45 protein-coding genes and 5 tRNA genes (1 of these 50 only partly in view) are annotated in these 48,968 nt (G+C 55.2%); 33 read left to right on the top strand and 17 right to left on the bottom strand.

Annotated elements, in window-relative coordinates; genetic code table 11:
- Positions 1 to 98: 98 nt before the first annotated feature.
- Positions 99 to 174: transfer RNA gene (locus IAE27_RS23885), tRNA-Trp, on the top strand.
- Positions 175 to 256: 82 nt separating this feature from the next.
- Here the strand turns inward: IAE27_RS23885 and hdfR are convergent.
- Positions 257 to 1,078 (bottom strand): HTH-type transcriptional regulator HdfR, encoded by an 822-nt coding sequence (hdfR, locus tag IAE27_RS23880; RefSeq protein WP_004116933.1) that lies wholly within the window; start codon positions 1,076 to 1,078, stop codon positions 257 to 259.
- A gap of 118 nt (positions 1,079 to 1,196) precedes the next feature.
- Between hdfR and IAE27_RS23875 the strand changes: the two genes are divergently transcribed.
- Positions 1,197 to 1,535 (top strand): DUF413 domain-containing protein, encoded by a 339-nt coding sequence (locus IAE27_RS23875; RefSeq protein ID WP_004097464.1) that lies wholly within the window; start codon positions 1,197 to 1,199, stop codon positions 1,533 to 1,535.
- A 23-nt stretch (positions 1,536 to 1,558) separates the two neighbouring features.
- On the opposite strand, the gene IAE27_RS23870 is transcribed toward IAE27_RS23875, so the two are convergent.
- A complete protein-coding gene (locus IAE27_RS23870) occupies positions 1,559 to 3,079 on the bottom strand; it encodes a YifB family Mg chelatase-like AAA ATPase (protein WP_070555222.1) in 1,521 nt (506 codons plus the stop codon).
- Positions 3,080 to 3,429: 350 nt separating this feature from the next.
- On the opposite strand from IAE27_RS23870, the gene ilvL reads away from it, so the two are divergent.
- From ilvL to ilvA, 6 genes are all read left to right on the top strand, one after another.
- A complete protein-coding gene (ilvL, locus tag IAE27_RS23865) occupies positions 3,430 to 3,528 on the top strand; it encodes an ilv operon leader peptide (RefSeq protein ID WP_001311244.1) in 99 nt (32 codons plus the stop codon).
- A gap of 139 nt (positions 3,529 to 3,667) precedes the next feature.
- Positions 3,668 to 5,314, top strand: a complete 1,647-nt coding sequence (gene ilvG, locus IAE27_RS23860) for an acetolactate synthase 2 catalytic subunit (RefSeq protein WP_108704346.1) — start codon at positions 3,668 to 3,670, stop codon at positions 5,312 to 5,314.
- Positions 5,311 to 5,568 (top strand): acetolactate synthase 2 small subunit, encoded by a 258-nt coding sequence (ilvM, locus tag IAE27_RS23855; protein ID WP_004107599.1) that lies wholly within the window; start codon positions 5,311 to 5,313, stop codon positions 5,566 to 5,568. Before ilvG ends, ilvM begins: the two co-directional genes overlap by 4 nt.
- A 16-nt stretch (positions 5,569 to 5,584) precedes the next feature.
- A complete protein-coding gene (gene ilvE / locus IAE27_RS23850) occupies positions 5,585 to 6,514 on the top strand; it encodes a branched-chain-amino-acid transaminase (protein WP_004107600.1) in 930 nt (309 codons plus the stop codon).
- A gap of 61 nt (positions 6,515 to 6,575) precedes the next feature.
- Positions 6,576 to 8,426: a dihydroxy-acid dehydratase gene (gene ilvD, locus IAE27_RS23845; protein WP_004107602.1), complete on the top strand. Its 1,851-nt coding sequence runs from the start codon at positions 6,576 to 6,578 to the stop codon at positions 8,424 to 8,426.
- A gap of 2 nt (positions 8,427 to 8,428) precedes the next feature.
- Positions 8,429 to 9,973 carry a threonine ammonia-lyase, biosynthetic gene (gene ilvA / locus IAE27_RS23840; RefSeq protein ID WP_024274874.1) on the top strand — a complete coding sequence of 515 codons (1,545 nt, stop codon included), beginning with the start codon at positions 8,429 to 8,431 and terminating at the stop codon, positions 9,971 to 9,973.
- A gap of 69 nt (positions 9,974 to 10,042) precedes the next feature.
- On the opposite strand, the gene IAE27_RS23835 is transcribed toward ilvA, so the two are convergent.
- Both IAE27_RS23835 and ilvY read right to left on the bottom strand, forming a co-directional pair.
- Positions 10,043 to 10,432 (bottom strand): hypothetical protein, encoded by a 390-nt coding sequence (locus IAE27_RS23835; protein ID WP_004107609.1) that lies wholly within the window; start codon positions 10,430 to 10,432, stop codon positions 10,043 to 10,045.
- A gap of 9 nt (positions 10,433 to 10,441) precedes the next feature.
- Positions 10,442 to 11,332, bottom strand: coding sequence for an HTH-type transcriptional activator IlvY (gene ilvY, locus IAE27_RS23830; RefSeq protein ID WP_004107613.1), 891 nt, complete (start codon positions 11,330 to 11,332; stop codon positions 10,442 to 10,444).
- Between the two features lie 153 nt (positions 11,333 to 11,485).
- Here ilvY and ilvC point away from each other — a divergent pair, with 153 nt between their 5' ends.
- Entirely contained in the window at positions 11,486 to 12,961 is a 1,476-nt protein-coding gene (gene ilvC, locus IAE27_RS23825; RefSeq protein ID WP_003018001.1) for a ketol-acid reductoisomerase, read from the top strand.
- Between the two features lie 169 nt (positions 12,962 to 13,130).
- On the opposite strand, the gene ppiC (IAE27_RS23820) is transcribed toward ilvC, so the two are convergent.
- On the bottom strand, positions 13,131 to 13,412 hold the full coding sequence (ppiC, locus tag IAE27_RS23820) for a peptidylprolyl isomerase PpiC (protein WP_004107616.1): 282 nt from the start codon (positions 13,410 to 13,412) through the stop codon (positions 13,131 to 13,133).
- A 52-nt stretch (positions 13,413 to 13,464) separates the two neighbouring features.
- Positions 13,465 to 13,746, bottom strand: a complete 282-nt coding sequence (ppiC, locus tag IAE27_RS23815; protein WP_016808199.1) for a peptidylprolyl isomerase PpiC — start codon at positions 13,744 to 13,746, stop codon at positions 13,465 to 13,467.
- Positions 13,747 to 13,939: 193 nt separating this feature from the next.
- On the opposite strand from ppiC (IAE27_RS23815), the gene IAE27_RS23810 reads away from it, so the two are divergent.
- The 4 genes from IAE27_RS23810 to rep all read left to right on the top strand — a co-directional run bounded on the left by IAE27_RS23810 (position 13,940) and on the right by rep (position 18,268).
- Positions 13,940 to 14,644 carry a Crp/Fnr family transcriptional regulator gene (locus tag IAE27_RS23810; protein WP_004107618.1) on the top strand — a complete coding sequence of 235 codons (705 nt, stop codon included), beginning with the start codon at positions 13,940 to 13,942 and terminating at the stop codon, positions 14,642 to 14,644.
- 25 nt (positions 14,645 to 14,669) lie between these two features.
- Positions 14,670 to 15,419, top strand: coding sequence for a nucleoside phosphorylase (locus tag IAE27_RS23805; RefSeq protein ID WP_004116945.1), 750 nt, complete (start codon positions 14,670 to 14,672; stop codon positions 15,417 to 15,419).
- A complete protein-coding gene (gene pnuC, locus IAE27_RS23800; protein ID WP_154022684.1) occupies positions 15,419 to 16,147 on the top strand; it encodes a nicotinamide riboside transporter PnuC in 729 nt (242 codons plus the stop codon). Before IAE27_RS23805 ends, pnuC begins: the two co-directional genes overlap by 1 nt.
- Before the next feature lie 102 nt (positions 16,148 to 16,249).
- On the top strand, positions 16,250 to 18,268 hold the full coding sequence (gene rep, locus IAE27_RS23795; RefSeq protein WP_016808201.1) for a DNA helicase Rep: 2,019 nt from the start codon (positions 16,250 to 16,252) through the stop codon (positions 18,266 to 18,268).
- Positions 18,269 to 18,271: 3 nt separating this feature from the next.
- On the opposite strand, the gene IAE27_RS23790 is transcribed toward rep, so the two are convergent.
- The 3 genes from IAE27_RS23790 to IAE27_RS23780 are packed head-to-tail and all read right to left on the bottom strand — an operon-like array spanning position 18,272 to position 21,668.
- The gene (locus tag IAE27_RS23790; protein ID WP_004107622.1) at positions 18,272 to 19,234 is read right to left on the bottom strand and encodes a PfkB family carbohydrate kinase; all 963 of its coding nucleotides are present in this window, start codon (positions 19,232 to 19,234) and stop codon (positions 18,272 to 18,274) included.
- Positions 19,218 to 20,633, bottom strand: a complete 1,416-nt coding sequence (locus tag IAE27_RS23785) for a purine-cytosine permease family protein (RefSeq protein WP_108704344.1) — start codon at positions 20,631 to 20,633, stop codon at positions 19,218 to 19,220. Before IAE27_RS23785 ends, IAE27_RS23790 begins: the two co-directional genes overlap by 17 nt.
- 18 nt (positions 20,634 to 20,651) lie before the next feature.
- Positions 20,652 to 21,668 (bottom strand): ADP-ribosylglycohydrolase family protein, encoded by a 1,017-nt coding sequence (locus tag IAE27_RS23780; protein WP_154022682.1) that lies wholly within the window; start codon positions 21,666 to 21,668, stop codon positions 20,652 to 20,654.
- 220 nt (positions 21,669 to 21,888) lie between these two features.
- On the opposite strand from IAE27_RS23780, the gene IAE27_RS23775 reads away from it, so the two are divergent.
- Positions 21,889 to 22,674 (top strand): GntR family transcriptional regulator, encoded by a 786-nt coding sequence (locus IAE27_RS23775; RefSeq protein ID WP_108704343.1) that lies wholly within the window; start codon positions 21,889 to 21,891, stop codon positions 22,672 to 22,674.
- A gap of 34 nt (positions 22,675 to 22,708) precedes the next feature.
- Here IAE27_RS23775 and IAE27_RS23770 read toward each other — a convergent pair whose 3' ends face one another.
- The 5 genes from IAE27_RS23770 to rhlB all read right to left on the bottom strand — a co-directional run bounded on the left by IAE27_RS23770 (position 22,709) and on the right by rhlB (position 28,467).
- On the bottom strand, positions 22,709 to 23,431 hold the full coding sequence (locus IAE27_RS23770) for a DUF554 domain-containing protein (protein ID WP_004107629.1): 723 nt from the start codon (positions 23,429 to 23,431) through the stop codon (positions 22,709 to 22,711).
- Positions 23,432 to 23,492: 61 nt separating this feature from the next.
- Positions 23,493 to 24,491, bottom strand: a complete 999-nt coding sequence (locus IAE27_RS23765; RefSeq protein WP_004107630.1) for an amidohydrolase family protein — start codon at positions 24,489 to 24,491, stop codon at positions 23,493 to 23,495.
- A gap of 136 nt (positions 24,492 to 24,627) precedes the next feature.
- The gene (locus IAE27_RS23760) at positions 24,628 to 25,548 is read right to left on the bottom strand and encodes a LysR family transcriptional regulator (RefSeq protein WP_108704341.1); all 921 of its coding nucleotides are present in this window, start codon (positions 25,546 to 25,548) and stop codon (positions 24,628 to 24,630) included.
- 18 nt (positions 25,549 to 25,566) lie between these two features.
- Positions 25,567 to 27,075 carry a guanosine-5'-triphosphate,3'-diphosphate diphosphatase gene (gene gppA / locus IAE27_RS23755; RefSeq protein WP_023329098.1) on the bottom strand — a complete coding sequence of 503 codons (1,509 nt, stop codon included), beginning with the start codon at positions 27,073 to 27,075 and terminating at the stop codon, positions 25,567 to 25,569.
- Between the two features lie 126 nt (positions 27,076 to 27,201).
- The gene (gene rhlB, locus IAE27_RS23750) at positions 27,202 to 28,467 is read right to left on the bottom strand and encodes an ATP-dependent RNA helicase RhlB (protein ID WP_004107637.1); all 1,266 of its coding nucleotides are present in this window, start codon (positions 28,465 to 28,467) and stop codon (positions 27,202 to 27,204) included.
- A gap of 343 nt (positions 28,468 to 28,810) precedes the next feature.
- Here rhlB and trxA point away from each other — a divergent pair, with 343 nt between their 5' ends.
- The 19 genes from trxA to IAE27_RS23655 all read left to right on the top strand — a co-directional run bounded on the left by trxA (position 28,811) and on the right by IAE27_RS23655 (position 45,911).
- Positions 28,811 to 29,140: a thioredoxin TrxA gene (gene trxA / locus IAE27_RS23745; RefSeq protein WP_004097507.1), complete on the top strand. Its 330-nt coding sequence runs from the start codon at positions 28,811 to 28,813 to the stop codon at positions 29,138 to 29,140.
- 329 nt (positions 29,141 to 29,469) lie between these two features.
- Positions 29,470 to 30,729, top strand: coding sequence for a transcription termination factor Rho (gene rho / locus IAE27_RS23740; RefSeq protein WP_002883293.1), 1,260 nt, complete (start codon positions 29,470 to 29,472; stop codon positions 30,727 to 30,729).
- A gap of 242 nt (positions 30,730 to 30,971) precedes the next feature.
- Entirely contained in the window at positions 30,972 to 32,066 is a 1,095-nt protein-coding gene (wecA, locus tag IAE27_RS23735) for a UDP-N-acetylglucosamine--undecaprenyl-phosphate N-acetylglucosaminephosphotransferase (RefSeq protein ID WP_004107647.1), read from the top strand.
- Between the two features lie 21 nt (positions 32,067 to 32,087).
- Positions 32,088 to 33,134, top strand: coding sequence for an ECA polysaccharide chain length modulation protein (wzzE, locus tag IAE27_RS23730; protein WP_024274881.1), 1,047 nt, complete (start codon positions 32,088 to 32,090; stop codon positions 33,132 to 33,134).
- A 56-nt stretch (positions 33,135 to 33,190) separates the two neighbouring features.
- The gene (gene wecB / locus IAE27_RS23725) at positions 33,191 to 34,321 is read left to right on the top strand and encodes a non-hydrolyzing UDP-N-acetylglucosamine 2-epimerase (RefSeq protein ID WP_004107651.1); all 1,131 of its coding nucleotides are present in this window, start codon (positions 33,191 to 33,193) and stop codon (positions 34,319 to 34,321) included.
- Positions 34,318 to 35,580, top strand: coding sequence for a UDP-N-acetyl-D-mannosamine dehydrogenase (wecC, locus tag IAE27_RS23720; RefSeq protein ID WP_064343654.1), 1,263 nt, complete (start codon positions 34,318 to 34,320; stop codon positions 35,578 to 35,580). Before wecB ends, wecC begins: the two co-directional genes overlap by 4 nt.
- A complete protein-coding gene (gene rffG, locus IAE27_RS23715) occupies positions 35,577 to 36,644 on the top strand; it encodes a dTDP-glucose 4,6-dehydratase (RefSeq protein ID WP_135800651.1) in 1,068 nt (355 codons plus the stop codon). The genes wecC and rffG overlap by 4 nt, the downstream gene beginning before the upstream one ends.
- A gap of 17 nt (positions 36,645 to 36,661) precedes the next feature.
- Entirely contained in the window at positions 36,662 to 37,543 is an 882-nt protein-coding gene (gene rfbA / locus IAE27_RS23710; RefSeq protein WP_004107659.1) for a glucose-1-phosphate thymidylyltransferase RfbA, read from the top strand.
- Entirely contained in the window at positions 37,521 to 38,195 is a 675-nt protein-coding gene (gene rffC / locus IAE27_RS23705) for a dTDP-4-amino-4,6-dideoxy-D-galactose acyltransferase (protein WP_064398893.1), read from the top strand. The genes rfbA and rffC overlap by 23 nt, the downstream gene beginning before the upstream one ends.
- A 4-nt stretch (positions 38,196 to 38,199) precedes the next feature.
- Complete coding sequence (gene rffA, locus IAE27_RS23700) at positions 38,200 to 39,330, top strand: dTDP-4-amino-4,6-dideoxygalactose transaminase (protein WP_004116980.1); 1,131 nt, start codon at positions 38,200 to 38,202, stop codon at positions 39,328 to 39,330.
- Position 39,331: 1 nt separating this feature from the next.
- Positions 39,332 to 40,582, top strand: coding sequence for a lipid III flippase WzxE (gene wzxE / locus IAE27_RS23695; RefSeq protein WP_016808210.1), 1,251 nt, complete (start codon positions 39,332 to 39,334; stop codon positions 40,580 to 40,582).
- The gene (locus IAE27_RS23690) at positions 40,579 to 41,658 is read left to right on the top strand and encodes a TDP-N-acetylfucosamine:lipid II N-acetylfucosaminyltransferase (RefSeq protein ID WP_004107664.1); all 1,080 of its coding nucleotides are present in this window, start codon (positions 40,579 to 40,581) and stop codon (positions 41,656 to 41,658) included. The genes wzxE and IAE27_RS23690 overlap by 4 nt, the downstream gene beginning before the upstream one ends.
- A complete protein-coding gene (gene wzyE / locus IAE27_RS23685) occupies positions 41,655 to 43,001 on the top strand; it encodes an ECA oligosaccharide polymerase (RefSeq protein WP_004116984.1) in 1,347 nt (448 codons plus the stop codon). Before IAE27_RS23690 ends, wzyE begins: the two co-directional genes overlap by 4 nt.
- Positions 43,002 to 43,012: 11 nt before the next feature.
- The gene (gene wecG / locus IAE27_RS23680) at positions 43,013 to 43,753 is read left to right on the top strand and encodes a lipopolysaccharide N-acetylmannosaminouronosyltransferase (protein WP_004116986.1); all 741 of its coding nucleotides are present in this window, start codon (positions 43,013 to 43,015) and stop codon (positions 43,751 to 43,753) included.
- A gap of 231 nt (positions 43,754 to 43,984) precedes the next feature.
- Positions 43,985 to 45,367: a bifunctional threonine/serine APC transporter ThrP gene (gene thrP / locus IAE27_RS23675; protein ID WP_004107670.1), complete on the top strand. Its 1,383-nt coding sequence runs from the start codon at positions 43,985 to 43,987 to the stop codon at positions 45,365 to 45,367.
- 105 nt (positions 45,368 to 45,472) lie between these two features.
- Positions 45,473 to 45,549, top strand: a tRNA-Arg gene (locus IAE27_RS23670).
- A 55-nt stretch (positions 45,550 to 45,604) separates the two neighbouring features.
- Positions 45,605 to 45,680 (top strand) — tRNA-His (locus IAE27_RS23665).
- 22 nt (positions 45,681 to 45,702) lie between these two features.
- Positions 45,703 to 45,789: transfer RNA gene (locus IAE27_RS23660), tRNA-Leu, on the top strand.
- Positions 45,790 to 45,834: 45 nt separating this feature from the next.
- Positions 45,835 to 45,911, top strand: a tRNA-Pro gene (locus IAE27_RS23655).
- A gap of 581 nt (positions 45,912 to 46,492) precedes the next feature.
- On the opposite strand, the gene hemY is transcribed toward IAE27_RS23655, so the two are convergent.
- The 3 genes in view from hemY to hemD are tightly spaced (at most 21 nt apart) and all read right to left on the bottom strand, a layout consistent with a single transcriptional unit that may run on beyond the window.
- Positions 46,493 to 47,689: a protoheme IX biogenesis protein HemY gene (hemY, locus tag IAE27_RS23650; RefSeq protein WP_004107671.1), complete on the bottom strand. Its 1,197-nt coding sequence runs from the start codon at positions 47,687 to 47,689 to the stop codon at positions 46,493 to 46,495.
- A 3-nt stretch (positions 47,690 to 47,692) separates the two neighbouring features.
- Positions 47,693 to 48,883 (bottom strand): uroporphyrinogen-III C-methyltransferase, encoded by a 1,191-nt coding sequence (gene hemX / locus IAE27_RS23645; RefSeq protein ID WP_004107672.1) that lies wholly within the window; start codon positions 48,881 to 48,883, stop codon positions 47,693 to 47,695.
- A gap of 21 nt (positions 48,884 to 48,904) precedes the next feature.
- On the bottom strand, positions 48,905 to 48,968 hold the end of the coding sequence (gene hemD / locus IAE27_RS23640) for a uroporphyrinogen-III synthase (RefSeq protein WP_004107673.1). The gene runs 677 nt beyond the window's last position; only the last 64 of its 741 coding nucleotides appear in the window; its start codon lies off the right edge, out of view — the gene reads right to left on this strand; the stop codon is at positions 48,905 to 48,907.

The following is a 48,968-nucleotide window of genomic DNA, read 5'->3' as shown; positions in this document are numbered from 1 at the left end:
TGTCACGCAGGGGGTCGCGGGTTCGAGTCCCGTCCGTTCCGCCACTTATTAAAAAAATTAAGCCTGCTGATTAAGCAGGCTTAATGATAAGAAACTTTAGGGGCGTAGCTCAGTTGGTAGAGCACCGGTCTCCAAAACCGGGTGTCGCGAGTTCGAGTCTCTCCGCCCCTGCCATATAATAATCCTTTGCTCAGGCAAAGGATTTTTTTTGCTTTAAATTTCCCTTTATTCATCCTCCGTCCCTGGAGGAGTCATCCTATTCTAATATGCTGTGCTTCAGGATCTCACGGATTTGCGCTTGCTTATCGCTGTTCTGTAGCCAAATCGCATATAGAGGCCTTGAAAGCGTCACGCTGTCAGTGACAGTATGCAGGTTATTTTTTTCCTGCGCCCAGAGCACAGGTAACCACGTGCAGCCGTTAAGCGCGCTGAGCTGCTGATACGCTAATTCGGCAGAACTGGTAGTCAGGAGAGGAATATCATCATTTCCGATCAATCCCGCTTCATTTTGTTGAAAGTCAGGACCCCATTCCAGGCGCAAATAATTCAATTCATTTGTATTTTTAGCCGGCGAGGCGCAATAAAGCGCTAAGGTAAAATTACCCAGCAACTGGCTGCTTAGTTCATCCATCTTCGGCGATTCTGTCGTGATCAGTAGATCAAGCTGACGTTCGTGCAGCTGTTTGACCAACGATTGCCTCTGCGCGATTCGCGCCTCAAATTGTAGGTTATAGGGCTCTGTATAGAGCTTTCCTAACCACTCGTTAAGCAGGCATTCCCATAGTGAAGCGCTGGCTCCGATTGAAAATTCGTTATGCCGGGAGGCATTTGCGACCTCCTTGCGCGCAGCTTGCCAGGTGTTCATCAGGGTTTCGGCATAAGGCAGCAGTTTCTCTCCGGCTGAAGTCAGGCGGATATTATTGCGATGGCGGGTAAAAAGATTCACCCCCAGCTGGTTCTCCAGCTGACGAATACGAAAGCTAACTGCTGACTGCGTCAGATAAAGCGCCTCTGCGGCTCGGCCAAAGTGGCGAGTTCTGCTCACCTCGAGGAAAGTCTTGAGCAATTCCGTATCCACACTCTTCTCCGCAAAATTATTTGTCGTGATGATTTAAATGTTTTGTTTGACGCTCTGTCAAGCGTAACTAATACTCCGCGCCATAAATAGCTCGGCCAAAGAATCAGGAGCGTGTAGGATGGCGGAAAGCTTTACGACAACTAATCGTTTTTTCGACAATAAAAATTATCCGCGCGGGTTTTCCCGTCATGGAGATTTCACCATCAAAGAGGCGCAACTGCTGGAACGTCATGGTTATGCCTTTAATGAACTCGAACTAGGTAAACGCGAGCCTGTCACCGACGATGAAAAACAGTTTGTTTCGGTCTGCCGTGGTGAACGTGAGCCCGCAACGGAAGCAGAACGCGTCTGGATCAAGTACATGGCGCGCATTAAGCGTCCGAAGCGTTTCCATACTCTTTCCGGCGGCAAGCCGCAGGTGGAAGGCACGGAAGATTACACGGAAAGCGATGATTAAGAAAAAGGGCGTAAGCCCTTTTTTTACGTCATCATTTTTTGCAGATGGCTCAACATTCTGTCTATTGCCCGATAGCCAAGAGCCTCCTGCAAATGACGGCGTTCAATACGATCGACCTTCTCAATATCGGCAATCGTGCGTGAAACTTTAAGCAGGCGCTGCCAGGCCCGGATTGAGAGCCCCAGTTGCGTAAGCGTCTGCTCCAGCCAGATTGCGTCATCTTGATGAAGCTGGCACCAGATTTTCATCTCATTATTCCCCAGATTTGCATTGAGTTTTTTCTGTCGTGACAGTTGCCTTTCGTGCGCAGCCAAAACGCGTTGGCGTACGCAGGCGCTGCTCTCTTCTTCGTTTGTTCCCCGGCTAAGCACCCCCGGCGGCGGCAGAGGAATTTCCAGTGAGAGATCGAAACGGTCAAGAAATGGGCCAGATAAACGGGCCAGGTAGCGTAGCGTCTGTTCTGGAGATGCGCGATTATGCTGACCCTGATAATGGCCCGTGGGGCTGGGATTCATTGCTGCAATAAGCTGAAAGCGGGCGGGATAATCGATTTTCGCGCGCGTGCGGGAGATATGGATTATCCCGGATTCAATCGGTTCTCTTAATGCATCCAGAACCCTGCGTTCAAATTCGGGCAGCTCATCCAGGAACAGCACGCCATTATGAGCGAGAGAGATCTCTCCCGGTGTTGGAATAGAGCCGCCACCCACCATCGCAGCCAGGGAAGCGCTATGATGCGGAGCTCGAAATGGCCTGCGGCGCCAGTTTTTCATCGCATAACTGGAATTGACCAGGCTAAGTATTGCCGCGCTTTCCAGCGCTTCCTGGTTACTCAGCGGCGGTAGTAGCCCAGGCAGCCGACTCGCAAGCATCGTTTTCCCTGTGCCGGGTGGGCCTATCATCAGCAGGTTATGTCCGCCTGCAGCGATAATTTCCAGCGCTCGCTTTCCTTGCTGCTGACCAATAACCTCGCGCAAGTCTAATGAAGACTCATCTGAGGTCTCCGCTTCCGGAATAGGATGATTTAGCGGGTTTTTTCCCTCCAGAAAGGCGCAGACCTCCTGAAGATGGGCGGCGATAAGACAGTCACTGCCGCCAATTAAACCCACCTCAGGAGAATTCTCATGAGAGACAATAATCTTTCTGCCCGCTCTTATCGCCTCCATCGCGCTGGATATAGCCCCAGGAACGCCACGTAGAGCGCCTGTAAGCGCCAGCTCGCCGACAAACTCGTATTGATTTAGCCTGGGAGCATTTAGCTGCTCAGAGGCCACCAGAAGCGCGAGAGCGATAGGTAAATCATATCTTCCCCCTTCTTTTGGTAAATCGGCTGGCGCCAGATTGATGGTGATTTTTTTCGCCGGCCAGGCGTAGCCGCTGTTGATAATCGCACTACGTACCCGGTCACGCGCTTCTCTGACCGTTGTTTCAGGCAACCCTACCATCGTCAGGCCAGGGAGTCCGTTGCTGATATGAACTTCAACTGTGATAAGGGGGGCGCCGATCCCAAGAGCGGCGCGGGTGTAAACAATGGCGAGTGACATAAAACCTCCTGAGAGCCGGCATTATGTCGGGGATTTTTTGTCGGGTAATTCAGCAATTTTAAATTTCAGGCGTTCGCTTCCAGCCAATTTTCCGTGAATTGCCGCTTTGCACTCGTTGCGGATACAGACTCGCAAAACATTGTTATCAGCCAGCGATGCGAGAAAAAGCTGTGGCGCTCGCCACAAATTGAAATATTTTCATTTCCTGTTTTTCCTATTAAAAACAATTGTTTTTTCGTAAATGGTTAGCAAGGTAAGAAATAGGGTCATAAAAAAATCTTGTATTTAACGCGATGTCTGTGGTACCTCTTTAGGTATTCCTTCGAACATGAAGCCAGAAAGAACAGAAAATGACAGCCCTTCTACGAGTGATTAGCCTGGTCGTGATTAGCGTGGTGGTGATTATTATCCCACCGTGCGGGGCTGCACTTGGACGAGGAAAGGCTTAAAAAACAAGCCTTAACGAACTAAGACCCCCGCACCGAAAGGTCCGGGGGTTTTTTTATAACTTAAAAACAGAAAAGAGGAGCAGATGATGGTTGATAGCATAAAATTCTGTTTCTCTCGATCTACGACGGGGAAGTAACTATGAATGGGGCGCGGTGGGTGGTACATGCTTTGCGAGCACAGGGTGTCGATACTGTTTTTGGCTATCCGGGTGGCGCAATTATGCCGGTTTACGATGCATTGTATGACGGCGGCGTGGAACACTTACTGTGCCGGCATGAACAAGGCGCAGCCATGGCGGCTATCGGCTATGCCCGGGCTACTGGCAAAACCGGCGTATGTATTGCGACGTCAGGACCGGGCGCAACCAACCTGATCACCGGCCTCGCCGACGCGCTGTTGGACTCCGTTCCCGTCGTTGCCATCACCGGCCAGGTTGCCGCTCCGTTCATTGGTACTGATGCATTCCAGGAAGTGGATGTTCTCGGTTTATCGCTGGCATGCACTAAGCATAGTTTTCTGGTGCAGTCGCTGGAAGAGCTGCCGCGCGTCATTGCCGAAGCATTCCATGTGGCAAACTCAGGGCGCCCCGGCCCGGTACTGGTCGATATCCCCAAAGACATCCAGCTGGCTCAGGGCGATCTCGATCCGCATTTCTCCATGGTAGCCGATGACGTTGACTTCCCATATGCGAATACCGAATACGCTTTGCAGATGTTGACTCAGGCGCAGAAGCCGATGCTCTACGTTGGCGGCGGCGTGGGTATGGCGCAGGCGGTACCGGCGCTGCGTGAATTTCTTGCCGTCACGCAGATGCCGGCAACGTCTACCCTGAAAGGGCTGGGCGTGGTGGCAGCTGATTATCCATACTATCTGGGCATGCTGGGGATGCATGGAACTAAAGCGGCCAATCTGGCGGTGCAGGAGTGCGATCTGTTGATTGCCGTAGGCGCTCGCTTTGACGATCGCGTGACCGGCAAGCTGAATACGTTCGCCCCGCACGCCAAAGTTATCCATATGGATATCGATCCGGCAGAACTGAACAAGCTCCGTCAGGCGCATATTGGCCTGACTGGCGACTTGAACGTGATGCTGCCGGCGTTGCAACAGCCGCTGTCCATCGATGCCTGGCGTCAACGTAATGCTCAGCTGCGCGCCGAGCACGCATGGCGCTACGATCATCCGGGCGAGGCCATCTATGCTCCATTGCTGCTGAAGCAGCTTTCCGAGCGCAAACCAGCAGATTGCGTCGTGACCACCGATGTGGGCCAGCATCAGATGTGGTCAGCGCAGCATATGACCTATACGCGTCCGGAGAATTTCATCACTTCCAGTGGATTAGGGACCATGGGCTTTGGCCTGCCGGCAGCAGTGGGCGCGCAGGTGGCCCGTCCTGATGATACGGTAATCTGTATCTCCGGTGACGGCTCCTTCATGATGAACGTGCAGGAGCTGGGCACCGTAAAACGCAAGCAGTTGCCGCTGAAGATAGTGTTACTGGATAACCAGCGTTTAGGAATGGTTCGACAATGGCAGCAGCTGTTTTTCCAGGAACGTTATAGCGAAACCACCCTTACCGATAATCCCGATTTTCTTACTCTGGCCAGCGCCTTCGGCATTCCTGGTCAACACATCACCCGTAAAGACCAGGTTGAAGCGGCACTCGACACCATGCTTTCGAGCCAGGGGCCTTACCTGCTTCATGTCTCAATCGACGAACTTGAGAACGTCTGGCCGTTGGTGCCGCCCGGTGCCAGTAATGCAGAAATGCTGGAGAAATTATCATGATGCAACATCAGGTCGCCTTGCAGGCTCGCTTTAATCCAGAAACCTTAGAACGCGTGCTGCGCGTCGTGCGTCATCGCGGGTTCCAGATTTGCGCGATGAATATGGAAACCGCCGCCGATGCCCGGAATATTAATATCGAACTGACCGTTGCCAGCCAGCGGCCCGTCGAATTACTGTTTAGTCAATTAAGCAAACTGGTGGACGTCGCCTGCGTCGAGATCCAGCAACCTACATCACAACAAATTCGCGCCTGAGCGCAAAGGAAGAATAATGACGACGAAAAAAGCTGATTACATTTGGTTCAATGGCGAGATGGTTCCGTGGGGAGAGGCGAAAGTTCACGTGATGTCCCATGCGCTGCACTACGGGACTTCCGTATTTGAAGGCATCCGTTGCTACGACTCTCACAAGGGGCCGGTTGTGTTCCGTCACCGTGAACATATGCAGCGTCTGCATGACTCAGCCAAAATTTATCGTTTCCCGGTTTCGCAAAGCGTTGATGAGCTGATGGAAGCCTGCCGTGAAGTCATTCGTAAAAACAATCTGACCAGCGCCTATATTCGCCCGTTAGTTTTTGTCGGCGACGTGGGCATGGGCGTCAACCCGCCTCCGGGCTATAACACTGACGTGATCATCGCGGCGTTCCCGTGGGGCGCCTACCTGGGTGCCGAAGCTCTGGATCAGGGGATCGATGCGATGGTTTCTTCCTGGAATCGCGCAGCGCCGAACACCATTCCGACCGCGGCCAAAGCCGGCGGTAACTATCTCTCTTCGCTGCTGGTCGGCAGCGAAGCGCGTCGTCATGGCTATCAGGAAGGTATCGCGCTGGACGTGAACGGCTATATCTCTGAAGGCGCCGGTGAAAACCTGTTTGAAGTGAAGGATGGCGTGCTGTTTACCCCGCCGTTCACCTCCTCCGCGCTGCCGGGCATCACCCGCGACGCGATCATCAAACTGGCGAAAGAGCTGGGTCTGGAAGTGCGCGAACAGGTATTGTCTCGCGAGTCGCTGTATCTGGCCGATGAAGTATTTATGTCCGGCACGGCTGCAGAGATTACGCCGGTGCGCAGCGTTGATGGTATTCAGGTGGGCGAAGGTCGCTGCGGCCCGGTCACCAAACGCATTCAGCAAGCATTCTTTGGCCTCTTCACCGGTGAAACCGAGGATAAATGGGGCTGGTTGGATCAGGTTAATAACTAAGTATAAAAAGATGGGGCGGCACGCAACGCCCCATTTAACAGACACTGGGAGTAACTAAAGCATGCCTAAGTACCGTTCCGCCACAACCACTCACGGCCGTAATATGGCGGGTGCCCGCGCGCTGTGGCGCGCCACTGGAATGACCGACGATGATTTCGGTAAGCCGATTATCGCCGTGGTGAACTCTTTCACCCAGTTCGTGCCGGGGCACGTTCACCTGCGCGATCTCGGCAAGCTGGTTGCTGAGCAAATTGAAGCCGCTGGCGGCGTCGCTAAAGAATTCAACACCATTGCGGTGGATGACGGGATCGCGATGGGGCACGGGGGTATGCTTTATTCACTGCCATCCCGCGAACTGATCGCTGACTCGGTGGAGTACATGGTTAACGCCCACTGTGCTGATGCGATGGTCTGTATCTCCAACTGCGATAAAATCACTCCCGGGATGTTAATGGCGTCTCTGCGCCTGAATATTCCGGTAATTTTTGTTTCCGGCGGCCCTATGGAAGCCGGGAAAACCAAACTGTCCGATCAAATCATTAAACTCGACCTGGTCGATGCGATGATTCAGGGCGCTGACCCGAAAGTCTCTGACGATCAGAGTAATCAGGTTGAACGTTCCGCTTGCCCGACCTGCGGTTCCTGTTCCGGGATGTTCACCGCCAACTCCATGAACTGTCTGACCGAAGCGCTGGGCCTGTCGCAGCCAGGTAACGGCTCGCTGCTGGCGACTCACGCCGATCGTAAACAGCTGTTCCTCAATGCGGGTTCGCGTATCGTCGAGCTGACTAAGCGTTACTACGAGCAGGACGACGCTTCTGCGCTGCCGCGTAATATCGCCAGCAAAGCGGCGTTTGAAAACGCCATGACGCTGGATATCGCCATGGGCGGTTCCACCAATACCGTCCTGCATCTGCTGGCGGCAGCGCAGGAGGCAGAAATCGACTTCACCATGAGCGATATCGATAAGCTTTCACGCAAAGTACCGCAGCTGTGTAAGGTGGCGCCAAGTACGCAGAAATATCATATGGAAGACGTGCACCGCGCGGGCGGCGTATTGGGTATTTTAGGCGAGCTGGATCGTGCCGGACTGCTGAACCGCGATGTGAAGAACGTGCTCGGTTTGACCCTGCCGCAGACGCTGGAGCAGTACGATATCACCGTCACGCAGGATGAAGCGGTTAAAAAGATGTTCCGCGCCGGGCCAGCGGGTATCCGCACGACGCAGGCTTTCTCTCAGGATTGCCGCTGGGACAGCCTGGATGACGATCGCGCAGAAGGCTGTATTCGCTCGCTGGAACACGCTTATAGCAAGGACGGCGGTCTGGCCGTTTTGTACGGCAACTTTGCCGAAAATGGCTGCATCGTGAAAACCGCCGGCGTAGACGATAGCATCCTGAAATTCACCGGCCCGGCTAAGGTATACGAAAGTCAGGACGCGGCCGTGGATGCCATCCTCGGCGGTAAAGTGGTTGCGGGTGATGTGGTAGTTATTCGCTATGAAGGTCCGAAAGGCGGACCGGGGATGCAGGAAATGCTCTATCCGACCACCTTCCTGAAATCCATGGGGCTGGGTAAAGCCTGCGCGCTGATTACCGACGGTCGTTTCTCCGGCGGCACTTCAGGCCTCTCCATCGGTCACGTTTCTCCGGAAGCCGCCAGCGGCGGCAATATCGCGATCATTGAAGATGGCGATATGATCGCCATTGATATCCCAAATCGCGGTATTCAGCTGCAGCTGAGCGATGCTGAGATCGCGGCGCGCCGTGAAGCTCAGGAAGCACGCGGTGATAAAGCCTGGACGCCGAAAGATCGCGAGCGTCAGGTTTCCTTTGCCCTTCGCGCCTACGCTAGCCTGGCAACCAGCGCCGACAAAGGCGCGGTACGCGATAAATCGAAACTTGGGGGTTAATGATGGCCGAGTCGCAACCCCTGTCCGCCGCCCCTGAGGGGGCGGAATACCTCAGAGCCGTACTGCGCGCGCCGGTATACGAAGCCGCGCAGATTACGCCGCTGCAAAAAATGGAAAAGCTCTCGTCGCGCCTCGATAACGTTGTGCTGGTGAAGCGTGAAGATCGTCAGCCGGTGCACAGCTTTAAGCTGCGCGGGGCGTACGCGATGATGGCCGGGCTGACGGAAGAGCAAAAATCGCACGGCGTGATCACCGCTTCGGCGGGTAATCATGCGCAGGGCGTGGCTTTCTCCGCCTCTCGCCTGGGCGTGAAGGCGCTGATCGTCATGCCAACCGCCACCGCGGATATCAAGGTCGATGCGGTGCGCGGCTTCGGTGGTGAAGTGCTGCTGCACGGCGCGAACTTCGATGAAGCCAAAGCCAAAGCTATTGAACTGGCGCAGCAGCAGGGATTCACCTGGGTACCGCCTTTCGACCATCCGATGGTGATTGCCGGGCAGGGGACGCTGGCGCTGGAGCTGCTGCAGCAGGATGCCCATATCGACCGCGTATTCGTACCGGTTGGCGGCGGAGGTCTCGCGGCGGGCGTGGCGGTGCTGATCAAACAGCTCATGCCGCAGATTAAGGTCATTGCGGTTGAAGCTGAGGATTCTGCCTGTCTGAAAGCCGCCCTGGATGCGGGCCATCCGGTTGATTTACCCCGCGTGGGGCTGTTTGCCGAAGGCGTGGCGGTTAAACGTATCGGTGATGAGACTTTCCGTCTCTGTCAGGAGTATCTCGACGACATCGTCACCGTTGATAGCGATGCCATCTGCGCGGCGATGAAAGACCTGTTTGAAGACGTGCGTGCGGTAGCAGAACCTTCCGGCGCGCTGGCGCTGGCGGGAATGAAAAAATATATCGCTCAGCATAATATTCGCGGCGAACGGCTGGCGCACGTGCTTTCCGGTGCGAACGTCAACTTCCACGGTCTGCGCTACGTTTCCGAACGCTGCGAACTGGGAGAACAGCGTGAAGCGCTGCTGGCGGTAACCATTCCTGAAGAGAAGGGCAGCTTCCTCAAGTTCTGCCAGCTGCTGGGTGGCCGGTCGGTGACCGAGTTTAACTACCGCTTCGCCGATGCAAAGAATGCCTGCATTTTTGTCGGTGTGCGCCTGAGTCGCGGTCTGGAAGAGCGGAAAGAGATCCTCAATCTGCTGCATGAAGGGGGCTACAGCGTGGTGGATCTCTCCGACGACGAAATGGCCAAGCTACACGTACGCTACATGGTCGGCGGGCGACCTTCGCAGCCGCTGCAGGAACGTTTGTTCAGCTTCGAGTTCCCGGAATCGCCCGGCGCCCTGCTGAAGTTCCTGCATACGCTGGGTACCCACTGGAACATTTCACTGTTCCACTACCGCAGTCACGGTACCGATTATGGCCGCGTGCTGGCGGCATTCGAACTGGGCGATCACGAGCCTGATTTTGAAACCCGCCTGCATGAGCTGGGCTACGACTGCCACGATGAAACCCATAACCCGGCGTTCCGGTTCTTCCTGGCGGGGTAGTTATTATGATGACCGGAAGAAACCGCCTCTTCCGGTCATCTGTCAGAATGATATAAATGGCAGGATGGGTTACTTCATCACCGTCCCACGTACATACTTATCCAGCTTGTCCGATTCATAAAAGTTCATGCATTGCGCCAGCACGTTATTGGCAGTCTGAGCATGGTCAGGGTGTAATGACATCGTTAGCCGATCAAAATCTTTCGTCTCTTTGGCGACGAACGTCTGAAATGCCTTCCACACGCCGGCATTATCCAGGGCGTATCTCTCAATCATAAATGACGCATCCTGCGACGGGGCCGATCGCGCGCCTTCAGGCGTTCGGGCTTTGTAATTCGCCACCAGGCATTGCTGAAGCGCCAGATGTTTGATATCCAGCACGGTAATGCCCTTCGGTTTTGCCTGGACGGTACAACATAACACCATGGCTATGGTTAATAGCAACGTCCCTGAACGCATGTTATCTCCTTATTTTGTTTGAACGATTTCCCAGAACGCATTAATCAGCGGTTCATGCAGTCGCTTTTTGGGCGCGCAGACGCCCAGCTCAAAAGGGGTTTTTTCGTCGCTACGCTCCAGAATCATTACGCGATTGCGCACCGGCTCCGGGCTATTTTCCAGCACCACTTCTGGCAGCAGCGCGACGCCGCAGCCGAGCGCCACCATGGATACCATGGCTTCATGTCCGCCCACCGTCGCGTAAATTGATGGATTACTGATTTTATGGCGACGAAACCACAGCTCAATGCGGCGGCGCACGGGGCCCTGGTCGGCCATGATAAAGGGTACCGTTGCCCAGTCAGGCTTCTCCACCGAGACCTGGTTGCGAACCGGACAAGGCAGCGCCGGGGCGATTAGCACCACCGCCAGATTTTCCAGCATTGCGAAGGCCACCGCGCCGGGAAGCGTTTCTGGCTTACCGGCTATCGCCAGATCGGCTTCACCCGTCACCACTTTCTCCATCGCATCGGCGGCATCGCCGGTGGTGAGCTTAATTTCCACCGAAGGATGCTCGGCGCGAAAGCGATCGAGTATGGGAGGCAGGTGGCTGTAGGCGGCGGTTACCGAGCAGAAGATATGCAGCTCGCCCGACAGCGACGGCCCTTGCTGATCGATAGTGTGGCGCAGCTGCTGATACTGCAGCAGCGTCTGCTGGGCAAACGTTCGTAGCTCTTCTCCCGCTTCGGTAAGCGTTACCGTGCGGTTATCGCGGACAAACAGCGGTTGCCCGAGGTCTTCTTCCAGGCGCTGAATTTGCCGGGACAGTGTGGAAGGGCTGACGTGCATTGCCCGCGCGCTGCGGCCAAAATGGCGGCTTTCCGCCAGATGCAGGAAGGTTTTTAGATCGCGTAAATCCACCGGCGGCACTCCACGATTTTACATTGCAGAAATTGCAACTTGACGTTGTGAATATATCAATTTCCGCAATAAATTTCCTGTTGTAATGTGGGTACATTCTCGCTGAACCGCGAACCGAACAAAATAAGACACACAACATCACGAGGTATCACCATGGCTAACTACTTTAATACACTGAACCTGCGCCAGCAGCTGGCGCAGCTGGGCAAATGTCGCTTTATGGGTCGCGACGAATTCGCCGATGGCGCAAGCTACCTTCAGGGTAAAAAAGTGGTCATCGTCGGCTGTGGTGCTCAGGGTCTGAACCAGGGCCTGAACATGCGCGACTCCGGTCTCGATATCTCCTACGCGCTGCGTAAAGAAGCGATCGCCGAGAAGCGCGCATCGTGGCGTAAAGCGACCGAAAACGGCTTCAAAGTGGGTACCTACGAAGAGCTGATCCCGCAGGCTGACCTGGTGGTTAACCTGACGCCGGACAAGCAGCACTCTGACGTTGTGCGTTCCGTTCAGCCGCTGATGAAAGACGGCGCGGCGCTGGGCTACTCTCACGGTTTCAACATCGTGGAAGTGGGTGAGCAGATCCGTAAGGATATCACCGTTGTGATGGTAGCGCCGAAGTGTCCGGGTACCGAAGTGCGCGAAGAGTACAAACGTGGTTTTGGCGTACCGACTCTGATCGCGGTTCACCCGGAAAACGATCCGAAAGGCGAAGGCATGGCCATCGCTAAAGCCTGGGCTGCGGCCACCGGCGGTCACCGTGCGGGCGTTCTGGAGTCTTCCTTCGTGGCGGAAGTGAAATCCGACCTGATGGGCGAGCAGACCATTCTGTGCGGTATGCTGCAGGCTGGCTCTCTGCTGTGCTTCGACAAGCTGGTGGAAGAAGGTACCGACCCGGCATACGCTGAGAAACTGATTCAGTTCGGCTGGGAAACCATCACCGAAGCGCTGAAGCAGGGCGGTATCACCCTGATGATGGATCGCCTGTCTAACCCGGCTAAGCTGCGTGCTTATGCGCTGTCCGAACAGCTGAAAGAGATTATGGCGCCGCTGTTCCAGAAACATATGGATGACATCATCTCCGGTGAATTCTCCTCCGGTATGATGGCTGACTGGGCCAACGACGATAAAAAACTACTGACCTGGCGTGAAGAGACCGGTAAAACCGCGTTCGAAACCGCGCCGCAGTTTGAAGGTAAAATCGGCGAGCAGGAGTACTTCGATAAAGGCGTTCTGATGATCGCGATGGTGAAAGCAGGCGTTGAGCTGGCGTTCGAAACCATGGTCGATTCCGGCATCATCGAAGAGTCCGCTTACTATGAATCGCTGCACGAGCTGCCGCTGATCGCCAACACCATCGCCCGTAAGCGCCTGTACGAAATGAACGTGGTTATCTCCGATACCGCAGAATACGGTAACTACCTGTTCTCTTACGCTTGCGTACCGCTGCTGAAAGAGTTCATGACTACCCTGCAGACCGGCGACCTGGGCAAAGCGATTGCCGAAGGCGCGGTAGATAACGCTCAGCTGCGCGACGTGAATGAAGCTATTCGCAGCCACGCTATCGAGCAGGTTGGTAAGAAACTGCGCGGCTATATGACCGATATGAAACGTATTGCGGTAGCGGGCTAATTCCCCGTCGCCTTTCAACTTGCAGATGCGTTGGCTGCGTTCGTACACCCCAGTCACATAGTTATCTATGCTCCTGGGGCTGTACTCACTTGCCGCCTTCCTGCAAGCTGAAATCCTTAGGGGAAAGCTGTGAGATAAAAAACCGGTGCAAATAAGACGCCGGTTTTTTTTATTTGCGGTACAGCACCTTGATGATGTGATAACCAAACTGAGTGTGCAGCGGGCCGGTTGGCTCCAGCTCCGGGCAGGAGAAGACGACTTTATCAAACGCCGGCACCATCTGACCCTGGCGGAATTCACCTAAATCGCCGCCGCGTTTGCCTGACGGGCAGATCGAGTGCTTCTTCGCCAGTTTGCCGAAATCGGCGCCGTTTTTAATTTGCTCCAGAAGATCCAGTGCCAGCTTCTCTTCTTTAACCAGAATATGCAGTGCTGCTGCCGTTTTTGCCATGATCGTACCTTGAGTGAATGGGGGATAAATCAGGGCGCAATAGTAGCATGGGCTAGCGGCGATAGAGCACCTTAATGATGTGGTAGCCGAACTTGGTTTTGACCGGTCCATATGGCTTGAGCAGCGGGCAGCTGAAGACCGCTTTATCAAACGGCCCGACCATAACTCCTTGATTAAACTCCCCAAGATCTCCGCCGTTGCGTCCTGATGGACATTTCGAATAGCGCTTTGCCAGGTGATCGAAGCTGACACCACGTTCCAGTTTGGCGAGGATCTCGTGCGCCAGTTTCTCTTCTTTAACCAGGATGTGCAGGGCTGCTGCGCTTTTTGCCATTATGGTGTTCTCAGTCGCAAAGATATCCCGTTACTTTACCACCCGCTTTGGCCGTGGACCTATACTCTTCGCCATCGCGGGACAGATGTCTCGCCTGATAAACGGAAGCGGGAGATGAGCAACACTTTTATCCGGCGTATTCCCTCTGGTCGGGGACAGCCGTCCTGTCCTTATAGTCCTGGAGCGAGATAACATGGATACAATGAAAAAACCTGAATTTTCAGTTGGCTGGCTTTCGGGGCTGAGTGAGATCGTGAGCGATCCACAGCTCTATGAATTACTAAAATATTGTCCCCTCGAGATCATGCAGCGCTGGCGCTTCGAAGAGATCCCGCGCGGCGATTTTATCTGTCGACAGGGGGAGGTGTGTCAGCGCTTTTCGCTGATTATCGCTGGTGAGGTGGATGTTTTCTACGAGGCTGAAGATGGGCGCCGCTATCGCCAGGCCCGCTACCGAAAAGGCGATATGGTGGGCGAGCTCGAGATCTTTGAGTCGCGTCAGTATATCTGCTCGGTGGCGGCGGTGGGACATGTGCAGCTTCTCAGCCTGTCACAGGAATATTTCTGCCGCTGGCTGGCGTTAGATAACCATTTTAACCAGCGGATGCTGCGCTTCTTTAGCCAGCAATATTACCAGCTGTCGAAAAAGGCCAGCAGCGACAATCTTTATTCGTTGCATCAGCGGGTGTGCCAGGCCCTGTGGCTGCGTTATCAGCAGGATGGCGCCAATGAAATCTTGCTGGATAAGCAGAATCTCAGCCAGGAATTTGCGGCGACGACCCGCAGTATTAACCGTATTTTGCATGATCTGAAAGCGCTACAAATTATTGATACCGATGGTGAACGCATTGTGTTGTTAGCTCCTGAAAAGCTTAAACAGGAGGCTGATATCGGATAACCGCAAGAGTGAAGGAGGCGGGAGTATGTCGCTGCAACCCCATATCCAGTTAAGCAAAGAGATGACCGGCGCGCGGTACGCGCTGCTGCCGGGCGACCCCCAGAGGGTCGACCGTATCGTCAGTTTTCTTGATAATGCCGAGCCGCTCGGTCAGAACCGGGAGTTTCGCGCCGCACGCGGCTGGTACCAGGGCGTGGAAATTTTGGTGCTCTCCACCGGAATCGGCGGCCCCTCCACTGCGATCGCCATTGAAGAGCTGCGCCAGATCGGCGTTACGACCCTGATTCGTATCGGCAGCTGCGGCGCCCTGCAGGATAATCTTGCGCTCGGTGACGTAATTATCGCCCACGGCGCGGTTATGGATGACGGCACCAGCCGAACCTATGCGCCGGCAGGCTATCCGGCCTGCGCCGACCCGCAGCTGACCTGGGAGCTGATGGCGCAGGCGCGGCAAATGAATATCCCCGCCGCGTGCGGACTGGTGCGCAGCCATGACAGTTTTTATACCGATCGCGAGGCGGAGCTGGATGCACAGTGGTCGGCGCTTGGCATTCTGGGGGCGGATATGGAAAGCGCCGCCCTGATGACCATCGGCGCGCTGCGCGGGTTACGTACAGCCTCATTGCTCAACGTAGTGGTTGCCCACAACGGTTGCCTGGATAGCAGTATCAATGATTATGTTCAGCAGGAGGCTCTGTGCCAGCAGGGCGAAGAACGGCAAATTACCCTGGCGCTGCGCGCCATTTATTCCGCTAGCCAGCAAGGAGGTTTATGATGGACTTTTTTAGCATTAACAATGTGATGGTCAATATTCCTCTCGGCGAAGGCGGCTATGCGCTATCGTGGATTGAAGCCATCGGTACCGTATTCGGCCTGCTGTGCATCTGGTGCGCAAGCCGGGAAAAAATCATCAATTATCTGTTTGGCCTGATTAACGTCACGCTGTTTGCGGCCATTTTCTTCCAGATTCAGCTCTATGCCAGCCTGCTGCTGCAGGTATTTTTCTTCGCCGCCAACATTTACGGCTGGTACGCATGGAGCCGGCAAAACGAGGCGCAGGAAGCTACGCTCAAGGTTCGCTGGCTTTCCCGTCAGCAAACGCTGGCGCTGGGCGCCGTTTGCGCGGTGGCGATCGTGCTGATGACGCTGTTTATCGATCCGGTGTTTGCGATGCTGACCCGCATCATGATTGCCCTGCTGCAAACGATCGGCATGCAGGTGGCGATGCCCGACCTCCAGCCCGATGCCTTCCCGTTCTGGGATTCCACCATGCTGGTGTTGTCAATTGCCGCCATGGTACTGATGACGCGTAAGTTTGTCGAAAACTGGCTGCTGTGGGTCGTTATCGACGTGATTAGCGTGGTTATCTACGCGGTACAGGGCGTTTACGCAATGTCGCTTGAGTATGTTCTGCTGACGGCTATCGCGGTCATGGGCTCATACAGCTGGATCAAGAGCGCGCAGCGTAATGGCTATGCGCCGCTTGCCGCCGCCGGATCCTGATTTAGCGATTTACAGGCTGCCTGAAAGGGCAGCCTGTTGCTCTCTGTGCCCCTCTTTCTGCTACAATCCCCACCCCGTTCGAAGATTGAGCAAAAGACTCCCATGCGTTTAAACCCTGGCCAACAACAAGCCGTCGAATTCGTTACCGGACCGTGCCTGGTGCTGGCGGGTGCCGGTTCCGGTAAGACCCGCGTTATTACCAATAAAATCGCCCACCTGATCCGCGGCTGCGGCTATCAGGCGCGCCATATTGCGGCAGTTACCTTTACCAATAAGGCGGCGCGCGAAATGAAAGAGCGCGTCGGGCAAACGCTGGGGCGCAAAGAGGCGCGCGGGCTGATGATTTCCACCTTCCACACGCTGGGGCTGGACATTATCAAGCGCGAATACGCCGCGTTAGGGATGAAATCAAACTTCTCGCTGTTCGACGATACCGACCAGGTCGCGCTGTTAAAAGAGCTCACCGAGGGGCTGATCGAAGACGATAAAGTGGTGCTTCAGCAGCTGATCTCCACGATCTCCAACTGGAAAAACGATCTGAAAACACCTTCTCAGGCCGCCGCCGGCGCGAAAGGGGAGCGGGATCGGATCTTCGCTCACTGCTACGGCCTGTACGATGCACACATGAAAGCCTGCAACGTACTCGATTTCGACGATCTGATCCTCCTGCCAACGCTGCTGCTGCAGCGTAACGAAGAGGTGCGGGAACGCTGGCAGAATAAGATCCGTTATCTGCTGGTGGATGAATACCAGGACACCAATACCAGCCAGTACGAGCTGGTAAAACTGCTGGTGGGACAGCGGGCGCGCTTTACCGTGGTCGGCGATGACGATCAGTCGATCTACTCCTGGCGCGGCGCGCGGCCGCAGAACCTGGTACTGCTAAGCCAGGATTTCCCGGCGCTGCAGGTGATCAAGCTGGAGCAAAACTACCGCTCATCAGGGCGCATCCTGAAGGCGGCGAACATCCTGATCGCCAATAATCCGCACGTTTTCGAGAAGCGCCTGTTTTCCGAACTGGGCTATGGCGTAGAGCTGAAGGTGCTCTCCGCCAATAACGAAGACCATGAGGCGGAGCGCGTTGCCGGTGAACTCATCGCTCATCACTTTATTAATAAAACCGCCTATAAGGATTACGCTATCCTGTATCGCGGCAACCATCAGTCGCGGGTTTTTGAAAAGATGCTGATGCAGAACCGCATCCCGTACAAAATTTCCGGCGGCACGTCGTTCTTTTCCCGCCCGGAAATTAAAGACCTGCTGGCCTATCTGCGCGTGCTGACTAACCCTGATGATGACAGCGCCTTCATGCGCATCGTCAATACGCCAAAGCGCGAGATCGGTTCGGCGACCCTGAAAAAGCTGGGCGAATGGGCGATGGGGCGCAATAAAAGCATGTTTACCGCCAGCTTCGATATGGGTTTGACCCAGACGCTGAGCGGACGCGGCTACGAGTCTTTGACCCGCTTCACCCACTGGCTGCGTGAGATTCAACAGCTTTCCGAGCGCGAGCCGATTGCGGCTGTCCGCGATCTGATCCGCGGCGTGGATTATGAATCCTGGCTTTATGAGACCTCGCCCAGCCCGAAAGCCGCCGAGATGCGGATGAAAAACGTCAATACGCTGTTCACGTGGATGACCGAAATGCTCGAAGGCAGCGAGATCGATGAACCCATGACGCTTACCCAGGTCGTTACCCGCTTTACCCTCCGCGACATGATGGAGCGCGGCGAGTCGGATGAGGAGACGGATCAGGTGCAGCTAATGACGCTTCACGCGTCAAAGGGGCTGGAGTTTCCCTACGTCTATCTGGTTGGCATGGAAGAGGGGCTGCTGCCGCACCAGAGCAGCATTGATGAAGACAACGTCGATGAAGAGCGTCGCCTTGCCTACGTTGGTATCACCCGCGCGCAGAAAGAGCTGACTTTTACCCTGTGCAAAGAGCGCCGTCAGTACGGCGAACTCGTGCGGCCAGAGCCGAGCCGTTTTCTGCTGGAACTGCCGCAGGATGATCTGATTTGGGAGCAGGAGCGCAAAGTTATTTCGCCGGAAGAGCGCATGCATAAAGGGCAAGCGAACGTCGCCAACATCCGGGCGATGCTGGCGAAAGCACGTAAATAGCGGCTAGCGGCCGTTGCCCTCTCGGCGCTGGAACTGGCGTAGCTCTTCGCGATTCGGAGCGCCGTCTGAACCAGGTTTGCTGACGACAATGGCCGCCACTTGATTGCCCAGCCGCGTTGCCTGCCGCAGATCCATCCCGCAGGCCAGCCCGGCGATAGTACCGGCACAGTGGCTGTCTCCTGCGGCAATCGTGTCGTGAACCTGTACACGATAGGCCGGAATATGCTGCGGTTGCGCGTCAGGTTCAACCACCCACGCGCCATCCTTATCAAACCGACAAATTGCTCGTAGCTGCCAGTCGCTGGCGAGCCGAGTGGCGTCGTCAAGCGTGGCGCCATCCCGATCGTATAAACGCGCGCATAGCACCCTAAGTTCATCGCGATTAAGGGTGAGAACGGGGCGTTTGCGCAGCAGCGCCTGAATAAAGCGAATATCCAGATCGCCCAGGCGTGGGCCAAAATCGACAAACAGCGTTTTATCTTCTGCCTGGGCAAGGAGCCACTGGCGCAGCGCTTCGCTGGCCAGTTCGTAGCCCGAGACGTAAATAATCGCGTCATTCGGCAGCGGTATTTGCGCTAATAGTTCATCAGTCCAGTGCTGTTCGCAGCCCTCAATGGTGATAAACGTCCGCTCTTTGTCGGCTTCAACAAGAGCCAGACACCAGCCGTTATCGTGGGTGGGGTGACGCAAGAGGACGGGCAAGTTTTCCAGCGCCATTTTTTGCGCAACGGCCTGCCCCCAGTCGCCATTGCCTACCGGTATGGCGTTAACGGGAAACAGCTCGAGGCGCGAGAGCGCACGGGCGACGTTAAACGCGCAGCCGCCAATCTGCCGTCCGCCGTCGCGGGCGGGGACATCGCTACCGCTTTGCGGCAGCGCATCGAGATGGAGAATTATGTCGCCAAAAGCGGCGCCGATCACCACGATCGGCCGCCGCGGCGATAGCTGGTCAGCGCTGATTGTCACGGCTGTCCCCCCTTTTCGGTCCGAAGACAAGATAGAGCACCAGGCTCAGAATAAAAGAGACGAATAGCCCGAGGCTGGAGTCCGCGAAAATGCCGACCGCGAAAGGTCCGTCGATAAACCCGGTTTTAGAGACCATCAACCCCGCCAGCGCGCCGACAATCCAGCAGCCCAGCGCGGTACGGTTGGCACCGCTTTCTCTGAACAAATCAGCTTCAGAATAGCCGACACGGCGGCGCATCCGATAAAAATCGACCATAAAGATGGCGGCCCAGGCGGCAAGAAATACGCCGCAGAAAATCAGAAACGCGATGAACGGCCCGAGAAAATCTTTCGAGACAAACAGCACGTAGAGGGCGATCCCCAGAACCAGCACGGCATCAATGGCTACGGCGGAACGCTGCTGTAGTTTAATTCCCATGCTTAACAGGTTAAGGCTGGCGGAATAGAGACTCAGCACGGCGATAGTCACAACCCCGGCGGTAGCTGCAGCCAGATAGGGGATTGCCATCCATGAAGGCAGCAGTTTACCGATCGCTGAAATGGGGTTTTCGCTGGAGGCCAGATCGGGGATTTGGGCGGTGAGCAGTATTCCGGTCAGCATTAGCAGCAGCAGGGGAAGGGCTGCGCCGCTGACCACGGCGAGGAAAATCCCCTTTTCGCCGGAGCCAGGGCGCTGATCGCGGCTATAGTCGGCGCCGGCGATCGCCCAGCTGATGCCGGTGCCCGCGGCAATAATAGAGACCGCCGGTAGAAAGCCTGTCAGCCAGCTACCTGACGGCAGCGCGAGGATGGCCTGCCAGTCCGCGGTGAAGAGCAGATAAATGACGACCAGCAGCGTCATGGCGCCAAAGATGCGGGTGATCCACTTTTGCATCATCAGCACGGCATTTTGGCCGAGCACGCTAACCAGCACGGTCAGGCCGCCAAACAGAAAAAGCGACAGCGCGGTGGTGGTCAGGCTCTCTTCAAAACCCATGGCGGCAAACAGCGCAACGAGGGTGAGCGTACCGGTAATGATATTGACCGACTCCCAGCCCATCAGGTTTACCCAGCAGAAGCTGGTAGGTGCAATGTTGCCGCGCTTGCCAAAAATGACGCGTGAAAGCGTCAGCGTCGTGGTGCGGCCGATTTTTCCGGCGATACTGGTGACGCCGACCAGCGCAAAGGAGGCGACGCCCGCCACGGCGGCAAGAATCGACTGCCAGAAGGAGAGGCCGAACGATACAATGACTGCGCCGTAAACGACGCCAAGAATGCCGATGTTTGCGGCGCACCAGACGAAAAATAGCTGGATCGGTTTTTGGGTCTGGTGGACCGGGGGGACCAGATCAATCCCCAACTCCGCCATTCCGGGATCTGCTGTCTGGATATTTCCATCGTATGAAGCTTTGCTGTCCATATTGATGCCCTCTGTCAATTAAGCGAAGCGGTATCCTGCAAGCCGCTGTGCGTAAGGCGCGAAGTCTATGCTATTGGCCCGATTAATCTGTTGGATATGTTCCTCAGGAAACGCCTCTATGCCATGAAGCGCGCCGCAGATGGCGGTTGCCATCGCGCCTATCGTGTCGGTGTCGCCGCCTAAATTGGCCGCCAGCATAGCGCATTTCATAGGCTGCGTTTTTGCCAGCTCGACCAGCGCAATCGCCGCGGGGACAGACTCGATAATATCCATTCCGGCGCCGATATCCTCATAAATACGTTCAATTCCTGTCAGATGGTCGGTTTCGCTGGCGATCGTGGTCAGCGCGAGATTAATTCGGTTACCGAGAAGTGGACTAAAAGTGGACTCATACTGGCGCTGGGTTTCATTGGCGAGCGATGCCAGCTCCGTTTTAATTAACAGCCATCCGGCTCCTTCAATGGCGCGACTGATCGCCCAGGCGATAACTACCGCGCCGGCGATGGCGATATCTGATTTGTGCGTCGGCAGGCAGGAGAGGCGAACTTGCTCAATGAAAAATGCCTTATTCCGGGTCGGCAGCAGACAGCCCATAGGCGCCACGCGCATTGCCGCACCGTTGGTCACGCCGTTGGCCGCAATCTCATCGAGCGCTTGCTCCTGTTCAAGCGCCAGCAGGGAGGCCTTCGAGGTTGGGCCGAGAATATTTTTTTCAAAAGCCCGGCAGCGTCTGGCCCATAGCAGAATATGCCTGGCAATAGCCAGTGGATCGGTCACGCCGTTGGTTTCATTCAGGGCATCCATTAATGCGATGCACTGATGGGTGTCATCGGTAAACTCTGCGGCGTGAAATTCGCAGGCCGCAATATTCTCTTTCGGTCCAGGAAGGAAGCGTTCAATCCAACCAAAGTGGTTGATAATGCGGCGTTTAGGCCACAGTTCGGAAGGCATGCCCATCGCATCACCGATGGCTTGCCCGTAAAGACAGCCAAGGATGCGGCTTTCGGCGGTATTAGTAGGGCGAATATCAGACATCGTCGACTCCCGGAAACAAGTGAATAAAAGTTATCCTAAAAATAGATCCAGATTAAGTCCAGTTAAAGTCCTTTATGGTCATGCTGTGATCGCAGGCGCATTCTGCAAGAAAAATGCGGCGCTCAAAAGGGCGGGGAGACGTTATGATGGGGCTACTAATTCCAGTATGGATCCACTAGGATAAATCCACTGCTACTAAATTCCGGAAGGCCACGAAACGATGTCGCAACCGTTGCTTGAGTATATAAAAGGGCGTCTGAATGCAGAGGCCCCCGCGCCGCTTTATATTCAACTTAAACAAGCCATTGAAGCGGCAATGACGGAGCGGCTGCTGACGCACGGCAGTATTTTGCCCTCAGAACGTAAAATGTCGCAGACGCTTGAGCTCTCGCGCGTGACGGTGGTGAAGGCGCTGGATGCCCTGCTGGAAGCCGGGCTGGTGATTAAGCGTCACGGAAAGGGTACCGAGGTCAATTTGCCGGTAAGCTATAACCTTGCCAGCGGAGGATTTTCTGCCCAGCTGCAAAATTCGGGGACGGTATCTAACCGATGGCTGGTGAGGGAAAAACTGGCGGCGGATGATTTTTTGGCTCGTGAACTGGAGATCGCCGTCGGCGATCGGCTGGCGAAAATAAAACGCGTGCGTTTAGTCGATGCGCTTCCGGTCTCCATCGAAACCATGTTTATTCCCGAGCGTTTTTTACCCCGTCCGGATCTGCTTGAAGGGTCGCTGTACGCGCACTGGGCGGAAAATAATATTTTTCCCGATCTCCAGGACTACTCACTCACGGTACATATCCCTTCCGGCGAAGAACTGAATTTGCTCGACCTGCCGCAAGGCGTGCCATTGATGAAAATTACGCTGAAAAGTCGTAATGCTCAGGGAGAGGTGCTTGAGTACGGTACTGCATTTTGCCTGAGCAATTACTTTAACTTTGATTTCCGGGTGAAACTCCAGTCTGCGTCTGGCGGCAAACCGGGCAGCGCTCACAAAAAAGACGCGTAACACCAGCATCCGGGCGATGCTGGTAGCATAGCGTTCAGGCGATCAACTGTTGCCAGGCGGCGGAGAAGGGCATCACCAGCAGTAGCGATGGCAGCATGTTCGCCGTCGGAAAAGCGCGAATCCCGCAGAGTCGAAAGCCCGTTGCCAGCATGATGATGCCGCCGCAGGCAGTAAAATCCGCGATCATTGTAGGGGTGATTAACGCCATAATAACGCTGGCGGCGAAGAAGAGGATCGCGAATACAATAAGCTGGGGCACAAAGATAACGGCGATGATGTACCCCAGCGCGGAGGCAAAAATAGCGGCGGTGAAAAAGTCGAGAATGGATTTGGTGAGCAGTATGGTCGCATCTCCTGTCATACCTTCGGTTAATGCGCCAAAAATACCGGTTCCGCTGGCGCAAAACAGGATCAGTACGGCGATAAACTGATTAGTGAAATCCTGGGGATCAATATCGGCACTGCCTTTGCCGGGAAATACTTTCTCAACGGGGCCCCGAAGCTTTATTCCGGCATTTTCGATAACTTTTTCGATATGCAGCAGGCTACCGATAATGGTGCCGACGATGACAGCCAGGGCAATGGGCGGCAGATTCATCAGCTTATTGAGAAAAAACACGCCCATGCTAATAGAAATTAACCCGGCGATTAAAGGTAAGGTCTTTTTTAAATGTTCGGGAATAAATCGATTGAGCGATGCGCCAAAAATTGCGCCGACAAGTAGCGAGCCACTGCAAACAAAGATTCCTACCGGCATGATATATTCTCCATAATTGAAAGGGCCTGTTGTCAGGCCCTTTCATTAATACTGGATGGAATTATTTAATGTTAAATACGCGGCTGGCATTACCCCAGGCGATTTTATTCTTCAGTTCACTATCCATTTCCAGAGGATCGAACCAATCACAGGCCTGATGAATATCTTCATACGGATAATCGACGGAGAACATCACGCGATCCGGACCCATAATAGCTAGCGCATTTTGCAGAGAGTAGGTATTAAAATGGCCGCTGGTGGTGACGATAAAGTTATTCTGCAAATAGTGCATTAACGGTTTTTCTGCTTTGCCCAGGCCGCAGCCGAAACGCTGACGATAGAGACGGTGTTGGGTGCGTGGCAGCATATGAACCAGGCCTTCGCCTAAGTGACCCAACACCAGATTCAGGTTGGGATAGCGATCGAACAACCCGCTCATCATCAGGCGAATCGCATGAACCGCGGTTTCCTGGGCAAAGCCCCAGGCGGATCCGATCAGGCTTTCATAACCGGTGTAGATGCCGCGCGCCGGGCCTTCTAAGGGCTCACGCGGATGCAGATAAACGGGAACGTTCAGTTCGTTGACTTTATCCCAGAATACCAGCATTGATTCATCATCCAGGTACAGACCGTGCTCGTTATCCTTGACGTTGGTGTAACCGTTAATCAGCGCGCCTTTCATGCCCAATTTTTTTACCGCACGCTCCAGTTCTTCGGCCGCAGCTTCGGGGTTTTGTAGTGCCAGAGTAGCGAATGCGCTAAATTTATCCGGATTAGGTTTAACATAATTCTCGATGATGTAGTCGTTGGTTTCGCGCGCAAAAGATACGGCTGTGGCTTTATCCAAAATAGATTGGGCGCCAGGGGAAGTTAGAGAAAGAATAACATGGTCGATATTTCTCTGGGCCATTTCATCCAGTTGATAGCTACGATCTAATAAGCGGCGCTCAACGTCCATCATATATTCAGAACCGTTTCTTGAGGCTTCACCCGCAGAGTCCCAAAGGCTGTTGTTTTTAGGTGTTGAAACGTGTTCTTCTAACGCGATTTTTCCACGCATACTCTATTCCTCTATTTGGTTTTAATATGACCTGATGCGAGGAGAATAGGATTTTTTACGTACTGGCAGCAATAAACAGAATGCAATACAGGGTATCAGAAAAGCTAATACAGCATGACCTCCGGGAGCCGGAAAATTAATAGGGAATTTTGCTACTGCCGGTTGTGGGTAAGTTTACGATCAGCGACCGCAACCAGATGTGCCCGGGATCGCGGTGCAGACGCTGATGCCAGACCTGGCGAATAGCAATTTCCGGCAGCGAAAATGGCAGCGGCCAGCTGCAGCAGGGATAGCGAGTAATAATATGATTTGCCAGCTGCTCGGGGACGACGGCAATCAATTCACTGCCCGCAACCAGCTCGCCTGCGCCTAAAAAGCTGGGAAGAGTGAGGGCGATGCGTCGCGGCATACCGTACTCGTTAAGTAATCTATCGATATCTCCATGCCCGGTCCCGTTGACGTGAACGGCCAGATGCTTTTCCTGGCGCCAGTTCTCGGTGGTAAACGCGGCTCGGATCCGCGGATGGTTTTCTGCTGTCAGGCATACGTAGGATTGATCAAACAGGCGCTGCTGGTAAATGTTATCCGGTAGCTGCCTAAGATAGCCTATAGCTAAATCGCACTTACCAGACTCAAGCGCGCCCAGCGTTTGATCATCGATATTCAGCACCGAAATAGTAATGCCTTCGGCGTTAAGCTGCTGTAGCTGTGCCTGCAACGGCGGCAACAACGTCATCTGGCTGATATCAGTCATGCCGATAGTGAAATTACGTGTGCTGGTTTGGGGGGTAAATTCAGGGTTGCCAGGGAGCTGGTTATCGACCAGTTGAAGAATAGTAAAAACGGTCTGAGCAATATCATCTGCGCGCGGCGTGGGCACCATACGCTGTCCGATTCGCACAAACAGGGGATCGTCGAAATGCTCGCGAAGTTTTTTCAACAATAAGCTGCCGGTCGGCTGGCTGATATTAAGCGCTTCGGCGGCGGGAGAGACATTGCCCAGACGGAAGAGGGCGGAAAAAAAACGCAGCGATTTGAAGTCCAGTTCTTCTCGCATGATACCCCCCTGATTGGGCTACATTGCTGCGCTATCCTCGATAATCTGCAGCGGCCAGTGAACGTAGCTCTGCCACTGGCACTCCTGCTCGACCATTTCCCGACCCAGAGGATGGTTTTCCAGCCATCCCTGCGGCAGGGTCAGCGTCAGGCGCTCATCTTCAGCGGCCAGCGTCATCATCGGCAGCAGATCGTCGCGTCGGCGGTTGGCAAATAAAATAGCCAGGCGCAGCAGACGGCACATATGCTCAGCGACTCTCGGCGGCACCGCGTTCTGTTGATGAATGGAAGAAAGATCGACGGCGTTGGTTTGGTTTAACAGCAACGTCGCCAGCAGCTTCTTTTGCGCGGGGGTAAAGCCGGGCAGGTCCAGGTTGCGCACCAGCCAGGCGGCGTGCAGCGGCGCCTGTTTGTACTCCACGCTCAAACCGATTTCATGCAACTGGCAGGCGCTTTGCAGCAAATCAAAGCATAACGGCTCAATTTCCCAGCTCTTTTCTACCTGATGAGCGAAATGGGCGGCTAACTGAGCAACGCGCTGTGCCTGCTCGGTATCTACCAAAAACCGGCGCTGAATATTGCGTAACGTACGGCTGCGAATATCCTGATCGACCGACAGATGCAGCATGCCGTAAACGAGGCCTTCGCGCAGTGCCCCGCCCGCGAGAGTCATGCACTGAATATTGAGCTCGCTGAAAATGGCAATCAGAATCGCCAGGCCGCTAGGAAAGACGAGGGCGCGTTCAAGCGTCAGGCCTTCAATTTCGAGCTCTTCCAGACGTCCGCACTGAATCGCGCGCTGTTTGAGCTGCTGTAGCTTGGCTAAGGTGATGCGTTCATCCATCCCCTGCGCCATCATGATTTCCTGTAACGCCTGCACGGTGCCGGATGCGCCGACGCACACTTTCCAACCGTGGTAGCGCAGAACATCGGCGACGGGGCGCAGCACTTCACGCGCAGCGGTTTCGGCCTGGCTAAAGTTCTCTTTGGTCAGGCTGCGATCGGCAAAGTAGCGTTCCAGCCAGGTCACACAGCCCATCGACAGGCTGAAAAGCGAGGTCGTTTGCGCACCAGTGCCGGTAACCAGTTCGGTACTGGCGCCGCCAATATCCACAACCAGACGCTGATCTGCACCGCCGGTTGTATGGGCCACGCCCTGATAAATCAGGCGTGCTTCCTCTTCACCGCTGATAACCTGTACCGGGCAGCCGAGAATGTCCCGCGCTTTCTCCAGAAACTCGCCGGCGTTAACCGCCAGCCGCAGCGTCGCGGTAGCCACCACGCGGGTTTGCGCCGGAGGAATATCCTGCAAACGCTCGGCAAACAGGCGTAAACATTGCCAGCCGCGTTCCATAGCTTCCGCAGAGAGCGTGTTGTCGCTGTTCAGGCCTGCGGCCAGACGTACTTTGCGTTTGATGCGACTCAGGGTCTGGATGCTTCCGGCCACCTCGCGTACAACCAGCATATGAAAGCTATTAGATCCCAGATCGATAGCGGCATAGAGCGAGGTGGAACTCATACACTTCATCTTTCAAACTGCCTCTGTGTTGGCTGCGTTCTCTGTACCCGAATCGCTGACCAGCGTCAGCTTGTTGCGATTCGCTTTCTTGCGGCCTTGATGCTGCTTGAACGATTTTGTGTATGGCATATTTCTTTAACCTGAACGACGACGATTACGTGGCGGACCGTTGCGGCGCGGGCCGTTGCCCGGACGCGGGCGCGTGAGGCGCAGCGGCTTAGGCAGGTCAGTCATGAGCGCGTCCGAATTGTATTTGCTCACCGGAATCGAATGACCAATATAGGTTTCAATCGCCGGAAGGTTCAGCGCGTACTCTTCACAGGCCAGGCTGATGGAGTGACCGCTGGCGCCAGCGCGGCCGGTACGGCCAATACGGTGAACGTAGTCTTCGCAATCGTCCGGCAGATCGTAGTTAAAGACGTGCGTCACGGCTGGAATATGCAGACCGCGAGCAGCTACGTCGGTTGCGACAAGAATATCGATATCGCCGCGGGTAAATTCGTCGAGAATACGCAGACGTTTTTTCTGCGCGACGTCGCCGGTTAACAGGCCAACGCGATGGCCGTCCGCCGCCAGGTGACCCCAGATATCTTCACAGCGATGCTTGGTATTGGCGAAAATAATCGCGCGATCGGGCCACTCTTCTTCCAGCAGCGTCTGCAGCAGGCGCATTTTTTCTTCATTGGAAGGGTAGAACAGTTCTTCTTTAATTCGGTGGCCGGTTTTCTGCTCTGGCTCAACTTCAACGTACTCGGCGTTGTTCATTTGTTCGAACGCCAGTTCACGTACGCGATAAGAAAGGGTGGCGGAGAAAAGCATGTTCAGGCGCTGATTCGCGGGCGGCATACGGCGGAACAGCCAACGAATATCTTTAATAAAGCCGAGATCGTACATGCGATCGGCTTCGTCGAGCACGACAACCTGAATAGCGCCGAGGTTAATATGGTTCTGTTTAGCGTAATCGATAAGGCGACCGGTGGTACCGATCAGAATATCCACGCCGCTTTCCAGCACTTTCAGCTGCTTATCGTAGCCGTCGCCGCCGTACGCGAGTCCCAGCTTCAGACCGGTCGCCTGCGCCAGTGGTTCAGCGTCGGCATGGATCTGTACCGCCAGTTCACGCGTCGGCGCCATGATTAGCGCCCGCGGCTGATTGACCTGACGGTCAGCGATAGCCGGGTGTGTGAGAAGATAATGAAACGTTGACGTCAGAAACGCCATCGTTTTACCGGTACCGGTTTGCGCCTGCCCGGCGACATCGCGACCTTCCAGCGTTAGCGGGAGGGCGAGGGCCTGAATGGGAGTGCAATTATGAAACCCTTTTTTTTCAAGGGCTTCAATCACTGCCGGGTGCAGGGCGAAGTCGGAAAACTTCTGTTCTGTTAAATGTGTTTTGCTCATAGTGTGGTAGAATATCAGCTAACTATTGCATTAAGAAAGCGTATCCGGTGAAATAACGTCAACCTTTCGTTGGCTATGTATGAAATTATTCAAGGTGCGTCTGCGGCAACTGAACGAATCTTCGAAAGCTTAGACTACTAAGCAAGGCGAGGGTGACAAATCTGCGATAAGCCGGTTTGAACGCTGGTTGCTTTAACTTCTGTGGGACAAAGTTCATGATGGACATTGTGACGCAGAGCGTTATAAAAGAGGCATTCTGAAGAACAGCGTGCATAACGTAGCATTGACACGTCGTTGATGACTGCGACACCAACACACCAGGCTTATTCCTGTGGAGTTAAATATGAGCGATAAAATTATTCACCTGACTGACGACAGTTTTGACACGGACGTACTCAAGGCTGACGGGCTAACCCTCGTCGATTTCTGGGCAGAGTGGTGTGGTCCGTGCAAAATGATCGCCCCGATTCTGGATGAGATCGCTGAAGAGTATCAGGGCAAACTGACCATTGCGAAGCTGAACATCGATCAGAACCCGGGTACTGCGCCGAAATACGGCATTCGCGGCATCCCGACCCTGCTGCTGTTCAAAAATGGTGAAGTTGCAGCGACTAAAGTCGGCGCGCTGTCTAAAGGCCAGCTGAAAGAGTTCCTCGACGCCAACCTGGCGTAAGCGGCTTGCTGTTCCGGCGTCCAGGCTCCTATTTTTTGCGGATCTCTGGACGCCCGGCGAGAGTCGTGCTAAGTTAATCTCAGACTTCGTTTTAAACATACCTTTGTTTGAATCTTGTTTTACCCAAAGCGTCCCGCAAAAATGCGCGTGAGGCTTATAATCCGGGCTTATCACTCATTCCGTTTAGTCGTTTCAGTTCTGCGTTCTTTCCTGTGACCAGGCAACGTACAGACACGAGATGAAGGCCGTTAACAGGCATGGATGTTCCTGCCATACCATTCACAACATTAAGTTCGAGAATTACCCCGAGTTTAAGAACCCACACCATTATGAATCTTACCGAATTAAAGAATACGCCGGTTTCTGAGCTGATTACTCTCGGCGAAAATATGGGGCTGGAAAACCTGGCCCGTATGCGTAAGCAGGATATTATTTTTGCCATCCTCAAGCAGCATTCGAAGAGTGGCGAAGATATCTTTGGCGATGGCGTACTGGAGATACTGCAGGATGGATTTGGTTTCCTCCGTTCAGCAGACAGCTCCTACCTCGCCGGTCCCGACGACATCTACGTATCTCCCAGCCAAATCCGCCGCTTCAACCTCCGCACTGGTGACACCATTTCCGGTAAGATTCGTCCTCCTAAAGAGGGTGAGCGTTACTTTGCGTTGTTGAAAGTTAACGAAGTTAACTACGATAAGCCGGAAAACGCCCGTAACAAGATTCTGTTTGAGAACTTAACCCCGCTGCACGCAAATTCACGTCTGCGTATGGAACGCGGTAATGGCTCAACGGAAGACTTAACCGCTCGCGTGCTGGATCTGGCATCGCCGATCGGCCGCGGTCAGCGTGGTCTGATTGTTGCGCCGCCGAAGGCGGGTAAAACCATGCTGCTGCAGAATATTGCGCAGAGCATTGCGTACAACCATCCTGATTGCGTGCTGATGGTACTGCTGATCGACGAACGTCCGGAAGAAGTGACCGAGATGCAGCGTCTGGTTAAAGGCGAAGTGGTTGCTTCTACCTTTGACGAACCGGCCTCTCGCCACGTTCAGGTTGCCGAAATGGTTATCGAGAAGGCGAAGCGTCTGGTTGAACACAAGAAAGACGTTATCATCCTCCTCGACTCGATTACCCGTCTGGCGCGCGCCTACAACACCGTAGTTCCGGCTTCCGGTAAAGTGTTGACCGGTGGTGTGGACGCCAACGCCCTGCATCGTCCGAAGCGTTTCTTCGGCGCCGCGCGTAACGTGGAAGAGGGCGGTAGCCTGACCATCATCGCAACAGCGCTGATCGATACCGGTTCTAAAATGGACGAAGTTATCTACGAAGAGTTTAAAGGCACCGGTAACATGGAGCTTCACCTCTCACGTAAGATCGCTGAGAAACGCGTCTTCCCGGCTATCGACTACAACCGTTCCGGTACCCGTAAAGAAGAGCTGCTCACCACTCAGGAAGAGCTGCAGAAGATGTGGATCCTGCGTAAAATCATTCACCCGATGGGTGAAATCGACGCGATGGAATTCCTCATCAATAAACTGGCGATGACCAAAACTAACGACGACTTCTTCGATATGATGAAGCGCTCGTAAGTTAAAAAAGCCAGAGAACGCCACGCTATTGCGTGGCGTTTTGTTTTCCGGGTTTGTATGATCCAGGAAGGGAAAACAAAATGGGCGTTAACGTATGATGTGCGCAGCAGGATGGCAGGCAGAGACAGCTTTAACAGTCTAAAATTTCTACAATAAATTTGTAATGTTCTGCTTTGCCCCTTCTGGAGTTGAGGCATCGTCGTTATACTTCCCGGATTAACTATGCTGAGAGCACATGCGTTGTGAATTTACTCACTGCTATTACTGAATTAATCAGTATTTTCTTATTCACCACCCTGTTTATATTTGTCGCCCGCAAGGCGGCAAAAAGAGTTGGGCTCGTGGATAAACCTAACTATCGTAAACGGCATCAGGGTTTGATTCCGTTAGTCGGTGGTATTTCAGTTTTCGCAGGTATTTGTTTTACGTTTGCCATCGCCGATTATTACATTCCCCACGCAAAGTTATACCTGGGGTGTGCCGGGGTGCTTGTGCTGGTCGGCGCGTTAGACGACCGCTTTGATATCAGCGTAAAAATTCGCGCGGTAATTCAGGCCGCCATCGCCGTCATTATGATGATGGTGGGAAATCTTCATCTAAGTAGCCTCGGCTTTATATTTGGCTCATGGGAGCTGGTGCTCGGCCCCTTTGGCTTCTTCCTCACGCTTTTCGCCGTTTGGGCCGCGATCAACGCCTTCAATATGGTTGATGGCATCGATGGCCTGCTGGGCGGCCTCTCCTCCGTCTCTTTTGCGGCAACCGGTATCATTCTGTGGTTTGATGGCCAGTACAGCCTGGCAATGTGGTGTTTTGCGATGATTGCCGCCATTTTGCCCTATATTTTACTTAACCTCGGGGCGCTTGGCCGTCGCTATAAAGTCTTTATGGGTGACGCCGGCAGCACCATGATTGGCTTCACTATCATCTGGATCCTGCTGGAGACCACGCAGGGAAAGACGCATCCCATTAGCCCTGTCACTGCGCTATGGATTATTGCGATCCCGTTGATGGATATGGTGGCGATTATGTACCGCCGCCTGCGTAAAGGAATGAGTCCGTTCTCCCCGGACCGTCAGCATATTCATCACTTGATCATGCGCGCCGGGTTTACTTCCCGCCAGGCATTCGTGCTGATCACCCTGGCCGCCGCGCTGCTGGCGCTGGTTGGGGTGGCAGCGGAATACACCCGTATTGTTCCTGAATGGGTGATGTTAATACTCTTTTTGGTGGCCTTCTTTCTTTATGGCTACTGTATTAAACGCGCCTGGAAAGTGGCGCGCATGGTTAAGCGCATTAGACGCAGAATACGGCGACACAGCGGCAATAATCCAAATTAACCAAGTCAATCTGGGGACGTGATGACTCAACCATTACCGGGAGCACAAACAGTGAACGTTGAGAATGAGCTGGATATTCGCGGGCTGTTTCGCGCCCTGTGGGCAGGAAAAAGCTGGATAGCAGGTTTCGCGGTGCTCTTTGCACTGATTGTTCTGGTCTATACCTTCTTTGCTCGCCAGGAGTGGAGCGCGACGGCAATTACCGACCGGCCGACGGTGAACATGCTGGGCGGGTACTATTCGCAACAGCAGTTTTTACGCAATCTCGATATCAAGGCCAATCTCGTCTCGGTCGATCAACCTTCGGTAATGGATGAAGCGTATAAAGAGTTCATTATGCAGCAGGCGTCATGGGATACCCGCCGCGATTTCTGGCTGCAAACGGACTACTACAAGCAGCGCCAGTCGGGTAACGCCCGCGCCGATGCCGCTTTGCTGGACGATCTGATTAACGACATTCAGTTTATGCCCGGCGATGCGCTCAAAAGCGTTAACGACAGCGTGAAGCTGACGGCGGAAACCGCCCCGGATGCCAATAATCTGCTGCGTCAGTATGTCGCCTTCGCCAGCCAGCGCGCGGCGGGTCACCTGAATGACGAGCTTAAGGGCGCCTGGGCCGCGCGAACCGTGCAGATGAAAGCGCAGGTTAAGCGCCAGGAAGAGGTGGCGCGCGAAATTTTCAATCGCCGCATGCATAGCGTGGAGCAGGCGCTGAAAGTCGCCCAGCAGCACAATATTTCCCGCAGCGAAACCGACATTCCACCAGACCAGCTGCCGGATTCCGAACTGTTTTTACTGGGCCGGCCGATGCTGCAGGCCCGTCTGGAAAATCTGCAGGCGGTCGGGCCGCAGTACGATCTTGATTATGACCAAAGCCGCGCCATGTTAACGACGTTAAACGTGGGACCGACCCTGGACCCGCGTTTTCAGACTTACAGGTATTTGCGAACGCCTGAAGAACCGGTAAAACGCGATAGCCCGCGCCGCGCGTTTCTGATGGTGATGTGGGGGATTGTGGGCGCGCTCATCGGCGCAGGCGTTGCGTTAACGCGTCGCCGTGTCCAGTGAATGCGACCTGTGGTGAAGGACATCCAGCCTTCATCGCCTAATCGAAGAGAATCGATGTGAAAGTACTAACGGTATTTGGCACGAGACCAGAAGCCATCAAAATGGCGCCTCTGGTTCATGCGCTGGCAAGGGATCCTCATTTTGAGGCGAAAGTTTGCGTGACCGCGCAGCATCGGGAGATGCTCGATCAGGTGTTGAAACTTTTTTCTATTGTTCCGGACTACGACCTTAACATCATGCAGCCGGGTCAGGGGTTGACGGAGATTACCTGTCGCATCCTTGAGGGCTTAAAGCCAGTGCTGGAGTCGTTTAAGCCAGATGTGGTGCTGGTGCATGGCGATACCACCACGACGATGGCGGCAAGTCTTGCCGCTTTCTATCAGCGCATTCCGGTGGGGCATGTGGAAGCCGGACTGCGCACGGGCGATCTGAGCTCGCCGTGGCCGGAAGAGGGGAACCGCACGTTGACCGGGCATCTGGCAACGTACCATTTTGCGCCGACGGAAACCTCGCGGCAGAACCTGCTGCGGGAAAATATTGCCGATAATCGGATCACGATAACCGGCAATACGGTTATTGATGCGCTGTTTTGGGTGCGCGATCGGGTACTGAGCGATGAAGCGCTGCGTAACGAGCTGACTCAGCGTTATCCTTTTCTCGCCAACGGTAAGAAGATGATTCTGGTCACCGGGCATCGTCGGGAAAGCTTTGGCCGCGGTTTTGAGCAAATCTGTCACGCGCTGGCAGAGATCGCTGCCAATAACCCGGACGTACAGATTGTCTATCCGGTGCATCTGAACCCGAACGTCAGCGAACCGGTTAACCGTATTCTCGGCCACGTTGAGAACGTCATGCTTATTGAGCCGCAGGATTATCTGCCGTTCGTCTGGCTGATGAATCGCGCGTGGTTGATTCTGACCGATTCCGGCGGTATCCAGGAAGAGGCGCCATCGCTCGGCAAACCGGTGCTGGTAATGCGCGAAATGACCGAGCGTCCGGAAGCGGTCAGCGCGGGAACCGTATGCCTGGTGGGTACCGACAGCCAGCGCATCGTCAATGAAGTCACGCGCTTGCTGCATGATGAGTCCGCCTGGCAGGCCATGAGCCGGGCGCATAACCCGTACGGCGATGGACAAGCGTGTCATCGTATTTTGTCTGCACTTAAAAATAATCAGGTAACGCTATGAATTTTTCTACCATTTCAGTGATTGGCCTTGGATATATTGGCCTGCCAACCGCTGCCGCGTTCGCCTCCCGGCAAAAGCGGGTGGTCGGCGTTGATGTCAATCAACACGCCGTGGAGACCATTAACCGTGGTGAAATTCATATCGTGGAGCCGGATCTGGCGAGCGTCGTTAAAACGGCGGTCGAGCAGGGCTATCTGAGCGCCACCACCGCGCCAGTAGAAGCTGACGCCTATCTGATTGCGGTGCCGACGCCGTTTAAAGACCTGCACGAACCGGATATGGTTTTCGTCGAGTCGGCGGCTAAATCTATCGCGCCGACGCTGAAGAAAGGTTCGCTGGTTATCCTCGAGTCCACTTCGCCGGTAGGTTCAACCGAACAGATGGCGGACTGGCTGGCGGAAATGCGCCCCGATTTGAGCTTCCCACAGCAGGCTGGCGAAGCAGCGGACGTGAATATCGCCTACTGCCCGGAGCGCGTTTTGCCGGGTCAGGTCATGGTTGAGCTGATCAAAAACGATCGCGTGATCGGGGGTATGTCGCCGGTTTGCTCAGCCCGCGCCAGCGAGCTGTATAAAATTTTCCTCGAAGGCGAATGTGTGGTGACTAACTCTCGCACCGCCGAAATGTGCAAGCTGACAGAAAACAGCTTCCGCGACGTTAATATCGCTTTTGCCAATGAACTTTCGCTAATTTGCGCCGATCAGGGGATTAACGTCTGGGAACTGATTCGCCTGGCGAATCGTCATCCGCGCGTGAACATTCTCCAGCCCGGTCCGGGCGTTGGCGGCCACTGCATCGCGGTCGACCCGTGGTTTATCGTGGCGCAAAACCCGCAGCAGGCGCGGCTTATCCGTACCGCGCGTGAAGTTAACGACCATAAACCAGAGTGGGTGATCGATGAAGTTAAAGCGCGGGTCGCCGACTGTCTTGCCGCCAGCAACAAACGCGCCAGCGAGATAAAAATCGCCTGCTTTGGCCTGGCGTTTAAGCCGAATATTGATGATCTGCGCGAAAGCCCGGCCATGGCCATTGCCGCACAAATCGCCCGCTGGCACGGCGGCGAAACCCTGGTTGTTGAGCCGAATATCCACCAGTTGCCGAAGAAGCTTGATGGCTTGTGCGCACTGGCATCGCTCGACGAAGCGCTGGCGAGCGCCGATGTGCTGGTGATGCTGGTCGATCATAAAGAATTTAAAGCGATTAGCGGGGATAGCGTCAGCCAGCAGTTTATCGTCGATACCAAAGGGGTATGGCGGTGAGAACGATTCTGGTCACCGGCGGCGCCGGTTTTATCGGTTCTGCGGTGGTGCGTGAAATCATCACTGCAACCAGCGATAACGTGGTGGTGGTTGATAAGCTGACCTACGCGGGGAATCTGATGTCGCTGGCGCCTGTCGCCGGGGATCCGCGTTTTGCTTTTGAACAGGTGGATATCTGCGATCGCGCTGAACTGGACCGGGTATTTCGCCACTATCAGCCCGATACGGTGATGCATCTGGCCGCTGAAAGCCACGTTGACCGCTCTATTGACGGCCCGGCGGCGTTTATCGAAACCAACATTGTCGGTACCTGGACGCTGCTGGAAGCGGCCAGGGCCTGGTGGAATACGCTGGCGAACGATAAAAAATCCGCCTTTCGTTTCCACCACATCTCAACGGATGAGGTCTATGGCGATCTGCACGACAGCGGCGCGTTTTTTATCGAAACCACGCCCTATGCGCCCAGCAGCCCCTATTCGGCGTCGAAAGCCAGCAGCGATCATCTGGTGCGCGCCTGGAAGAGAACCTATGGCCTGCCGACGCTGGTCACAAACTGCTCGAATAACTACGGACCGTATCATTTCCCGGAAAAACTGATCCCGCTGACTATCCTGAACGCGCTGGCGGGTAAACCGCTGCCGGTTTATGGCAACGGGCAGCAGATCCGCGACTGGCTGTACGTTGAAGATCACGCCAGGGCGCTCTATCGGGTGGCAACGAGCGGTGAGCCGGGCGAAACTTACAATATCGGCGGCCATAACGAGCGGAAAAATATCGAGGTAGTGGAAACCATTTGCGATCTGCTGGAAGAGCTGGCGCCGCGCAAACCGGCAGGCCTTGCGCGCTATCGCGATCTGATCACCTTTGTTGCCGATCGTCCCGGGCACGACCTGCGCTACGCTATTGATGCGGCGAAAATAGCGCGTGAACTGGGCTGGACGCCGGCCGAAACGTTCACCAGCGGGATGCGCAAAACCGTTGCGTGGTACCTGGCTAATGAAACCTGGTGGCAGCAGGTGCTGGACGGCAGCTATCAGGGTGAACGCCTGGGGCTGCAAGCCTGAGCGCTTGAGGGGGTAAAATGAAAGGTATTATTCTGGCAGGCGGATCGGGTACCCGCCTGCATCCGATCACGCGCGGCGTCTCAAAACAGCTGCTACCCATCTACGATAAGCCGATGATCTACTATCCGCTCTCGGTGCTGATGCTGGCCGGGATTCGCGAAGTGCTGATCATTACCACTCCGGACGACCAGCGCGATTTCCAGCGCCTGCTTGGCGATGGTTCGGAGTTCGGCGTTCAGCTCAGCTACGCCGCGCAGCCAAGCCCGGACGGGCTGGCGCAGGCCTTTATCATCGGCGAGGCGTTCCTCAACGGTGAGCCCTCATGCCTGGTGCTCGGCGATAATATCTTTTTCGGCCAGGGCTTTAGCCCGAAGCTCCGTAGCGTCGCGTCCCGCACTTCCGGGGCGACGGTGTTTGGTTATCAGGTGATGGACCCGGAACGCTTTGGTGTGGTGGAATTTGATGACGATTTCCGCGCGATTTCGCTGGAGGAGAAGCCAAAGCAGCCCAAATCCAACTGGGCGGTAACCGGCCTCTATTTCTACGACGGTAAAGTCGCGGAATACGCAAAACGGGTTAAACCCTCGGCGCGCGGCGAGCTGGAGATCACCTCCATCAATCAAATGTATCTCGACGATGGCGCGCTAACGGTTGAGCTGCTGGGCCGCGGTTTTGCCTGGCTCGATACCGGCACGCACGATAGCCTGATCGAAGCCAGCATGTTTGTGCAAACGGTGGAAAAGCGTCAGGGTTTCAAGATTGCCTGCCTGGAAGAGATCGCCTGGCGCAACGGCTGGCTGGACGACGACGGCGTGAAGCGCGCGGCGAAAAGGCTGGAAAAAACCGGCTACGGTCAATACTTACTGGATTTACTCCGTGCCCGCCCGCGCCAGTATTGAGTCCCTGGAGTGGGAGAACCGCTTCTTCGGCGTCAATAGCGCTATCCTGCGCTTTGGCGATGATGCGCCGCCGCTGACGGTGGACGCGCTGGCGAACTGGTCGCGGGTGCAGGCGAAAGTTGCGGCGGATGATACCGCACGCCTGGATGCGCTGCAGGCATTGGGCTTCCGACTGGTGGAGGGCGAGGTCGATCTCGCGCTTTCGCCAGCCGCTTATGGTGATAGTGGTGCCGAGTCGGCGACCGAGGCGGATATTCCCCGGCTGCGTGAACTGGCCGCGCTGGCCTTTGCGCAGAGCCGTTTTCGCGCGCCCTGGTACGCAGCCGATGCCAGCGGCCGTTTCTATGCCCAGTGGATTGAAAATGCGGTGCGCGGCACCTTCGATCATCAGTGTCTGGTGTTTCGCGCCCCTGGCGGCGATATCCGCGCGTTTGTCTCCCTGCGCCAGCTCAGCGCGCACGAGGCAAGGATTGGCCTGCTGGCCGGACGCGGAGCCGGAGCGGAATTAATGCAGGCAGCTCAGGGCTGGACCGCGCTGCGCGGGCTGAAGACACTGCGGGTGGCGACCCAGATGGGCAACACCGCCGCGCTTAAACGTTACATTCTTAGCGGTGCGAATGTCGAAAGCACCGCGTACTGGTTATACAGGTGACATGATGATTCCATTTAACGCGCCGCCGGTGGTGGGAACCGAGCTTGATTATATGCAGTCCGCGATGGGAAGCGGCAAGTTGTGCGGCGATGGCGGTTTTACCCGCCGCTGCCAGCAGTGGATGGAGCAGCGCTTCGGTACTGCCAAAGCCCTGCTGACGCCGTCCTGCACCGCTTCGCTGGAAATGGCGGCGCTGCTGCTGGATATCCAGCCGGGCGATGAAGTGATTATGCCGAGCTATACCTTCGTCTCCACCGCCAACGCCTTTGTGCTGCGTGGCGCAAAAATCGTCTTCGTTGATATTCGTCGCGACACCATGAATATTGATGAAACGCTGATTGAAGCGGCGATCACCGACAAAACCCGCGCGATTGTGCCGGTCCACTACGCCGGCGTGGCCTGCGAAATGGACACCATTATGGCTATCGCCAGCAAACATAATCTGTTTGTCGTGGAAGATGCCGCTCAGGGCGTGATGTCGACCTATAAAGGCCGGGCGCTCGGTACTATCGGCCATATTGGCTGCTTCAGCTTCCATGAAACCAAAAACTACACCGCGGGCGGTGAAGGCGGCGCGACGCTGATTAACGATCGCAAGCTGGTAGAGCGCGCGGAGATCATTCGAGAAAAAGGCACCAACCGCAGCCAGTTTTTCCGTGGTCTGGTGGATAAATACACCTGGCGTGATATCGGCTCCAGCTACCTGATGTCCGATTTACAGGCGGCCTACCTGTGGGCGCAGCTGGAAGCGGCGGAGCGAATTAACCAGCAGCGCCTGGCGCTGTGGCAGAACTACTACGAGGCCCTGCTGCCGCTGGCGCGCGCCGGGCGTATCGATCTGCCGATCGTGCCTGCCGACTGCGGGCACAATGCGCATATGTTCTACATCAAGCTGCGCGATATTGACGATCGCAGTAAGCTGATTGCCTGGCTGAAAGAGGCGGAGATTCTGGCCGTGTTCCACTATATTCCGCTGCATAGCTGCCCGGCCGGGGAGAACTTCGGCGTGTTCCACGGGACGGATCGCTTCACGACTCAGGAGAGCGAACGCCTGCTGCGTTTGCCGTTATTCTACAACCTGTCGAGCGTAAATCAGCGCACGGTGATTAACTCGCTGCTGAGCTATTTCTCCTGATATGTCGCTGGCTAAAGCTTCTCTGTGGACTGCAGCGTCCACGCTGGTCAAAATCGGCGCCGGTCTGCTGGTGGTTAAACTGCTGGCGGTGTCGTTCGGCCCGGCAGGCGTGGGGCAGGCGGGCAACTTCCGCCAGCTGGTGACCGTGCTTGGCGTGCTGGCGGGGGCCGGAATCTTTAACGGCGTCACGAAGCTGGTAGCCCAGTATCATGACGATCGCCGGCAGTTGCATAACGTCGTCGGCACCGCTTCAGCGATGGTGCTGGGGTTCTCCACCCTGCTGGCGCTGATATTCCTGCTGGCGGCGGCGCCGATAAGCCAGGGTCTGTTCGGTCATCAGCATTATCAGAATCTGGTACGGCTGGTGGCGCTGGTACAGATGGGCATTGCCTGGGCGAACTTCCTGTTAGCGCTGATGAAGGGGTTTCGCGATGCGGCGGGCAATGCGCTGTCGCTTATCGCCGGGAGCCTGATTGGCGTAGCGGCGTACTATGCCTGCTACCGTTTCGGCGGCTATCAGGGCGCATTGCTGGGACTGGCGCTGGTACCTGCGCTGGTGGTCGTGCCGGCGGCTATCGTACTGTGGCGACGCGGCAATATTCCGCTGAGCGCGCTGCGTCCGCGCTGGGACAACGGCCTCGCAGGGCAGCTGTCGAAATTTACCCTAATGGCGCTGATTACTTCGGTGACGCTGCCGGTAGCCTACGTGATGATGCGTAACCTGCTGGCGGCCCACTATGGCTGGGACGCGGTGGGGATCTGGCAGGGGGTAAGCAGCATCTCCGATGCCTATTTACAGTTTATTACCGCATCATTTAGCGTTTATCTGTTACCGACATTGTCCCGCTTGACGGCGAAAGCGGATATCACCCGTGAGATTGGCAAATCGTTAAAATTTGTTCTCCCGGCGGTAGCAGCAGCCAGCCTGACCGTATGGCTGCTGCGCGATTTCGCTATCTGGCTGCTGTTTTCCGACCGCTTTACGGCAATGCGCGATCTGTTTGCCTGGCAGCTGGTGGGCGATGTGTTGAAGGTCGGAGCATATGTTTATGGCTATCTGGTGATCGCCAAAGCCTCGCTGCGTTTTTATATTCTGACGGAAATCAGCCAGTTCACGCTGTTGACCGCATTCTCGCACTGGCTTATACCGGCGCACGGCGCAATCGGCGCGGCGCAGGCGTATATGGCTACTTATATTGTTTATTTCGCCCTCTGTAGCGGCGTGTTTTTACTTTGGCGTAAACGGGCATGACAGCACTGATACATGTACTGGGATCGGATATCCCGCACCACAACCAGACCGTTCTGCGGTTCTTTAATGATGAGCTGGCCGTCAATGACGAGCAGGCTCGCCTGTTTATGGTCGTCGGTGATGCGACAGGAATTCGCGAAGCGTACCCCGCGCTCTCCATCAGCTGCTATCCGGGGAAGAAGTCGCTGGCAAAGGCGGTTATCGCGCTGGCAAAGGCGAACCGGCAGCAGCGCTTTTTCTTTCACGGCCAGTTTAATACCGGCCTGTGGCTGGCGCTGCTCAGCGGGGGGATCCGCCCGGCGCAGTTTAACTGGCACATCTGGGGCGCGGATCTGTATGAGAATTCCGCCAGCCTGAAGTTTCGCTTGTTTTATCCGCTGCGGCGCCTGGCGCAGGGGCGGGTAGGGCGCGTCTTTGCGACCCGCGGCGATCTCAGTTGGTTCGCCGCCCGGCATTCGGGCGTGCCGGGCGAACTGCTCTATTTCCCGACCCGCATGGATCCGGCGCTGAACTCGCTTGCTGAAAGCGCGCCGCGCGGCGAGACGCTGACTATCCTGGTGGGGAATTCCGGCGACCGCAGCAACGAGCATATCGCCGCGCTGCGCGCGATTCATCAGCAGTTTGGCGATACGGTCAACGTTGTCGTGCCGATGGGTTATCCGGCCAATAATAGCGACTACATCAATGAAGTTCGCGCGGCCGGCGCGGCGCTGTTCAGCCCGCCGCATCTTCAGGTACTGGGCGATAAGCTGGCGTTTGATGACTATCTGGCCCTGCTGCGCCGCTGCGATCTTGGCTACTTCCTGTTTGCCCGCCAGCAGGGGATCGGCACGCTGTGTCTGCTGATTCAGGCGGGGATCCCCTGCGTGCTGAACCGGGAGAATCCCTTCTGGCAGGATATGTCGGAGCAGCATATTCCGGTACTCTTTACCAGCGATACGCTGGACGCGGCCGTGGTGCGTGAAGCGCAGCGCCAGCTGGCCGGCGTGGATAAGAATCAGATTGCCTTTTTCCGTCCTAATTACCTGACGGGCTGGCGACGGGCGTTGCGGATTGCCGCGGGGGTGGATGCATGACATTAATGCAATTTAGCGGACTGCTGCTGGTTTGGCTGCTGTCGACGCTTTTTATCGCCACCGCCACCTGGTTTGAATTTCGTCGGGTGCGCTTCAACTTCAACGTCTTTTTCTCGCTGCTGTTTCTGCTGACCTTTTTCTTTGGCTTTCCGCTGACCAGTATTCTGGTGTTTCGCTTCGACGTGGCGGTCGCCCCGCCGGAAATTCTGTTGCAAACTCTGCTGGTTTCCGTCTGTTTTTATGCGGTTTACTACGTGACTTATAAAACGCGGCTACGCTCGGCGGCGCAGAGCCATCAGCATCGTCCGCTGTTTACGATGAACCGCGTGGAGACCCATCTGGCCTGGGGAATTTTGCTGGGACTGGCGCTGCTCTGCGTCGGGATCTTCTTTGCGCATAACGGCTTTCTGTTATTCAAGCTCAACTCCTATAGCCAGATCTTCTCCAGCGAAGTTTCCGGCGTGGCGCTAAAGCGTTTCTTCTACTTTTTCATTCCGGCAATGCTGGTGGTCTATTTTCTGCGTCAGGATTATAAAGCGTGGATATTCTTCCTCGTCAGCACCGTCGCATTTGGTCTGCTGACTTACGCCATCGTTGGCGGGACCCGGGCGAATATCATCATTGCGTTTGCCATCTTCCTGTTTATTGGCATCATTCGCGGCTGGATAAGCCTGTGGATGCTGGCGGCGGCGGGCGTACTGGGCATCGTCGGCATGTTCTGGCTGGCGCTCAAACGCTACGGAATGAACGTCAGCGGCGATGAAGCGTTTTATACTTTCCTCTATCTGACCCGCGATACCTTCTCGCCGTGGGAGAACCTGGCTCTGCTGCTGCAAAATTACGACAAGATTGAGTTTCAGGGCCTGGCGCCAATCGTCCGCGATTTCTATGTTTTTATCCCCAGCTGGTTGTGGCACGGTCGACCGACAATGGTGCTCAATACCGCGAACTATTTCACCTGGGAAGTGCTGAATAATCATTCTGGCCTGGCGATTTCGCCAACCCTGATTGGCTCGCTGGTGGTGATGGGGGGCGTCTGGTTCGTGCCGCTGGGCGCGGTAGCGGTTGGGCTGATTATTAAATGGTTTGACTGGCTGTACGAGCTTGGCAACCGGGAAACGAACCGCTATAAAGCGGCGATCCTGCACAGTTTCTGTTTTGGCGCTATCTTCAACATGATCGTGCTGGCGCGTGAAGGGCTGGATTCCTTTGGCTCTCGCGTGGTTTTTTTCCTCGTTATCTTTGGGATCTGCCTACTGGCGGCGAAACTGCTGTACTGGTTTCTCGATAGCGTCGGGCTGATTCATAAGCGGGCTAAACCGCTGACGCAACCTCAAGTCTGATAAGGGTGTACATGACTGAGACTACATCCGCGCCGTTGTACCTGCTGAGAGGGTTGCAACTCATTGGTTGGCGCGATATGCAACATGCTCTGGACTATCTGTATGCCGATGGCGAGATCCGTACGGGTACGCTGGTGGCGATTAATGCAGAGAAGATGCTGGCGGTAGAGGATAACCCCGAAGTTCGGGCGCTGATCGAAGCCGCAGAGTTTAAATATGCTGACGGCATCAGCGTGGTGCGCTCATTACGTAAAAAATACCCTCAGGCGCAGGTATCGCGCGTCGCCGGGGCTGATTTATGGGAAGCGCTGATGGCGCGCGCTGGCGCTCAGGGAACGGCGGTATTTCTGATCGGCGGTAAGCCCGAAGTGCTGGCGCAGACGGAACAGCAGCTTCGTCAGCGCTGGAACGTAAACATCGTCGGCAGCCAGGACGGCTATTTCGCTGCTGACCAGCGTCAGGCGCTGTTTGAACGTATTCGCGATAGCGGGGCGAAGATCGTCACCGTGGCGATGGGGTCGCCGCGTCAGGAGATCCTGATGCGCGATTGCCGGGAAGTTTATCCGCAGGCGCTTTATATGGGCGTAGGCGGAACCTACGATGTCTTTACCGGCCATGTTCAGCGAGCGCCGAAGTTCTGGCAGGACCTGGGGCTGGAGTGGTTTTATCGCCTGGTTTCGCAGCCGAGCCGAATAAAAAGGCAGGCGCGTCTGCTGCGCTATTTACGCTGGTATTATACCGATAAGCTTTGATATTCCACTGCGAGCGGGCGGGTTTACCTGGATATTCTGTGTAATGTCTTCACTCGCCTGATACTTTATTTGCCATTTCCCTCAAATTCATTAACCATTCGCATGCTTAAAACGCGACGGTCAGGTTTACCGTCGCGCAGGCAGGGCTATTCGTTCATAAAAATAACCGGCATAAGCCCATCTCGCCTGGGATGCGCTTAAATCCGGAGCAGGGCAAACACAAGAGGCTATATGACTGAGAAAAAAGCGGAACTTCAGCGGGGACTGGAGGCGCGGCACATTGAGCTAATCGCCCTTGGCGGCACGATTGGCGTGGGACTATTTATGGGGGCGGCAAGTACGCTGAAGTGGGCCGGACCTTCGGTTCTGCTGGCGTATATTATCGCGGGGCTCTTCGTCTTCTTTATTATGCGTTCGATGGGCGAAATGCTGTTCCTCGAACCGGTTACCGGCTCGTTCGCTGTTTATGCGCACCGCTATATGAGCCCGTTTTTTGGCTATCTGACCGCCTGGTCCTACTGGTTTATGTGGATGGCGGTCGGGATATCGGAGATTACGGCGATCGGGGTCTATGTCCAGTTCTGGTTCCCGGAGATGGCGCAGTGGATACCGGCGCTTATCGCGGTTGGGCTGGTCGCGCTGGCGAATCTGGCGGCGGTACGTCTGTACGGCGAAATTGAATTCTGGTTTGCCATGATTAAAGTGACCACCATTATTGTCATGATCGTGGTGGGGCTGGGCGTCATCTTCTTTGGCTTTGGCAACGGCGGACACTCCATTGGCTTTAGCAATCTGACCGAGCACGGCGGTTTCTTTGCCGGCGGCTGGAAGGGCTTTCTGACGGCGCTATGCATCGTGGTCGCTTCCTATCAGGGCGTCGAGCTTATCGGGATCACCGCCGGTGAAGCGAAAAATCCGCAGGTCACTCTGCGTAGCGCGGTCGGCAAAGTGCTGTGGCGAATCCTGATTTTCTATGTCGGGGCGATTTTTGTGATCGTCACTATTTTCCCGTGGGATCAGATAGGCTCCAACGGCAGTCCGTTCGTGCTGACCTTTGCCAAAATCGGTATCACCGCAGCGGCAGGGATTATCAACTTTGTGGTGCTGACGGCGGCGCTTTCCGGTTGTAACAGCGGAATGTATAGCTGTGGACGGATGCTCTACGCGCTGGCAAAGAATCGCCAGCTGCCTGCGGCCATCGCCAGAGTTTCGCGCAACGGCGTGCCGTCGGCGGGCGTGGCGCTGTCGATCCTGATTCTGCTGGTCGGTTCGTGCCTGAACTACATTATTCCTAATCCACAGCGGGTATTTGTTTACGTCTACAGCGCCAGCGTGCTGCCGGGAATGGTGCCATGGTTCGTAATTCTGATTAGCCAGCTACGTTTTCGTCTGGTACATAAAGAAGCGATGGCCAGCCATCCTTTCCGCTCGCTGCTATTCCCGTGGGCAAACTATTTAACCATGGCGTTCCTGGTTTGCGTGCTGATAGGGATGGGATTTAACGACGATACGCGTATGTCGCTCTTTGTCGGAATTATTTTCCTCGCCGCCGTGACGCTTATTTATAAGGTATTTGGCCTTGGTCGACGCGGAAATGTTGATAATGTGGCGTAATAAGCAACAAAACGCACAAAGCATGAGCAAACGATAATTTTCTTTTAAAAGGCACTAGACAGCGGGGTAGGAAGTCCGTATTATCCGACCCCGCAACGGCGCTAAGCGCCCGTAGCTCAGCTGGATAGAGCGCTGCCCTCCGGAGGCAGAGGTCTCAGGTTCGAATCCTGTCGGGCGCACCATTTACCCGGTGCTGGAGCTGCGGTGGTTTCAATACCGCGTAAAAGATTTGCAGTGGTGGCTATAGCTCAGTTGGTAGAGCCCTGGATTGTGATTCCAGTTGTCGTGGGTTCGAATCCCATTAGCCACCCCATTATTTAGAAAGTTGTGAAATTGCGAAGGTGGCGGAATTGGTAGACGCGCTAGCTTCAGGTGTTAGTGTTCTTACGGACGTGGGGGTTCAAGTCCCCCCCCTCGCACCACGACTTTATAAAGAATTGAACTAAAAATTCAAAAAAGCAGTACATCGGCGAGTAGCGCAGCTTGGTAGCGCAACTGGTTTGGGACCAGTGGGTCGGAGGTTCGAATCCTCTCTCGCCGACCAATTTTGAACCCCGCTTCGGCGGGGTTTTTTGTTTTCTGATTCTGCAAAAAATCGTTTATCTCCCTGATATCGCAAACAATATTTCATTAACCCTGACGTCATTTATTATCCAGAATTGTCCCAATTCTTAGTTCAGATAGATGCATCTTCTCCAGATCCTGTGCGATAATAATCGGGTAGATGCTCATTCCATCTCTTATGTTCGCCTTAGTGCCTCATAAACTCAGGAATGATGCAGAGCCGTTTTACGGTGCTTATCGTCCACTGACAGATGTCGCATTTTATATGCTAAATCATTCATATGTGTCGAGACGGCCAGCACGGGAATCCCCAGGAGCTTACAAAGGTAAGTGACTGGAGTGAGCGTGTGCAGCTAACGAAGAGACAGCGTGAAGGATGAAGCATATAGCCTCATCAAACACCATGGACACTACGTTGAGTGAAGCACCCAATTTGTTGTCAAACAGACCTGTTTTAACGCCTGCCCTGGTTTCAGAGCAGGCGTTTTTTTCTTTTCGGAGCGGGAAACGTTCAGGCGGGAGAGGAAGTGATTCTCGCCCCCGGCGGAGGCGAGAGTGACATTACTGCTGCGGATTGTTTTGCAGGGTTAACAGCAGGCCGTCGCGACGCATCGTCGCCGCTTCTTCCGGCTGATGCAGGCGGTCAAGAGTATCCGCAAGCCATGCGTAGTCAAACGCATCCGGGCGCTGCTTGAGGGCTGCGCGGAACGCGATGCTGGCCTCCTGCCACTCACCGTGGCGCATCAGCGATTGCCCCAGCGTACTCCACAGCAGCGGACGATCGCCGACCGTTTTAAGCTGCTGACGCAGCACTTTTTCCAGCTGCTCAGGGTTATTGGTTTTCAGCCGCGGAATCGGCATAACCAGACGGTCGTCATAGTGCTTTTTCAGACCTTCGATAATAATCTGCTGCGCGGTATCATGATCGTCGCTTTCGATAAGACGATTCGCCATCGCCACCTGTAGCGCCACCTGGCTGCGGGTTTTACGGCTCTGGCTTTTCCACCAGTCGCGCAAACCTTCGCTGCCGCCGTCGGCCAGCGTTTTATCCATCAGACCAATCCACGCCAGCTGTTCCAGCTCAGCGCGATGCTCTTCATCGCTGACGTTGGCTTTCGCCATTGACGGAATGATATCCAGCAGCGAATTCCAGGCGCCGGTACGGATGTAGGCCTGCTCGGCAAGGCGCAGAACCTCCGGATGACGCGGCGTGATCTCCAGCAGTCTATCGATACCGTGGCGTGCGGCATGGTTTTCATTACGCGCCAGCTGCAGACGTACGCGGGTTATTTCGACAGGGATCAGATCGTCACCGGCTAATTCAGCAGCGCGCTCCAGATGTTGGTTAGCGCGAGCTTCATCTCCACGCTGCTGGGCGGCTTCCGCTGCCAGCAGGTAGTTCACAACGGGCTGTTCAGCGTGATCGGCATTTTTCGCCATCAGCTTCTCAACCTGCTGGTAATCACCTTCCGCCAGCTTCAGCAGCGCCTGCTCTGTTTGCTTACGGGCGCGACGACGCTTACGGCCAACGAACCAGCCGCGGGTGTGCGCGCCGGTGCGGAAAATCCGCCGCAGTAGCCACTCAATGGCAAACAGTACCACCATGGTGAGGATCAGGATGATCGCAAGCCCGGTCACGCTGGTTTCAATATTGTAGTTATCGGTCTGGATTAGCACGTAGCCCTGATGACCCGCGATCATCGGCCCGACCACAATCCCGGCAAGCAGCAGCGCGAAGAGTAAGAGAATTTTCAACATGCGTTACTCTCCTTGTGGCGCAGGCGTTGGCGCGTGGGCTGCAGGTGCAGGGGCAGGTGCCGGCGCGCTGGTCTGGGGTTCAGCCGGCTGCGCCATCAGATTACGCACTCGCGTCTGCATTAGTTTCTCAAGCAGCGCCTGGCTTTGCAGGTTTTCCGGTACGTTCATGGTGATGCTTTGCTGGCTGAGCTTATCCACATCCTCAAGGAAGGCTTTGGTGGTGGCGTCTTCCGTGTCGTAGTAAGCGCGAACCCAGGTCGAGACGTTATCCAGAGCCTGTTTGTAGGTTTCTTCCTGATGGCGAGGGACGGCCTGCGCTGCGACCAGCAGACGGGAGCGAATATTTTCGCGCAGGTAGACGTCCTGGTTCGGCGCCAGCAGCGGCACGGCGGTTTCATCACGGCGGCGAACGGTAATAAAGCTGTCCATAAAGTTCTGCCAGCTTTTTTGCAGGTTTACACGCCATTCGGTAATGGAGCTGGATAGCTCATCGCTATCGGAATCCATCGGCGTGTCGTCATCGTTGTTGTCCGCCAGACGGAGATTATCGATCTGGTTGGCGAGCTGGTTCACCTTCAGAATGATGCCGTCGTAGTCGACCTGACTCACGGCAGAAAGCGAGGCAATATCGTCGGTAATGGCGCGACGCGCGGCGATCAGGCTCGGATCGTTCATATCGGCGAGGCTGGCGTCGGCGCTTTTCAGCAGCGCGGCAGCGGTCGTTACGTCCTGATCGCTCCACAGCTTACGTCCGGCCAGTTTCACGAGGAAATCCGCCTGCGCGAGCAGCCAGGTTTTTGCGTCGCTGCCGGAAATAACCGCAACCTTCTCCTGAACTTCTTCCAGCTTCTTCGCCAGAGCCTCCTGCTGACGCTGCGCTTCCGTCAACTGGTCGGCCTGCTGCTTAATAATGCCTTCGAGTTCGCTTTTTTGGCTTTCCTGGGCTTTTTGCAGCGCGGCGATCTGGCTGGATAGCCCGGCGCTGGCTTCGCTCTGGCGGGTTGCCTGGGTCTTCGTCAGGCCATAAAGACCTATGCCAGCGGCGAGGGCGATAGCAATAGCTATTGCGCTCAGCGCGAGGCTGGTTTTACTGCCGCCGTTTTTCTTTTCTACGTTATTTTCTGGCTGTGACGTCGTGTCCACGGCCTCCCTGGTCTCTTCAACCACGGCGGATTGATTCTGTTGTTCCGTCATTATGGCTTCCAATGTTGAGAGTTATTGTAATGCGCGTAGCAGCGCATCGTTGTCGGCGCTATCGGCAACCTGGATATCCTGCCAG

This window comes from Klebsiella sp. S69 (assembly GCF_016516145.1).
Taxonomy (GTDB): Bacteria; Pseudomonadota; Gammaproteobacteria; order Enterobacterales; family Enterobacteriaceae; genus Klebsiella; species Klebsiella oxytoca.
This window is presented reverse-complemented; position numbering and strand designations above follow the sequence as displayed.

Coding starts and splice junctions, on each gene's coding strand:
- IAE27_RS23835 (WP_004107609.1), bottom strand. CDS start 10,432: ATGCGTTCAGGGACGTTGCTATTAACCATAGCCATGGTGTTATGTTGT.
- wecC (WP_064343654.1), top strand. CDS start 34,318: ATGAATTTTTCTACCATTTCAGTGATTGGCCTTGGATATATTGGCCTG.
- hemX (WP_004107672.1), bottom strand. CDS start 48,883: ATGACGGAACAACAGAATCAATCCGCCGTGGTTGAAGAGACCAGGGAG.
- rffA (WP_004116980.1), top strand. CDS start 38,200: ATGATTCCATTTAACGCGCCGCCGGTGGTGGGAACCGAGCTTGATTAT.
- rfbA (WP_004107659.1), top strand. CDS start 36,662: ATGAAAGGTATTATTCTGGCAGGCGGATCGGGTACCCGCCTGCATCCG.
- ppiC (WP_004107616.1), bottom strand. CDS start 13,412: ATGGCAAAAACGGCAGCAGCACTGCATATTCTGGTTAAAGAAGAGAAG.
- wecG (WP_004116986.1), top strand. CDS start 43,013: ATGACTGAGACTACATCCGCGCCGTTGTACCTGCTGAGAGGGTTGCAA.
- IAE27_RS23785 (WP_108704344.1), bottom strand. CDS start 20,633: ATGGACAGCAAAGCTTCATACGATGGAAATATCCAGACAGCAGATCCC.
- ilvC (WP_003018001.1), top strand. CDS start 11,486: ATGGCTAACTACTTTAATACACTGAACCTGCGCCAGCAGCTGGCGCAG.
- ilvL (WP_001311244.1), top strand. CDS start 3,430: ATGACAGCCCTTCTACGAGTGATTAGCCTGGTCGTGATTAGCGTGGTG.
- rhlB (WP_004107637.1), bottom strand. CDS start 28,467: ATGAGCAAAACACATTTAACAGAACAGAAGTTTTCCGACTTCGCCCTG.
- ilvE (WP_004107600.1), top strand. CDS start 5,585: ATGACGACGAAAAAAGCTGATTACATTTGGTTCAATGGCGAGATGGTT.
- rep (WP_016808201.1), top strand. CDS start 16,250: ATGCGTTTAAACCCTGGCCAACAACAAGCCGTCGAATTCGTTACCGGA.
- hemY (WP_004107671.1), bottom strand. CDS start 47,689: ATGTTGAAAATTCTCTTACTCTTCGCGCTGCTGCTTGCCGGGATTGTG.
- IAE27_RS23870 (WP_070555222.1), bottom strand. CDS start 3,079: ATGTCACTCGCCATTGTTTACACCCGCGCCGCTCTTGGGATCGGCGCC.
- IAE27_RS23810 (WP_004107618.1), top strand. CDS start 13,940: ATGGATACAATGAAAAAACCTGAATTTTCAGTTGGCTGGCTTTCGGGG.
- pnuC (WP_154022684.1), top strand. CDS start 15,419: ATGGACTTTTTTAGCATTAACAATGTGATGGTCAATATTCCTCTCGGC.
- ilvD (WP_004107602.1), top strand. CDS start 6,576: ATGCCTAAGTACCGTTCCGCCACAACCACTCACGGCCGTAATATGGCG.
- trxA (WP_004097507.1), top strand. CDS start 28,811: ATGAGCGATAAAATTATTCACCTGACTGACGACAGTTTTGACACGGAC.
- IAE27_RS23775 (WP_108704343.1), top strand. CDS start 21,889: ATGTCGCAACCGTTGCTTGAGTATATAAAAGGGCGTCTGAATGCAGAG.
- IAE27_RS23780 (WP_154022682.1), bottom strand. CDS start 21,668: ATGTCTGATATTCGCCCTACTAATACCGCCGAAAGCCGCATCCTTGGC.
- ilvM (WP_004107599.1), top strand. CDS start 5,311: ATGATGCAACATCAGGTCGCCTTGCAGGCTCGCTTTAATCCAGAAACC.
- wzzE (WP_024274881.1), top strand. CDS start 32,088: ATGACTCAACCATTACCGGGAGCACAAACAGTGAACGTTGAGAATGAG.
- IAE27_RS23760 (WP_108704341.1), bottom strand. CDS start 25,548: ATGCGAGAAGAACTGGACTTCAAATCGCTGCGTTTTTTTTCCGCCCTC.
- IAE27_RS23805 (WP_004116945.1), top strand. CDS start 14,670: ATGTCGCTGCAACCCCATATCCAGTTAAGCAAAGAGATGACCGGCGCG.
- IAE27_RS23770 (WP_004107629.1), bottom strand. CDS start 23,431: ATGCCGGTAGGAATCTTTGTTTGCAGTGGCTCGCTACTTGTCGGCGCA.
- IAE27_RS23875 (WP_004097464.1), top strand. CDS start 1,197: ATGGCGGAAAGCTTTACGACAACTAATCGTTTTTTCGACAATAAAAAT.
- IAE27_RS23765 (WP_004107630.1), bottom strand. CDS start 24,491: ATGCGTGGAAAAATCGCGTTAGAAGAACACGTTTCAACACCTAAAAAC.
- rho (WP_002883293.1), top strand. CDS start 29,470: ATGAATCTTACCGAATTAAAGAATACGCCGGTTTCTGAGCTGATTACT.
- thrP (WP_004107670.1), top strand. CDS start 43,985: ATGACTGAGAAAAAAGCGGAACTTCAGCGGGGACTGGAGGCGCGGCAC.
- ppiC (WP_016808199.1), bottom strand. CDS start 13,746: ATGGCAAAAAGCGCAGCAGCCCTGCACATCCTGGTTAAAGAAGAGAAA.
- wzxE (WP_016808210.1), top strand. CDS start 39,332: ATGTCGCTGGCTAAAGCTTCTCTGTGGACTGCAGCGTCCACGCTGGTC.
- gppA (WP_023329098.1), bottom strand. CDS start 27,075: ATGAAGTGTATGAGTTCCACCTCGCTCTATGCCGCTATCGATCTGGGA.
- IAE27_RS23690 (WP_004107664.1), top strand. CDS start 40,579: ATGACAGCACTGATACATGTACTGGGATCGGATATCCCGCACCACAAC.
- wzyE (WP_004116984.1), top strand. CDS start 41,655: ATGACATTAATGCAATTTAGCGGACTGCTGCTGGTTTGGCTGCTGTCG.
- ilvA (WP_024274874.1), top strand. CDS start 8,429: ATGGCCGAGTCGCAACCCCTGTCCGCCGCCCCTGAGGGGGCGGAATAC.
- ilvG (WP_108704346.1), top strand. CDS start 3,668: ATGAATGGGGCGCGGTGGGTGGTACATGCTTTGCGAGCACAGGGTGTC.